31 protein-coding genes and 1 pseudogene are annotated in these 42,255 nt (G+C 70.0%); 10 read left to right on the top strand and 22 right to left on the bottom strand.

All coding sequences use genetic code 11. The annotated features are described in order from the left end of the window. Nucleotides 1–271: 271 nt before the first annotated feature. Nucleotides 272–1,918 (top strand): (2,3-dihydroxybenzoyl)adenylate synthase, encoded by a 1,647-nt coding sequence (locus tag QH290_RS33610; protein WP_280387319.1) that lies wholly within the window; start codon nt 272–274, stop codon nt 1,916–1,918. Between the two features lie 38 nt (nt 1,919–1,956). Here QH290_RS33610 and QH290_RS33605 read toward each other — a convergent pair whose 3' ends face one another. The 8 genes from QH290_RS33605 to QH290_RS33570 form a co-directional block, all read right to left on the bottom strand. Next, a complete protein-coding gene (locus QH290_RS33605) occupies nt 1,957–2,196 on the bottom strand; it encodes a phosphopantetheine-binding protein (protein ID WP_280387317.1) in 240 nt (79 codons plus the stop codon). Between the two features lies 1 nt (nt 2,197). After that, entirely contained in the window at nt 2,198–3,037 is an 840-nt protein-coding gene (locus QH290_RS33600; protein ID WP_280269926.1) for a siderophore-interacting protein, read from the bottom strand. After that, nucleotides 3,034–4,263 (bottom strand): enterobactin transporter EntS, encoded by a 1,230-nt coding sequence (gene entS, locus QH290_RS33595; protein WP_280269925.1) that lies wholly within the window; start codon nt 4,261–4,263, stop codon nt 3,034–3,036. The genes QH290_RS33600 and entS overlap by 4 nt, the downstream gene beginning before the upstream one ends. Next, nucleotides 4,260–5,252: an ABC transporter substrate-binding protein gene (locus tag QH290_RS33590; protein WP_280269924.1), complete on the bottom strand. Its 993-nt coding sequence runs from the start codon at nt 5,250–5,252 to the stop codon at nt 4,260–4,262. The genes entS and QH290_RS33590 overlap by 4 nt, the downstream gene beginning before the upstream one ends. 36 nt (nt 5,253–5,288) lie before the next feature. Beyond that, nucleotides 5,289–12,455: a non-ribosomal peptide synthetase gene (locus QH290_RS33585; protein ID WP_280387315.1), complete on the bottom strand. Its 7,167-nt coding sequence runs from the start codon at nt 12,453–12,455 to the stop codon at nt 5,289–5,291. A 124-nt stretch (nt 12,456–12,579) separates the two neighbouring features. Continuing rightward, a complete protein-coding gene (locus tag QH290_RS33580) occupies nt 12,580–13,419 on the bottom strand; it encodes an ABC transporter ATP-binding protein (protein WP_280387313.1) in 840 nt (279 codons plus the stop codon). A 9-nt stretch (nt 13,420–13,428) separates the two neighbouring features. Continuing rightward, on the bottom strand, nt 13,429–14,478 hold the full coding sequence (locus QH290_RS33575) for a FecCD family ABC transporter permease (protein ID WP_280269515.1): 1,050 nt from the start codon (nt 14,476–14,478) through the stop codon (nt 13,429–13,431). Next, entirely contained in the window at nt 14,475–15,506 is a 1,032-nt protein-coding gene (locus QH290_RS33570; protein ID WP_280387311.1) for an iron chelate uptake ABC transporter family permease subunit, read from the bottom strand. Before QH290_RS33570 ends, QH290_RS33575 begins: the two co-directional genes overlap by 4 nt. Before the next feature lie 457 nt (nt 15,507–15,963). Here QH290_RS33570 and QH290_RS33565 point away from each other — a divergent pair, with 457 nt between their 5' ends. Further along, nucleotides 15,964–16,671 (top strand): DUF8020 domain-containing protein, encoded by a 708-nt coding sequence (locus QH290_RS33565; protein ID WP_280269517.1) that lies wholly within the window; start codon nt 15,964–15,966, stop codon nt 16,669–16,671. A 55-nt stretch (nt 16,672–16,726) separates the two neighbouring features. Here QH290_RS33565 and QH290_RS33560 read toward each other — a convergent pair whose 3' ends face one another. The 4 genes from QH290_RS33560 to QH290_RS33545 form a co-directional block, all read right to left on the bottom strand. Further along, nucleotides 16,727–17,512 carry an IclR family transcriptional regulator gene (locus QH290_RS33560; protein ID WP_280269518.1) on the bottom strand — a complete coding sequence of 262 codons (786 nt, stop codon included), beginning with the start codon at nt 17,510–17,512 and terminating at the stop codon, nt 16,727–16,729. A 131-nt stretch (nt 17,513–17,643) separates the two neighbouring features. After that, complete coding sequence (locus tag QH290_RS33555) at nt 17,644–18,792, bottom strand: aromatic ring-hydroxylating oxygenase subunit alpha (RefSeq protein ID WP_280387309.1); 1,149 nt, start codon at nt 18,790–18,792, stop codon at nt 17,644–17,646. After that, nucleotides 18,789–19,937, bottom strand: a complete 1,149-nt coding sequence (gene solA, locus QH290_RS33550; RefSeq protein WP_280269520.1) for an N-methyl-L-tryptophan oxidase — start codon at nt 19,935–19,937, stop codon at nt 18,789–18,791. The genes QH290_RS33555 and solA overlap by 4 nt, the downstream gene beginning before the upstream one ends. A gap of 4 nt (nt 19,938–19,941) precedes the next feature. Next, entirely contained in the window at nt 19,942–22,395 is a 2,454-nt protein-coding gene (locus QH290_RS33545) for a GcvT family protein (protein ID WP_280387307.1), read from the bottom strand. 198 nt (nt 22,396–22,593) lie between these two features. Here QH290_RS33545 and QH290_RS33540 point away from each other — a divergent pair, with 198 nt between their 5' ends. From QH290_RS33540 to QH290_RS33530, 3 genes are all read left to right on the top strand, one after another. After that, the gene (locus QH290_RS33540) at nt 22,594–22,938 is read left to right on the top strand and encodes a bifunctional 3-phenylpropionate/cinnamic acid dioxygenase ferredoxin subunit (RefSeq protein WP_280269522.1); all 345 of its coding nucleotides are present in this window, start codon (nt 22,594–22,596) and stop codon (nt 22,936–22,938) included. Beyond that, nucleotides 22,935–24,101 (top strand): NAD(P)/FAD-dependent oxidoreductase, encoded by a 1,167-nt coding sequence (locus QH290_RS33535; RefSeq protein WP_280387305.1) that lies wholly within the window; start codon nt 22,935–22,937, stop codon nt 24,099–24,101. The genes QH290_RS33540 and QH290_RS33535 overlap by 4 nt, the downstream gene beginning before the upstream one ends. Nucleotides 24,102–24,644: 543 nt before the next feature. Continuing rightward, the gene (locus QH290_RS33530; RefSeq protein WP_280387304.1) at nt 24,645–30,092 is read left to right on the top strand and encodes an ATP-binding protein; all 5,448 of its coding nucleotides are present in this window, start codon (nt 24,645–24,647) and stop codon (nt 30,090–30,092) included. Nucleotides 30,093–30,325: 233 nt separating this feature from the next. Here QH290_RS33530 and QH290_RS33525 read toward each other — a convergent pair whose 3' ends face one another. Together QH290_RS33525 and QH290_RS33520 are read right to left on the bottom strand one after the other, a co-directional pair. Continuing rightward, on the bottom strand, nt 30,326–31,888 hold the full coding sequence (locus QH290_RS33525; RefSeq protein ID WP_280387321.1) for a dolichyl-phosphate-mannose--protein mannosyltransferase: 1,563 nt from the start codon (nt 31,886–31,888) through the stop codon (nt 30,326–30,328). A 103-nt stretch (nt 31,889–31,991) separates the two neighbouring features. Then, nucleotides 31,992–32,654, bottom strand: coding sequence for a TetR/AcrR family transcriptional regulator (locus QH290_RS33520; protein WP_280387303.1), 663 nt, complete (start codon nt 32,652–32,654; stop codon nt 31,992–31,994). 162 nt (nt 32,655–32,816) lie between these two features. Between QH290_RS33520 and QH290_RS33515 the strand changes: the two genes are divergently transcribed. Then, the gene (locus QH290_RS33515) at nt 32,817–33,029 is read left to right on the top strand and encodes a hypothetical protein (protein ID WP_280387302.1); all 213 of its coding nucleotides are present in this window, start codon (nt 32,817–32,819) and stop codon (nt 33,027–33,029) included. Then, a complete protein-coding gene (locus tag QH290_RS33510) occupies nt 33,026–33,397 on the top strand; it encodes a hypothetical protein (protein WP_280269527.1) in 372 nt (123 codons plus the stop codon). The genes QH290_RS33515 and QH290_RS33510 overlap by 4 nt, the downstream gene beginning before the upstream one ends. Here QH290_RS33510 and QH290_RS33505 read toward each other — a convergent pair. Then, nucleotides 33,352–34,650, bottom strand: coding sequence for a flavin-containing monooxygenase (locus QH290_RS33505; RefSeq protein ID WP_280387301.1), 1,299 nt, complete (start codon nt 34,648–34,650; stop codon nt 33,352–33,354). The two genes, QH290_RS33510 and QH290_RS33505, sit on opposite strands and share 46 nt — an antisense overlap. Before the next feature lie 102 nt (nt 34,651–34,752). Here QH290_RS33505 and QH290_RS33500 point away from each other — a divergent pair, with 102 nt between their 5' ends. Both QH290_RS33500 and QH290_RS33495 read left to right on the top strand, forming a co-directional pair. Then, the gene (locus QH290_RS33500) at nt 34,753–35,178 is read left to right on the top strand and encodes a MerR family transcriptional regulator (protein WP_280269529.1); all 426 of its coding nucleotides are present in this window, start codon (nt 34,753–34,755) and stop codon (nt 35,176–35,178) included. Nucleotides 35,179–35,242: 64 nt separating this feature from the next. Beyond that, the gene (locus QH290_RS33495) at nt 35,243–36,784 is read left to right on the top strand and encodes a flavin-containing monooxygenase (protein WP_280387299.1); all 1,542 of its coding nucleotides are present in this window, start codon (nt 35,243–35,245) and stop codon (nt 36,782–36,784) included. On the opposite strand, the gene QH290_RS33490 is transcribed toward QH290_RS33495, so the two are convergent. The 5 genes from QH290_RS33490 to QH290_RS33470 form a co-directional block, all read right to left on the bottom strand. Next, nucleotides 36,748–37,725: a glycine betaine ABC transporter substrate-binding protein gene (locus QH290_RS33490; protein WP_280269531.1), complete on the bottom strand. Its 978-nt coding sequence runs from the start codon at nt 37,723–37,725 to the stop codon at nt 36,748–36,750. The two genes, QH290_RS33495 and QH290_RS33490, sit on opposite strands and share 37 nt — an antisense overlap. Beyond that, complete coding sequence (locus tag QH290_RS33485) at nt 37,722–38,459, bottom strand: ABC transporter permease (protein ID WP_280269532.1); 738 nt, start codon at nt 38,457–38,459, stop codon at nt 37,722–37,724. Before QH290_RS33485 ends, QH290_RS33490 begins: the two co-directional genes overlap by 4 nt. Next, complete coding sequence (locus QH290_RS33480; protein WP_280387297.1) at nt 38,456–39,697, bottom strand: ATP-binding cassette domain-containing protein; 1,242 nt, start codon at nt 39,695–39,697, stop codon at nt 38,456–38,458. The genes QH290_RS33485 and QH290_RS33480 overlap by 4 nt, the downstream gene beginning before the upstream one ends. Next, nucleotides 39,694–40,338, bottom strand: coding sequence for an ABC transporter permease (locus QH290_RS33475; RefSeq protein WP_280387295.1), 645 nt, complete (start codon nt 40,336–40,338; stop codon nt 39,694–39,696). Before QH290_RS33475 ends, QH290_RS33480 begins: the two co-directional genes overlap by 4 nt. Before the next feature lie 281 nt (nt 40,339–40,619). Further along, entirely contained in the window at nt 40,620–41,015 is a 396-nt protein-coding gene (locus QH290_RS33470; RefSeq protein WP_280387325.1) for a hypothetical protein, read from the bottom strand. Nucleotides 41,016–41,017: 2 nt separating this feature from the next. Between QH290_RS33470 and QH290_RS33465 the strand changes: the two genes are divergently transcribed. Further along, complete coding sequence (locus tag QH290_RS33465; protein WP_280387323.1) at nt 41,018–41,290, top strand: hypothetical protein; 273 nt, start codon at nt 41,018–41,020, stop codon at nt 41,288–41,290. On the opposite strand, the pseudogene QH290_RS33460 reads toward QH290_RS33465, so the two are convergent. After that, nucleotides 41,248–41,397 (bottom strand): annotated as a pseudogene (locus QH290_RS33460) (MerR family DNA-binding transcriptional regulator); the annotation flags it as partial. The gene QH290_RS33465 and the pseudogene QH290_RS33460 overlap by 43 nt on opposite strands. Beyond that, nucleotides 41,381–42,145, bottom strand: a complete 765-nt coding sequence (locus QH290_RS33455) for an alpha/beta fold hydrolase (RefSeq protein WP_280387293.1) — start codon at nt 42,143–42,145, stop codon at nt 41,381–41,383. The pseudogene QH290_RS33460 and the gene QH290_RS33455, both read right to left, overlap by 17 nt. Nucleotides 42,146–42,255 lie beyond the last annotated feature (110 nt).

Below are 42,255 nucleotides of genomic sequence, written 5' to 3'. Positions count from 1 at the left end.
ACCTCTTTCCAAGCGAATCCAGCGGTGCGCGCCGCCCCGGGGGGGGGGGCACCCCAAAATCTAGTGAGGTTAGGGGAAACATATTTAAATTAAAGTTTTGGGTAGGCCGGGGGGGGGTGTGAACCGCGCCGGCGGGGCCTTACACAACCCCCCCCCCACAACCAAAAAATTAAATAAAATAATTTTAACAAAACATTTATTTTTTTGGGGCGGCCCCCCCCCCCGGGGGGGGCCCCCACCGCTGGATTCGCTTGGAAAGAGGTGGCCCCCAATGTCATCGACCGTGCTTCCCGGTTTCACGCCGTGGCCCGCGGCCGACGCCGCACGGTACCGGTCCGCGCGCTGCTGGACCGGCGAGACGTTCGGCGACGTGCTGACCGCCCGCGCGGCGGCGACCCCGGAGGCGATCGCCGTCGTCGACGACACGCACCGCTGGACCTACGCCGAGCTCGACCACCGCTCCCGCGCGCTGGCCACCGGGCTTCGCCGTCTCGGGATCGCCCGGCACGACCGGGTGCTGGTGCAGTTGCCCAATCGCGCGGAGTTCGTGGAGGTGATCTTCGCGCTGTTCCGGCTCGGGGCGCTGCCGGTGTTCTGCCTGCCCGCGCACCGGCAGGCGGAGCTGGCGCCGATCGCCGAAGCGTCCGCGGCCACGGCGATGATCACCTGCGGCCTGCATCAGCGTTTCGACCATGCGGCACTGGCGGATTCGATCCGGCGGCAGGTCGGTTCGCTGCGGCATCTGCTCGTCGTCACCGATGGGGACGAGACGCTGCCCGAGGGCGCCCGCGATATCGGCGAATTCCGGGACATGCCGGGCGATCTGCCCGAGACCGACGCCGGTGATGTCGCGTTCCTGCAGCTGTCCGGCGGCAGCACCGGCATCCCGAAGCTCATCCCCCGCACCCACGACGACTACCTCTACAGCGTGCGGCGCAGCGCCCAGATCTGCGAACTCGACAGCGGCACCGTGTATCTCGCGACATTGCCCGTGGCGCACAACTTTCCGATGAGTTCGCCGGGCATCCTGGGCACGCTGTGGGCCGGAGGCACCGTGGCGCTGACGCCGGATCCGACTCCCGCCACGGCATTTCGGGCGATCGAGCGGTTCGGCGTCACCCTCACCGGACTGGTGCCGCCGCTGGCACGGCTGTGGGTGGAGCGGGCCGAGGCCGGTGACATCCCGGATCTGTCCAGCCTGCGGGTGGTGCAGGTGGGCGGGGCCCGCTGCCCGGAGGAGCTGGCGCGCCGGATCGGCCCCGCACTGGGAGCGACGCTGCAGCAGGTGTTCGGCATGGCCGAGGGCCTGGTCTGCTACACCCGGCTCGACGACCCGATCGACGTGGTCGTCGCCACCCAGGGGCGTCCCATGTCCGAGCACGACCGGCTCCGGGTGGTCGACGACGCGGGCGAGGAGGTGCCGCCGGGCACCGACGGCAACCTGATCACCAGCGGCCCCTACACGATTCGCGGCTACTACGACAATCCGGAGGCCGACGCCCGTAGCTTCACCGACGACGGCTGGTACCGCACCGGCGATATCGTGTGCGTGCGTCCCGACGGCAATCTGGTCGTGCAGGGACGCGCCGGGGACTGGGTGAACCGCGGCGGGGAGAAGGTGTCGGCGGAGGAGCTCGAGGCACACCTGCTGGCCCATCCGGGCATCCGCGATGCGGTGATCGTCGGCACCCCGGATCCCGTTCTCGGACAGCGCATCTGCGCCTTCGTGCAGCCCGGGGATCCGGCGGATGCGCTTACCCTGTCGACCGTGCGCGCCTTCGTGCGCGAGCGCGGCGTGGCGGCCTGGAAGATGCCCGACGCCGTTGTGGTCGTGGACAGCTTCCCGGAGACCGGGGTCGGCAAGACCAGCCGCCGGGAGCTGCGCGGGCTGCTCGCCGACCGGGCACCTTCGCGCTGACCGCCGGGGTGGCGCGGCCGCACCGGCCGCGCCGCCCGTCACGACAGCACGTCGAGCCACGATCCGAGCACGGGATCCGAAGCCAGCGTGGGGAAGTCGATGTGCTCGTGGCCCGCGGAGCGCCACTTCTCCACCAGGGACATGATCCGGACCGAGTCCAGCCCGGCATCCAGCAGATTGGTGTCGGCCGACAGCTCACCGGGGCCGACGCCCAATGCCGCTGCCACATCGTCGATTACGCGCTGGCGCGGGTCCGCCGCGATCTGCTCGCTGGTCATCTCATTCCTCTCGGTCGAAATCGGCGACGCCGCGCTTCCAGTACCCGGCGATCAGGGAATCCTTGGGGCCCACCCCCAGTTCGGCGCGCACCCAGCGGCGCAGCGGGCGCAGCCATCCGGCCTCTCCGGCCAGCCAGACGTAGATCCGTTGTCCCGCAGGCGCTGCCACCGTGCGCACCGCCTTCTCGAAGGCGTCGCCGGTGCCCGGTTCCGCGGCGCCGCGGTGCACCCAGCGCACCTCGATGCCGGGCGGCGGATCCAGCGCGATTTCCTCGGCGGCCGTGCCGACTTCGATGAACGCCCAGCCGGAGGCGTTGCGCGGCAGCCGTTCCAGCCACCGGGCGATGGCCGGGAGCGCGGTGATGTCGCCGCCGAACAGGTACTTGTCGTACGACTCGGGCACCACCACCCCACCGGGAGGCCCGGCGATGTGGATCCGGGTGCCCGGCGTGGCGGCCAGCGCCCATTCGGAGGCCAGGCCGCCGGGATGGAGGGCGAAGTCGATATCCAGCTCACCGTCCGCGGCGCTGTGGCGGCGCACCGTGTACTCCCGCGAGACCGGGCGCGGGTTGCCCCATTCCAGCGACAGGCCGTCGCGCTCCGGCAATCGGAGCACCCCGTCCTCGCACGGAAAGATCAGGCGCACATGCTCATCCGGGACGTAGCTGTGGAACCCGTGCAGTTCGGGTCCGCCGAACGTGATGCGCAGCAGCCCGGCCCCCACCTGCTCGGTGCGGAGCACCTCGAGCTCCCGCAGGCCGATCGGGTAGCCGACCTTGGCCCCGTGCGAGCCGGACAGCACATCGGCGATCCGCTCGGCGTAGGCGGCACGATCGGTCACTTCTCCTCCTCTCCTCGCAGCGGTCCGGCGGCGACCGCCACCAGCCCGCCGAGCACCAGCACCGACACCCCGTAGACCACGAGCGCGGCGCCCGGCGCGAACAATCGACCCATCAGACCCGCCACCATCGACCCGACCGCGGTGCCGGTGACCGACTGCACCATCAGCAGTCCCGACATCCGGCCCCGCAGTTCCTCGGGCGCCTGCTGCTGCAGCACCGTGTAGCGCAGCACCATGTTCACCGCCCGGGCCAGGCCGAACCCGGCCAGGCCCAGGAAGACCCAGGCGGCGTGCGACCACAGCCCGGCCACGATCACCCCGATCGGCATGAGCGCCAGCGAGACCAGCAGTGCCCGCCCGGGCTGGTGGGTGCGCCCGATCCAGCCGCTGGTCAGCGATCCGAGGACGGCCCCGGCACCGGGCGCGGCGTACAGCAGGCCCAGGGTCGTCGGGCCCGCGCCGAGTTCGACGTCGGCGAAGGCGGGCAGCAGCACCAGCGGGCCGCTCACCAGCATGGCGAGCAGGCCCACCAGCAGGACCGCGCGAATGTCGCGGTGCCGCACCGCGAATCCGATGCCCGCGAACAGTTCTCGCACCGGGTGGCCGGTGGCGCGGGCCGGTGGCGGCGCGGGGCCGATCGCCCGGATCAGCCCCACGGTCGCGGCGGTGGCGGCCGCGGCGATGAAAAACGCCAGGGCGACACCGGTTTCGGCGATGAGCACACCCGCCAGCGCCGGGGTGATCATCGTGCCGACGTCGGAGGTGAGGGCGGTCAGCGCTCCGGCGGCGGCCACCTTATCCCGTCCCACCAGCACGGGAACCAGTGCCATGAGGGTGGTTCCGCTCACCCCGCCCGCCAGGCCGTCGAGCACGGCGGCGACGTAGATCACGGGCAGCAGCGGATCCGGTAGCAGCGCATTGACACCCAGGATCAGAAACCCCAAACCCGCTGCGGTGCGCGACCATTGGATCACGTCGCGGCGGTCGTGCCGGTCGGCGAGCACGCCGCCGCCGAGGCTCCCGGCGAACAGCGCCACCGCCGTCACCGTCGCCACGGCGGCGACGTGCACCGACGAGCCGGTCAGCTCGTAGATCTGCACCGGTAGCGCCACCATGAGCAGCCCGATGCCCAGCACCGAGACCAGCCGGGCCGCGAACGCGCAGCGGAACCCGCGGCTGGTCCGCAGCGGGGAGATGTCGACGAGCAGTGCACTGGACACTGTCACCGGAACCGCTCCGCGAGGGTGTCGAGGGTGCTCATGACACCGCGGTAGTCGAGGCGGTAGCTGGCGGCCGGGAGGTCGAAGACGCGGTGCGCCTGGAACGCGGGAAGCCTTGCGTACAAGGGGTCTTCGGCGAGCTGCGCGCCGCTGCGCCCGCCCTCCAGCGGGAGCACGAACAGCACCGGGGCGTCGACGACGGTGGTCAGCAGCTCCGGGCTGAACGACACCCAGTCGGCGGCCGCGGCGCGGGCCGGATTGCCCGCCTTCGCCGCCACCTGGGTGTCGTTGCTGAACCCGACCTCCGCCAGCAGCGACGGCAGCGCGGCATCCGGCACGATCAGGGTCGGCTTCTGATCCTTGCGCGACTGGAAGTAGGCGGTCGCACCCGCCGGGACCCGGATCGACGACTTCACCTGCGCCACCTTGTCGCGATACGCGGCGATCAGGGCGTCGACCTTGTCGGCGCGGCCCACCACGTCGGCGATCAGCCGCAGCTGGTCCTGCCAGTTCACGGTGGCAGCCGGGACCAGCACGGTCGGCGCGATGGCGCTGAGCTGATCGTAGGCGTTGGCGGACTGCTGCGCCGGATAGCCCTGGCCGCCACCGATGATCAGGTCGGGCCGTTGGGACGCAATGAATTCCAGGTTGACGCCCTCGCCGATCGGGACCGCCGCGGTGCCCTGCCGCTTCGCGTCCTCGGCCCAGGCGGGCGGGAAGTCGCTGGTGAAGTTGTTGATACCGAGCACCCGCGCATCCGCGGCGGCCACCGGTGCGCCGAGGTCGTAGAGGTATCCGGCCAGGGCGCCGTTGAGCACGACGATGCGCTTCGGATCCGATGGCACGGCAACGGATCCGCGTTCGGTCTGCACCTGCCTGGTGTCGGAGGACGAGGCGGCGTCCGGGGTCGAGCCACAGCCCGCGACCGCCGCCAGGGCGAGTATCAGCAGGGCGACGGCGGCGCGCAGGCGGGCCGTCGATCGGTGGGAGGTCATGGCGGGGTGATCCTTCTTTCTGGTTGTGCGGGACGCTCAGCCGCGGATCGCGGGGTGCGCGTCGAGCAGCGCGGCGACCTCGGTCCAGCCCGGCGGGGACACGATGCCGAAGTGCGAGTAGGGAAGTCGGCGGACGACGATGTCGGCGCCCGCCGCGCGCCAGCCGCCGATCTGGGCGTTGCCGCGCTCCGGATCCGTGCCGGGGTCCGCGGCGTACAGCGCCAGCGGCCCGCCGTAGTGCGGTGGGTCCGACGCGGTGACCAGGCCGAGCAGCCGGGTCGCGGCGGAGCGGATCGCCGCCGCGAGTTCCGGTGCGTCGCTGGGGAGTTCGGGGAGCAGGTGGTCCAGTTCGGCGGGGTCGGACAGGGCCCGGCCCGCCCGTTCGACGAGATTCGGCAGCGGATGGGAATCGACGAGTCCCGCGAAGGCGACCTGCTCCCCTTCGGCCTCCAGTGCCGCGGCCAGCGCGTGCACGATGTTGCCGCCCAGCGAGTAGCCGAGCAGGTGGTAGGGGCCGCGCGGTTGGATGCGGCGCAGGGTTTCCAGGTAGTCGCGGGCGAGGTCGTCGATCGTCCGGGCCCGAATGTCGGTGCCGCTCAACGCCGGGAACTGCAATCCGATGATCGGCCGGTCGGCGCGCAGCAGCCGCGCCAGCGGCGCGAACTGCCACGCGGTGCCGCCGACCGGATGCACGCAGAACAGCGGCTCCGCCGATCCGGCGGTCCGCAGCTCCAGTACCGGATCCAATCGGCGCCCCACCATGGCGAGGCCGTCGGACAGTGTCGTCTCGCGCCCGGGCAGCTCGACGCGCGCGGCCAGCGCCCGCGCCGTGGGTGCCTCGAACACGTCGTCGAGGACCAACTCCAGGCCCGCGCGCCGCAGCCTGCCGGTCAGCCGGACCGCGGACAGCGAATGGCCGCCCGCAGCGAAAAAGTCGTCGTCCGCGCCGATTTCGGACAGCGACAGCACACCAGCCATGGCCGCGCGGATGGTATGCACCACGTCGCCCCCCTCCACCCCAAATTTTCCGGCGCGCTTGTGGCCGGAATCCACCCGACCCCGTGCGGCACTGTGGGTATCGGGTGCGTGGGAGGGCGCCGGGAGGGCCTTCCGGTCGATTTTGTCGCTGGGGGTGCGGGGGATGTCGTCGACCGTGATGAAGGCGGTGGGAATCATGTAGGCGGGCAAAGCTTTACGGAGGTCGGCGCGGACGGCGTCGATGTCGGGAACCGCGCCGGAACCCGCGAGGAGGTAGGCGACCAGGCACTGATCGCCGGGGGTGTCCTCGCGCAGCAGCACGACGGCCTGGGCGATGCCGTCGCAGGCGAGCAGCGCGGATTCGATGTCGCCCAGCTCGATTCGCTGCCCGCGCAGCTTCACCTGGCTGTCGGTGCGGCCCACGTAGTCCAGTTCGCCGTGCGAGCCCCACTTGACCAGATCGCCGGTGCGGTACATCCGTTCGCCGCGTCCACCGGGATCGGCGACGAACGCTCCGGCGGTCAGGTCGGGGCGGGCGAAGTATCCGCGTGCCAGCTGCACCCCGGTCAGATACAGCTCGCCGACCACCCCCGGCGGCACCGGGCGCAGGCGCTCGTCGAGGACACGGACTCCGGCGCCGCGGGGCGGCTGCCCGATCGGCACCGAGCCGGTATCGCTGTCGGTCGTCACGTGGTAGGTGATGCACACCGCGGCCTCGGTGGGGCCGTACAGGTTGTTCACCCGGGCACCGGTGCGGGCCCTGATGCGGTGCGCGGTGCCGGGCGGCAGCGGCTCGCCGCCGGTGAATACGCAGCGCAGGTCGGCGTATCCGGCCAGGTCGCCCTCCTCGGCGAGCACGGCGAGCAGCGACGAGGTCATCTGCGCGGCCGTCACCCGCTCCCTGCGCATCAGCTCGGCCTGGTAGTAGGGATCGCGGTGGCCGTTGCGCCGGGCGATGACGATCCGCGCGCCGACGTGCAACGGCAGGAACACCTCGAGCAGCGAGGCGTCGAAGATGGCGGGCGTCCGGTACAGCATGGTGTCGCCCGGCCCGAAGCGGTGCTGCCGCTGCAGCCATTCGAACGTGTTCACGATGGCCGCGTGGCTGACGCTCACCCCTTTGGGTACGCCGGTGGATCCGGAGGTGAACAGCAGATACGCGCAGTTCTCGGGGCGCAGCGGGGCGACTCGTTCGGCATCGGTGACCGGGGTGGCGGCGAAGGCGCTCAAATCGAGTTCGTCGACGGCGACGACCGGTGCGCGCTCGGTGCCGAACGCGTCCGCCGCGATACCCAGAACCAGTGCCGGAGCGGCCGTTTCGAGTATGCGGTCCACCCGCTGGGCGGGCTGGCCGGGGTCCACCGGCAGCAGGACTCCGCCGGATCGGCACACCGCATGGGCCGCGATCACCTGGTCGATGCCGCGGTGCATGGCGACCGCGACGACGGTTTCGGGCCTCACGCCGCGCGAAATCAGCCAGCGGGCAAGGCGATCGGCTCGAGCGTGGAATTCGCGGTAGGTGAGCGTGACACCGTCGGCGGTGACGGCCGGGGCCTCGGGATCGTAGTCTCCGGACCCCCACGTGGCGAGGGTGTCTCCGCGAGTCGCCAGATACGTTGCCGTCTCGGTGATCTCGTCGACGGTGGCCTCGGGATCCGCCACGAGCGCGGTCAGTATCGCGGCGAGCGTGTCCGCGAGCCGCGTGGCCGATGTTTGCGGCACCGCGGCCGGATCGTGGTGCAGCAGTAGCTCGAATCGTGCGCCGGGCAGTGCCGTCACCGTGATCGGATAGTGGGTGAGGCTGTGCACCGCCACGTCCACCACCCGAAGATCGTGGGAATCGGGCTGCCGCAGACCGGATTTCGGGAAGTTCTCGAAGACGACGAGGGTATCGAACAGACGGCCGTGTCCCCCGGCCCGTTCCACCGTGGCCAGCCCGAGGTAGCCGTGCGCCTGCATGTCGAATGCGGACTGCTGGAACTGCGTCAGCTGGCCGATCACCGGCGCGCGGGTGTCCAGGCGCATCCGGACCGGGACCGTGTTGCTGAACAGTCCCACCGTCTTCTCGACATCGCGCAGGTCCGCGGGGCGGCCGGAGACGACCGTGCCGAAGACCACGTCGGTGCGGCCGAGATGAGCGGCCAGGGTGAGCGCCCACGCGCCCTGAATGAGGGTGTTCATGGTGAGGCCGTACCGTCGACCGACGGTTTCCAGATCTTCGGAAGTTTTGTCCGGCAACGGGACTCGCATCTTCACGGCCTGGGATCGGCGGCCCGAGATGCCGACGAGCGTCGGTGCCGGGAGGCCGGACAGGTAGGTGCGCCAGCGGTCCAGCTCCGCCTCCGCGTCGCGGGCGGACAGCCACGCCAGATAGTCGCCGTAGTAGCCCGGTTCGGGCAGCAGGCCGTCGTCGCCGTGGTACAGCGCGAGCGTCTCGCGCAGCATGATCGGGATCGACCAGCCGTCCGCGAGCAGGTGATGTGCCGTGAGCACCAGGCGCTGCGAGGAATCGGTGAGACGGATCAGCAAGGCGCGCACCAGCGGTGGACGGGCGATATCGAAGGGCTCGGCGCCTTCGCGCAGCTCGAGCTCCCGGGCCGCGGTGTCGATGTCGCCGACGGGAAGTCCGCGCAAATCCTCTACGCGCCAGGATGTTTCGGGCATGCGAGGCACGATCTGGACGGGTTGATCGAACCGTTCGTAACTGAACGCCGCACCGAGGTTCGGATGCCGGGCCAGCATGCGCCGGAACGCGGCCGCCAGGCGATCCGGATCGACGGCACCGCCGAGCTCGAAACGCGCCGTCATGGTGTAGACGTCATCGGCGCCATCGCGCAGCGCGTGGAAAAGCAGGCCCTCCTGCAACGGCGACAGCGGGAGCACATCGGCAATAGGGCCATACTGCCCGGTCAGCGCCTCCATGACCCCGGGCGGCAACGCGCCGGACAGCCCCGCGCCGTTCCCGCCACCGCCCGCCCGGCCATCGCCAGACCTGTTGCCGGGAGAGGCGTTGCCGAGGCCCTCGCCGGGAGAGGCGTCGTTGCCGGGGGTGGGTTCGGCGAGGGTGGCCAGGTCGGCGAGGGTGCGGCGGGTGAGCAGTTGTCGGGGGGACAGGATCAGGCCGCGGTCGCGGAGGCGGCTGCTGACGGTGATGGCGGTGATGCTGTCGCCACCAGCGGCGAAGAAGTCGTCGTCGATGCTCACCGCGTCGTCGGCGAGTGCCGCGGCGACGATTTCGCGGAGCGCGTGTTCGGCCGGGGTGGACGGTGCCCGCCCGCCGCCGTCGGACGGCGGGTCGGGCAGTGCGGCGCGGTCGAGTTTGCCGTTGACGGTGCGCGGGAGTTCGTCGACCACGACGATGCGCGACGGCACCAGGTGGTCGGGCACCACGCTCGCGAGGCGGTCGCGTAATCGCGTGGAGTCCCATGCCGCGGGATCACCGGCCGGTACCGCGTAGCCGATCAGCGTTGGGCGGCCCGCGATCTCGCGTGTGTCGGCGCCCGCCGCCCGCACCTCCGGCAGGGCGCCGAGCGCGGCCTCCACCTCGCCGAGTTCGACCCGGTGTCCGCGAATCTTCACCTGGGCATCGGCGCGTCCCGCGTATTCGTAGCCGCTCCCGGGTACCCAGCGTGCCCGGTCCCCCGTGCGATACATGCGCGCCCCCGCGGGGCCGAACGGGTCGGGGACGAACCGTTCGGCGGTGGCCGCCGCCCGCCCGAGATACCCGCGGGCGAGTTGCGGCCCCGCCAGATACAGTTCCCCGACCCGATCGTCGCCGACGACCTGTAATCCGTTGTCCAGCAGGTAAACCCGAGTTCCGGGCAGCGGATATCCGATGTGCGGAGTCGCCCCCGACACCCACGCGCGGATGGCATCGACGGTCGACTCCGTCGGCCCGTACATGTTGACCGCCGTCAGCCCGGCACGCTGGATGTCCTGCCACAGGCCCGGCGGACAGGCATCCCCGCCGAGCACCAGCAGCCGCGGCGCGACGTCGGCCAGTCCGTGATCCATCAGCGCCGCGACCAGGCCGGGCGTGCCGTCCACCACATCGATTCCGTCGCGCTCGAACGCCGCCACCAGGGCGGCGGGATCGCGCCGAATCTCGCTGTCGTACACGTGAATCCGGTTCCCGTCCAGCATCCACAGCAGCGGATCCAGCGCGGCGTCGAACGCGAACGACGTCGTATGTGCCACGGCCACAGGCCGATTCCCCGCCCGCGCCACGGTCTCGGCGAAGACCCCAGACCGATGCACGGCCAGCAACCGCGCCAGCGCACCATGCTCCACCTGCACACCCTTGGGCCGCCCCGTCGACCCCGAGGTATAGATCAGATAAGCGGCATGCCCGGGCCGAACCGGGCCCCCGAGTTCCGCCGCCGTCATGGGAGCCCCGGACTGCCGAGACAACTCGGCCCGATACTCCGCACCATCGACCACGACAAGGCGAGTAACCGACGTGGCGGCGGAAGCGGTTCCGCCTACCAACTCCCCGGCCAGGGCGGCGTCGGTGAGGACCAGGGCGGGCGCCGCGTCTTCGATCGTCGCGCGCAGGCGCGGCGCGGGATGTTCCGGGTCCAGCGGCAGGAAGACTCCGCCCGCCCGCCAGACGGCGAACAACGACACCACGAACTCCGCGGTGCGCGGCAAGGCGACGCCGACGATCGTCTCCGGCCCCACTCCCCTGCCGCGCAGGTATCGCGCGAGACCATCGACCCGGCAACCGAATTCGGCCGCCGTCCACTCCACCCCGTCCACCGCCAGCACGATCGCGCCGGGACGCTCGACCACGAGCCGGTCCCATGCCTCGGGCACCAGCTCCCCCGAATCCGCACGCCCCGGGGCGGATCTGGCGGCCTGCAAGCCCTGTTGTTCGGTGCGGTCGATCAGTTCGAGGGCGCCGACCGGGAGCTTGTCCGTACCGGTGAAGGACTCGATCGCTCGGACCAGGCCCGCGATCCGCCTGTGCACGACCTCCGGATCGTTGGTTCGCGCATCGGATTCGAAGCCGAGCAGGATCGTGCCGTCGGTCTGCGGCGTCACGGTCAGGCCCAGATCCTCGGGCGGTCCGCCGGCCACATTGCGCAGGATGCCGCGGGCGCCGTCGAAATCCAGGGAGAAGTCGAAGACCTTGAGGTTGACGCCGACGCCGTGCAGTAGCTCGCCCGCGCCGTAGCCGTGGAAGTCCCGCGCGAGATCGTCACCGCTGTAACGCTGATGCGCCCGGATGTCGCGTAGCGCCGCGGCGACCCGCGGCCCGAGTTCCCCGATCCGATCGTCGGCGCGGACCCGCACCCGCAGCGGCAGCACGTTCACCGCCATCGCCGGGGTCGTCAGCGCCGCCCGGCCGACCCGGCCCATGAGCAGCATCGAGAGCACCACATCTGAGGTGCCGAGCTGCCGGTGCAGATACGCGGCATACCCCGCCACCAGCACATCCGCCCAGGTGATGCCGTAGCGGTCGGCACATTCGCGCAGCCCGGTGGCGGCCTCGGCGGGCAGCACCGCCTCGGCGCGAATCGTCCGCTCCACCGCACCGCCCAGGTGCTTGCCGCGGCCGTCGAGATCCGGCCAGGGCGTCAGTTGTTCCCGCCAGAACAGCCGGTCCTGTTCGAACCGCGCACCGGCACGATAGTCGCGCTCCTCGGCGACCAACTCCGCGATCGTCCCGAAAGTCGGTGCGGGCGCCGGGATTTCGCGACGAAGGGCGGTGTAGTGGGCGGCGACCCGGCGCGACAGCAGCGCGGCACTGTAGCCGTCGACGATCAGGTGGTGGTACAGCTGCACACACCACACCTCGGTATCGGCGACCCTGATCAGCGTGTAGCTGTACAGCTGCCGATCGACCATGCCGCGGCAGTGCTCCGCGGCGCGCTGCCGCTCCAGCGCCACGGCCTCGTGCGCCAGCGCCACCGGATCCGCGGCCGCGCGCAGGTCGATCGTCGGGCGCAGCTCCGCCACCGCATCGGCGACGAATTGCCTTGGCCCCTCGGCTGTTTCGTAGATCCGCAGCCGCATGTTCTCGGCCTCGCCCACGGTGCGGCGAATGGCCTCGGCGAGCAGGGCGACGTCGATCGGGTCGTCGCCGGAGATCTCGAGAACCTCACCGACCAGGTAGCGCCCCGATTCGGGGTCGAACCGCTGGGCGTTCCAGATGCCCAGCTGCGGCCCGGTCAACGGCAACCCGGGATGGTCGGCGCTCGAGTCCTGTTCGGCCCGCGACACGGCAACTCCCTTCACCCATACAACATTCACCTGCGGACGCTTTCCCAACGACGGGAAACCGACATAGCGGAATAGGTTAGCCTAACCTTGCTTAGAGTGGGTAACCTTCGTCCGTTCGCCCACGTCACAGCACCCGCACGGCGTTCTCGGCCAGCGGAACCACCAGTGGCGCACCGGTTTCCGGATCGTCGACGATGCGGCACCCGAGATCGAAGACCTCCCGCACGAGTTCGGCGGTCACGATCTCCCGCGGCGCACCGGCCGCGACCACCCGGCCGTCCTTCATGGCGATCAGGTGATCGGCGTACCGGAACGCGTGGTTCAGGTCGTGCAGCACCGCGACCACGGTGCGGCCCGAATCCCGCTGCAGCGACCGGCACAGATCGAGCAACTGGATCTGATGGGCGATATCGAGGTAGGTGGTGGGTTCGTCGAGCAGGATCACCGGCGTGTCCTGCGCGAGAACCATGGCGATCCACACCCGCTGGCGCTGCCCGCCGGACAGTTCACCGACCGCGCGGGCGGACAGCTCCGTCACGCCCGTGGCGGCCATCGCCGCGGCCACCGCGTGCTCGTCGGCCCGTGACCACTGACGCAGGAGTGACTGGTGCGGATAGCGACCGCGCGCCACCAGGTCGGCGACCCGGATCCCGTCCGGCGCCGTGGAGGTCTGCGGGAGCAGCCCGACGCGCCGGGCCACCTCCTTCGGCGGATACGCGGTGATCGACTTCCCGTCCAGCAGCACCGCACCGGATTCCGGTGTCAGCAACCGCGCGAGCGCCCGCAGCAGCGTGGACTTGCCGCAGGCGTTCGGGCCGATGATCACGGTGAACGCGCCGTCCGGAATGTCCACGGAGAGTTGGTCGCTGATGGTGCGCCCCCGGTAGCCCAGCCGCACCCGATCGGCCCGCAGCCGGGCCGCCCCCGATCCGGATTCGCCTGCGGGACCGTGCTTTTCGTTCATCGTCTATCCCTAGTTCCGTCGAGCCTCGGCCACCAGCAGGTACGCCAGGTACATCCCGCCGATCGATACGGTGACGACACCGACCGGCAGGGTCGTGGGCGCGAAGACCCGCTGGGCAACCCAGTCGCTCACGACCAGCAGCAGCGCCCCCATGGCCGCGGCCGGTAGCAGCGGGATGGCGGGCGCGCGGGCCAACCGGCGCCCCAACTGCGGGGCGGCCAGCGCCACGAAGGCGATCGGGCCCGCGACCGCGGCGGCCACCGCGGTCAGCGCGACGCTCAGCACGACCAGCAGCAGCCGCGCCCGCCCGGCCCGGACGCCGAACGACCGCGCCAGATCGTCGCCCAGTTCCAGGATCTGCAACCGCGGCGCGGCCGGAATCAGCGCGACGGCCAGCCCGGCCAGGATGATCAGCACGGGCCCGACCTGCGACCACGACACCCCGTTCAGCGATCCGAGGCCCCACGCGGCCGCCGACATCGCCGCGTCCAGGTCCGCGCGCAGGATCAGCCAGGTGTTGACCGAGGCCAGCATGGCGCTGACGCCGATGCCGACGATGATCAGCCGGAAGCCGGTCACGTTGTGCCGCAACGCCAGCACCTGGATCACCAGCGCCGTGGCCAGGCCGCCGATCAGCGCACCGGCGGCCGTCGGGAACTCCCCGCCACCCAGCGCCAGGATCACGATCAGGGCGCCGGTGTAGGCGCCGGTGGTGAAGCCGACGATATCGGGACTGCCCAACGGATTTCGCGTCACCGACTGCAGGATCGCGCCGCTCACGCCGAGCGCGGCGCCGAGCGCCAGCGCCAGCACGACGCGGGGGAACCGCCACTCCCACACGACGAGCCGGTCGAACCTGTCGCTGCCGACGAACAGCGCCCGCAACACCCGATCCGGCGGTATCGCGTAGTCGCCGGTGCCGAGGGCCAGCACGGCGACGGCCAGCGCCGCCGCCACGAGGATCACGCACACGACCACGCCGCGCACACCCACCCGCGCGGTCAGACGCGGGGCGCGAAGCACCAGCATCCGGCGGCCGAAATCGACGCGGGCGGTCATGTCGCGCTCACCGTCGGCCGCCGGGCCAGCCAGATCAGCGCCGGGGCGCCGAGGAATGCGGCCACCAGTCCAGCCGGTACCTCGTCCGGCCGAATCACTATGCGGCCCAGCACATCCGCCGCCAGCACCAGGATCGGGGCCAGCAGCATCGAATACGCGACGATCCACCGCTGGTCCGGCCCGACGATCCAGCGGGCGATGTGCGGCACGGCCAGGCCGACGAAGGCGATCGGGCCCACCGCGGCGGTCGCCGTGCCGCACAGCAGCGTCAGCGCGCCCGCGGTGAGCAGCCGCGTGCGCCCGACCCGGACACCCAGGGCATGCGCGAGGTCCTCGCCGAGCGCGACGGCGTTGAGCGAACGCGCGGCGATCACGGCGGCCACCACGCCGACGGCGATGAACGGCGCGGCCCCGGCGATGATGTCGTAGCCGCGGTCGGTCAGCGATCCGGAATCCCACTGCCGCATCTCGTCGAACGCCTTGGCGTTCAACAGGATCATGCCCTTGGTCAGCCCCGACAGCACGGCGGTCACGGCAACCCCGGCCAGCGTCAGCCGGATGGGATCGGCGCCCTGCCGTCCCGCCGTGCCCAGCCGATAGACCACCACCGACACCGCCGCCGCCCCGGCGAATCCGAACCACACATAGGACGTGATGCCCGACACGCCGAGGAAGGCGACCGCGATCGTGATCGCGAACGCGGCCCCGGCGTTGATGCCGAGCAGGCCGGGATCGGCCAGCGGGTTGCGGGTCAGCCCCTGCATCAGGCACCCCGCGACCCCGAGCGCGATGCCCGCCAGCAGGCCGAGCAGGGTGCGCGGCACCCGGTAACCGGTGACGATCAGTCCGTCGGCGGACCCGTCGCTACCCGTCAGCGCGGCCCAAACATCCGATACGGGAATGGCTTTCGCGCCGACCAGGAGGCTGACGACGCACACGCCCGCCAGCACCGACACCGCCAGGAACCAGCCGGGCCAGCGGCGGGCGGGAGTGAACGACGGCGTGCGGTCGACCGCTAGGACGCCCATCGGCCACCACAGCAACCATCCTGCTCACACCCGGAGGGCAATTTCGAGTTTTCCATCTGGCGTTCTCCCCAACAGGTTCGTGCAGGTCAAGCGGTTATACCGGGTCGCAATGACCGTCTTTTCAGACTAGGTTAGCCTAACCTAGCCCTTGATAGCTAAGGCTTGCCTACCTTACTGTGTCGCTTGTCCGATTCACAGTCGGCACTCAGGTACCCCTGAGCCGGCACACAGCTTCGGCGGCGGTACGAGGACCGTCATCGAGGCTCGAAACGGACAGCGCTGCAAGGAGTTACACGATGATGAGGGAAACGATGAACAGCCTGTCACATGTGACCTGACCGGTCGGAAACCCTTCTTTTCCTTAACCGACAGTCGATTTCGCCGACTGCCGGGCATTCACTCGTGCCCTGCGGCATCCCGTGTCGCAACGAGAGAGACCGAGAAAGGTTCACCGACTTTGAAATTCACCAAGTTAGCCTTGGCGACCGTGACCGTCGGCGCCGTCCTGGGCACCGCCACCGGTACGGCACAGGCGAGCCCGGCCGCGGTGGCACCGGTCAACTACACCGCCGACACCACCGAGAAGTCGACGATCATCAAGACCGATTCCGGGTCGATGGCCGTCGAGAATGGGGTGTTCAAGATCAAGGCGGCCAACGGAGCCACCGTGGCCGGGACCGAACTCGGCTTCCGCGTCGATGATTTCGTGTTCCCGATCGCCGCCGACATCACCGGCCGCACCGCCACCCTCACCCCACAGTTCGACCTCGCCCACGCGGTATACAAACCCGTCGCACTGCCATTCGAAGACACCGCCCCCTGGAAAACACCCTACGACCGCGAAAAAGACGCCTGGAGCCGCATGACCGCCACCATCGCCCTCGGCGCCTCCATCGGCACCCTCGTCGGCGGCATCGGCGGCGGCGCCGTCGGCTGCATCCTCGGCGGCATCGCCGGGGCCACCGTCGCCGCCGCCACCATCGTCGGCATGTTCGGCCCCTTCATCCCCGCCGCCGCCGTCGGCTGCCTCGGCGGCATCATCGCCATCGGCGCCCTCGGCACCCTCGCCGGACAAATCCTGGTCACCGCACCCGTCGCCATCATGGCCGCGGCCCAGTACTTCACCACCATCAACCAGCCGATGCCACCCGCACCGGCCAAATAACGCGATATCCGAACGGCGTGGGACCGAACTCGACAGGTCTCACGCCGTTCGGCCGTCAGCCCCGATAGCCCATCCGGCGGCTGATGCCCGCCGCGCCGACCGCGACCAGCTGCGCCACCTCCGCGAAGCGGTCCGGGCCCAGCCGGTAGGACGGGCCCGAAACACTCAGCGCCGCAACGACCGAACCGGTGTGGTCGCGCACCGGCGCGCCGACCGCGTTCAGCCCGATCTCGAGTTCCTCGCACACACTGGCCCAGCCGTTCGCGCGGACCTCGTCCAGCTGTGCGGTGAGATCGGCGACGCTGGCCAGCGTGTTGTCGGTGTAGGTCTCGAGCTTGCCGCCGAAACGCTTACGCACCTCGGTGGTTTCGAGGGCGGCCAGCAGCGCCTTGCCGCTCGAGGTGGCATGCGCCGGGCAACTGCGGCCGACCCAGGTCCGCAGGGCGACCGAGCCGGTGCCCATGGCCTCGACGATATTGATGATCCGATTGCCGTCCAGCACGGCCATGGTCGTCGTCTCGCCGGATTCGGCCGCCAGCATGTTGCAGGTGCCCTGGCTCTGCCCGACGAGGTCGAGCTGTGCGCTGGTGGACCCGGCCAGCCGGACGATGGAGAAGCCGAGCCGATACTTGCCGCGGTCGCTCAGCTGCTCGACGTATCCCCGTGATTCCAGCACCGTGATCAACCGGGAGACGGTAGATTTGTGCACGCCGAGTTCGCTGGCGATCTCCGTGACACCGGCCTGGCCGAGCTTGGCGATGATCTCCATGACGAGCAGCGCGCGGTCGACGGATTGCACCGCAGCAACCCGCCCGCTGTCGCCCTCATCCTGTTTTGCCATGACAGGGCCATTGTAGTCGGATACGGGCCCGTTGCCTGGGCGCGGCCGACCGCGGCGCCGGTTGCGTTCCTGCCGCTGCGACCGAAGCGCCTGTCCGGCATGGCTGTTACGGCAGGCCGGTGCCGCGCCCGTCACCCCACGTCGCCGACGCGCTCGCGCACCCATTCGTGAAACTCCGCGATGTGGTGTTCGGCGGGGACGAGCACCCCGCCGCGCCGGTAGGCCCGCGACGACATGGCGGGCTGCGTTCGCTCACAGGCCGCGAAGTCCTGCTCGTTCACCCGATGGAACAGCTCGACCGAGCGGGACGTGTCGCGCCCCTGCGCCACCACGTCGCCGGTGTAGAGCCAATCGCATTCCACGACCGTGCGATCGACCGCCATCGGGTACATGCGGTGGAAGATGATGTGGTCGGGGACCAGGTTGACGAAGACCGTCGGCCGGACGGTGACGGCGAAGTACCGGCGGTCCTGGTCGCTGCCGATGCCGGGCAGCCGGTCGAAGCCCGGCGAGCCGTCGACGGTGAATCCCGCTATCTCGCTGCCGAATTCGGCGCCGTGACCGACGAATACCTGCGCGGCCAGCCCCTGCGCGAACTCCGGCAGCACCTCGGTGAGTTCGGGGTGGATGGTCGCGCAGTGGTAGCACTCCATGAAGTTCTCCACGATGAGCTTCCAGTTCGCCGCGACGTCGTAGACCACCCGGTGGCCCAGCTCGAGGGTGTCGATTCCGTAGGCTTCGACCGCGGCCGGATCGCCGAGCCGCGCGGTGACCGCGCCCATCACCTCGGCCTCGAACGAGGGCGGCTCGTCGGCGAGGCAGACCCACGCGTATCCGAGCCACTCGCGCAGCGCGACGGGTACCAGGCCGTAGGCCGTCCGGTCGATGCCCGCTCCGTCCTCGAACGAGGACATGTTCGGCGCGGCGATCAACGTCCCGTCGAGCCCGTAGGTCCAGGCGTGGTACGGGCACTGCAGATTCCGGCGTACCTGCCCCGCGTCCCGCGTGCACAGCATCGCGCCGCGGTGGCGGCAGATATTGAGGAATGCGCGCAACGCGCCGTCGCGGCCGCGCACCACGAGCACACTCTCCCGGCCGACCTGCACGCGCCGGAACCGGCCCGGTGCCCCCAGGTCCGCCGAGCGGACGGCGCAGAACCACAGACGTTCGAGGATGAGATCCTGCTCGGCCGCGAAGATCTCCTCGTCGACGTACCAGCGGCCGCCGAGCGTCGCGAGCAGCGCCGGACCGGTGGCGGGCGGCGTATCCATGGTCGTCATGCGGTCACCAGCCTCTGCGGGTCGAACAGTGCGATCGGATGACGGGTCTGCTCGCCGATGGCCAGGTCGGCGAGGATCTCCCCGATGACCGGCACGAATTTGAAGCCGTGGCCGGAGAATCCGCACGCGATGGTGACGCGGGCGCGGTCCGGATGGCGGGCGACGACGAAATGGTGATCGGGGGTGTTGGCGTACATGCAGGTCGCGGTGTGCACGGCCGGGCCGTCGAGGCCGGGCAGCAATTGTGTGACGCGCTCGCGCATTTCCCGGATCTCCTGCGGATGCACGACCCGGTCGATGGTGTCGGGCGTGCACGCGATGCCCTTGCGGAAGAACGCCGTCTTGACCCCGCCGGACGGCCCGTCGATGGCCGGGAAGCCGTATATCTGCATACCGGAGTCGTTTTCGCAGATGTAGACCGGCTGCTCCTCGAAAGGCGCCGTCCCGCCGGAGGGCTCGAGCCAGTACTGCACCTGGCGTTCGACGGTGATCGGAATGCCGAACTGCGCCAGCAGTTCCGGTGCCCAGGCGCCCGGGCAGACGATCAGCTGATCGGCGCGGTAGGTGGCACGGGCGGTGGTGACGGCGACGCCGGAATCGGTTTCCGCCCAGTCGAGTACCGCCTCGCCGAACGACAGGGTCGCCCCCGAGCGCAGTGCCAGGCCGATGTGCGCCTGCACGGTCTCCTCCGGCCGGGCGAAGCCGCCGTTGGGTTCGTAGATCGCGATATCGGACGGTGCGGGAGTGAAGTTCGGGAACCGGCGCCGCACCTCGGCCGCGTCCAGAAGCTCGTGCGGCAGCGACCATTCGAGCGCGGCGCGCACGCTGCCCGCCACGGTCGGGCACTCGGGCGGTCCGAGGTACAGGCCGCCGGTCAGCCGGTAGACCTCCCGTTCGGAGTCGGCGGCCAGCTGCTCCCAGAGTTCGTAACTGCGCAGCAGTAGGGGCACGTACGCGGGATCCTCGAAATAGGACTGCCGGATGATCCGCGATCCCCCGTGGCTGGACCCTCGCGCATGCCCGGCCGTGTATTTCTCCAACCCGAGCACCCGCTGTCCGCGGGCGGCCAGATGGTAGGCGGCGGCGCTGCCCATACCGCCGAGTCCTATCACGATGACGTCGTATCCGCTTGCCGCCGTGGCCATCCCACTACCTCCTGATCCGGGACATCTCGGGGTCCACCACCGGTTCGCTGTGCACGGTGGCGGCCAGACGCGCGCCGAGGTATTCGGCCTCGACGGTGTCGCCGGGGCCGACGGCGGCGGGCAGCCAGGCGTAGGCGAGGCAGCGGCCGACGGTGGCCGAGTACCCGGCGCTGGTGACGTAGCCCGCGCACACTCCGTCCACGAAGACCGGCTCCTTGCCGAGCACGATCGCCGTCGGACTGTCGAAGACTATGCTGCGCAACAGCTTTTCCGGTGGCCGCGCACGCTCCAAGGCGCTCCGTCCGACGAACTCACCCTTGCCCATGCGCACCGCGAAGCCGAGACCCGCGGCCTCCGGAGTGTGCTCGGTGGTCATATCGGTGCCCCAGCCGCGATAGCCCTTCTCGATGCGCAGGCTGTTGAACGCGATGCGGCCCGCCGCGATCACCCCGTGCTCCCGGCCCGCCTCCCACAGCAGATCCCACAGCGCGCCACCGTATTCGGCGCTGGTGTAGATCTCCCAGCCGAGTTCGCCGACATAGGAGACACGCAGCATGGTGACGGGCAGGGCGCCCAGATGGGTCCGCAGCGCGCGGAAGAACTTGAACGCGCCGTGCGAGAGGTCGTCGGAACACAAGGGCTGCACCAGATCTCGCGCCAGCGGGCCCCACACGCCGAGGCAGCAGGTGCCGCCGGTGATATCGCGCAGCGTCACCTGTCCGGCGGTGCCGAGGTGCCTGGTGAACCAGTCGAAGTCCAACGGCCCGTTGGCGCCCACCTGGAAGTGCTCGGGACCCAGCCGGGCGACGGTGAGATCGCTGCGGATGCCGCCGGTTTCGTCGAGCAGCAGGGTGTAGGTGACCGAGCCGACGCTCTTGTCCAGATTGTTCGTGGTCAGCCGCTGCAGCAGATCGAGCGCACCGGGACCGGCGACCTCGTAGCGGGTCAGCGGCGTCATGTCGTACATCGCCACCCGCTGCCGGGTCCGGTACGCCTCGGCGATGGAGATCGGCGACCAGAACCTGCCCGCCCAGTCGTCGCGGTCGGGGAACGGCACGCCCTGCTCCCGAAGCCGGTGTGCCAGACCGGCATTGGCGTCGAACCAGGCGGGACGCTCCCAGCCCCCGGCCTCGAAGAAGTAGGCGCCCAGATCGCGCTGGCGGGCGTGGAAAGGACCGGTCCGCAGCCCGCGCAGCGCGGTGCGGTACTGATGCGGATGGATGATGTCGTAGACCTCGACGAACGCCTGCGTGCTCGTCTCCCGGACGAACAGGTCGCTGCGGGCGACCTCCTCGAACCGGTACAGATCGCACTCGTGCATGTCGATCCCCGGTGCACCGTGCACGATCCACTCCGCGGTCGCCCTCGCGACCCCGGCCGAATGCGTGACCCACACGGCCTCGGCGACCCAGAACCCGGCCAGATCCCGGTGCTCACCGACGATCGAGAAGCCGTCGGGGGTGAAGGAGAAGATGCCGTTGAACCCCTCCTCCACCTTCGAATCTCCCAGCGCCGGAAGCAGAGTCACGGACTCCTGCCACGCGGGCGCGAAGTCGGCATCGGTGAACGGCAGCATCGACGGCATCGGCTCGCCGGCCGTGTCGGCGGCCAGCGTCGACATATCGACCGGCATCGGCGTGTGCCCGTAGTAGCCGATGCCCAGCCGGTCGACGTGCTCGCGGAAGTACAGGTCCCGGTCCTGGTGCCGCAGAATCGGCAGGCCCGCCTCGCGGTGTTCGGTATTGCGGCCCGCCAGCGCCGCGAGCGGGGCGGTCCTGGCGTACTGGTGCGCCATCGGCAGCAGCGGCAGCACGAGGTCGACCTGCTTCGCGACGGCGGCACCCCAGAATCCCGCCGCGCACACGACGATGTCCGCGGCGATGACGCCCTCGGCCGTCTCCACCCCGGCCACCCGGCCGCCGCGCTGCACGATGCCGAGCACCTGCGTGTGCGGGCGGAACCGCGCCCCGCGCGCCATGGCGGCGCGGGCCTGGGCCTCCGCGGCGCGCAGCGATTTCGCCAAACCGTCTGCGGGAGTGTGGAACCCGCCGAGAATCCGGCCGGGGTCGAGCAGCGGATGCAGGGCCGCGCACTCGGCCGGATCGAGCAGCCGCCCCTCGACTCCCCACGATTGCGCCCACCCCGCCTTGCGATGCAGGTCCCGCCAGCGCTGCGGCGTGGTGGCGACCTCGAGCCCGCCGACCGGGTCGAACACCCAGCCGTCCGGATGCTCGAGCGCCCGGAACTTCTCGGCGGTGTAGCACGCGAGCTCGGTCATGGTCTTCGACGGATTCGTGCGGAACACCAAACCCGGTGCGTGCGAAGTGGATCCGCCGGTCGCGAACAGCGGCCCCCGATCGAGCACGGTGACATCGGTCCAGCCGCGCGCGGTGATCTCGTCGGCCAGTGCGGTGCCGACGATTCCGGCGCCGATGACGATGATGGTCGGATGAGCCACGGCATCCCTCCGATGTTGCTCTTGACGCAACCACTTCGAACTACGCAACAGATCGTCCCGTTGCGCGGGAGCGCTGTCAACCGCCGAAAATCGGCCTACCACACGGCAGATTCGGGGTTGACGGCGCCCCGGAAGGACGGGCAGACTGTTGCGTTAACCGCGCTATGTTGCGTTCTCAGCAACACTCTGGAGGGCCGTATGGAGACCTTGGCGGAGCGATCGGAAACATCGGAGACGGAGCTGCTCGTCGCGCGCCTGGACGACCTTCCCGTCGGCGAGGTCGCGACGGTACGCACGAGCGGCGGGGTGCCGATCTCGGTATTCCACACCGAGGAGGGACTTTTCGCGATCGACGACACCTGCACCCATCAGGACGCGTCGCTGGCCGACGGCTGGGTGGAGGACTGCACCGTCGAATGTCCCTTGCACGACTCGTGTTTCGATCTGCGCACCGGCACGGTCTCGGGGCCACCGGCGAAGGTTCCGGTGCGCACCTACGCGGTCCGTGTCGTCGACGGTGCGGTCCTGGTGAGCGCGCCATGAACGACTCGGTCATCGTCGTCGGCGCCGCACTGGCCGGTTTCTCGGTCGTGCACGCCCTCCGCGACCAGGGGTACACCGGCGCCATCACCGTGATCGGCGAGGAAACCCACCCGCCCTACGACCGGCCGCCGCTGTCCAAGGAGTTCCTGCACGGCGATGTCGACATCGCGCTGGGCGGCGGCTCGGACTACACCGATCCGCGCACCCGCTGGCTGCTGGGGCGGCGAGCCGTCGGAATCACCACGGGCACACCGGGTGTCGTCCTCGATGACGGCACCGAACGCACGGGGCGATCGCTGGTTCTCGCCACCGGCGCCCGGGCCCGCAGCCTGCCCGGCTCCGGAAATCTGCGCGGCGTGCACACCCTGCGTACCGTGGACGACGCCCGGGCGATCCGGGAGACCCTGCGCACGATCTCCACCCTGGTCGTCGTCGGAGCGGGCCTCATCGGTGCCGAGATCGCCGCCACCGCAGCGAGTTTCGGCATCGATGTCACCATTGTCGAGATCGCCGCCGAACCGCTCGCCGCGGTGTTCGGCCCGACGATCGCGGCCGTGTGCGCCGATCTGCACGCCGCCAACGGTGTTCGATTGCGCACCGGAGTCGCGGTCGCGCGACTACTCGGCGGCGACCGGGTCCGCGGGGTGCGGCTGAGCGACGGCACCACCCTGAGCGCCGACGCGGTGGTGGCCGGAATCGGCGCGGTCCCCAACACCGAGTGGGCGCGCGGCTCCGGGCTGCCCATCGACGGTGGCTTCCTCACCGACTCCCGCTGCCGGACAACGATTCCCGGCATCTACGCGATCGGTGACTGCGCCCGCGCGTACGACGAGGCGTCGGGCACCTATCACCGCCACGAGCACTGGGCCGGTGCCACGGTGCAGGCCCGCATCGCGGCCGCGGCGATCCTCGACATCCCGAAACCCCGCACCCCCGCCCCGTACTTCTGGTCCCGGCAATACGGTCGAATGATCCAGTTCGCCGGAGTCCGCAGGCCGACCGACGACGTCCGCTTCATCGACGGCGACCGATCCACCCCGTCCTGCGCCGCCCTCTACGAACGCGACGGCGCCCCCGTGGCCGTCTTCGCCCTGGACAACCCGCGCACCTTCACCCGCTACCGCAAACAACTCGACCGGGGCACGGCCGTCCCGGCTCGATGATCCCGGCCAAAAGCATGCCGGGATATAAGAGGCTGGGCATGCCGGGACAAAAGGCTGAGCACACCGGGACAAGAGGCGGAGCACACCGGGACAGGAGACTGAGCACGCCGGGACAGGAGACTGAGCACGCCGGAGCGGCCCCTCCACGGGGTGCCGGTCGCACGGGACGCGACAGCGTCCATCGGCGCCTGCACAGGCACCGGTCGCCCCGAATTCGTAGGGGTCTCGTTTGCTACTGGCGAGAAACCTTGTTGCCGTGCGGTGTTGAGGCCCTGGTGTGGGTTAGTGTTGGCGCGCCCGAGCGCGAGCGGCAAGGTTGCGGCCGCGCCGGGAGGACCAGGGACGGAGCCCGAAAAACGACGCTGACCATGGTTGACGCGAGACCGGAGCGCCCTTACGTTGCTTGGTGAACAATGCTCACCGAGCCGCGGTCGTGAGGCCTCGTGTCCCACTGGGCATTGCACGGGGGTCGCCGTCCAGCGCGAGAATTCGAGAGCAGACTAGCCACCCGACCGCTAGCGCTGTGGAGAGGAAGGGCTGCGAGTGTTCAGCCGTATCGCCATCGTCAACCGCGGAGAGGCCGCGATGCGGCTCATCCACGCCGTCCGGGACCTGTCCGCCCAGACCGGGGCCCCGATCGAGACGGTCGCACTGCATACCGATGTCGACCGCACCGCGACCTTCGTGCGTGAGGCCGATATCGCCTACGACCTGGGCCCGGCGTCCGCGCGACCGTATCTGGACCTGAAGGCACTGAAGCGCGCGCTGGTCGACACCGGCGCCGACGCCGCCTGGGTCGGCTGGGGTTTCGTCGCGGAGGATCCCGCGTTCGCGGAACTGTGCGAGCAGATCGGGGTCACCTTCGTCGGACCGAGCGCCGACGCCATGCGCAAGCTCGGCGACAAGATCGGCGCCAAGCTCCTCGCCGAGGAGGTCGGAGTGCCGGTCGCGCCGTGGAGCCGCGGCGCGGTCGAAACCCTGGAGGCGGCGCTGGCGGCGGCCGAGGAGATCGGCTATCCGCTGATGCTGAAGGCCACCGCGGGCGGCGGCGGCCGCGGCATCCGCGTGGTCACCGACGCCTCCGAGCTCACCGACGCCTACGAGCGCACCAGCCAGGAGGCCGCGCGCGCCTTCGGCAGCGGCATCGTCTTCCTCGAGCGCCTGGTCACCGGGGCGCGGCACGTCGAGGTCCAGGTCATCGCCGACGGCGAGGGCACCGCGTGGGCACTCGGTGTCCGCGACTGCTCGGTGCAGCGCCGCAACCAGAAGATCATCGAGGAGTCGGCGTCGCCGGTGCTCGCGCCGGAGCAGGCCGCCGAACTGAAGGCCTCGGCCGAGCGGCTGGCCGTCTCGGTCGGCTACCGCGGCGCGGCCACCGTGGAGTTCCTCTACCACCCCGGCGAGCGACTCTTCGCCTTCCTCGAGGTCAATACCCGCCTGCAGGTCGAACACCCGATCACCGAGTCCACCACCGGATTCGACCTGGTCCGGGCGCAGCTGTGGGTCGCCTCCGGCAATCGGCTCGTCGGTGAGCCGCCCGCCGAGCGCGGGCATGCGATCGAGGCTCGCCTCAACGCCGAGGACCCCGACCGCGACTTCGCGCCCGCCCCGGGCCGGATCGCGCTGCTGAACCTGCCCGCCGGGCCGGGCATCCGCGTGGACACCGGCGTCAGCGAGGGCGACACCATTCCCGCCGACTTCGATTCGATGATCGCGAAGATCATCGCCCACGGCCGCGACCGCGACGAGGCGCTGGCGCGGCTGCGTCGCGCCATGGCCGAGACCACTGTGATCATCGAGGGCGGCGCCACCAACAAGAGCTTCGTGCTGGACCTGCTCGACCAGCCCGAGGTGATCGACGGCAGCGCCGACACCGGCTGGATCGACCGCGTCCGCGGCGCCGGAAGGCTGGTCTCGCACCGGTATTCCGGAGTCGCGCTGGCCGCGGCCGCGATCGAGGCGTACGAGGAGGAGGAACTCGTCGAGGGCCAGCGGCTGCTGTCGACCGCGTTCGGCGGGCGGCCGCAGGTGCAGCACGAGAGCGGGCGGCCGCTCGATTTCGAGTTGCGGGGCCGCGGCTACCGCGTCCGCGTGGCCCGGGTCGGGGCGCATCGGTTCCGGATCGGCATCGACGCGGGCGAGGGCCCGGAGACCGCGGACGTCGAACTCGAGCGCTTCGACCGGCACAGCGGGCGGATCGTCGTCAACGGCAGCCGGTACCGCCTGGTCACCGGCACGCACGGGCCGGTGCACCTGGTCGAGGTGGACGGCGTCACGCACCGGATCAGCCGCGACGAGGGCGGCGTCGTGCGCTCCCCCGCGCCCGCGCTGGTCGTCGCCACACCGCTGGAGGTCGGCGCCGAGGTCGCGGCCGGAGCGCCGGTGCTGGTGCTGGAGAGCATGAAGATGGAGACGGTGCTGCGGGCACCGTTCGACGCGCGGCTGAAGGAATGCGCGGTCTCGGTCGGCAGCCAGGTCGAGACCGGGGCGCCGCTGCTGCGGCTGGAGCCGCTGACCGACGAGGCCGAGGCCGAGGACACCGCCGATGCCGAGCCGGTGGAACTGGATCTGCCCGCGCCCGGGGATGTCTCGGCGCCCACCCGCCTCACCCGCGGCCAGGAGGATCTGCGCAGCCTGCTGCTGGGCTTCGATGTCGACCCGCACAACGAGGCCCGCGTGCTCGACGACTACCTCGCGGCCCGGGCCGACGCCGTCGCGGACGGCCGCCGCCCGCTCGCCGCCGAGCTCGAACTCGTCGACGTCTTCGCCGATCTCGCCGAGCTCAGCCACAACCGGCCCGCGGGCGAGGACGGCGGCAACGGCTACGTCCAGAGCGCCCGCGAGTACTTCCACACCTATCTGCAGAGCCTCGACGTCGAGCGGGCCGGGCTGCCGGAGTCGTTCCAGGCCAAGCTGACCACCGCGCTCGGGCACTACGGCGTCACCGAGGTGGACCGCACCCCGGCGCTCGAGGCCGCGGTGTTCCGGATCTTCCTCGCCCAGCAGCGCGCGGCCAGCGCCGCGACCGTGATCACCACGCTGCTGCGGCTGTGGCTGCGCGAACCGCAGCCCGACGAGACGCTGCGCGAGCCCACCGGCCTCGCACTGGAACGCCTGGTGGCCGCGACGCAGGTCCGCTTCCCCGTCATCGCCGACCTGGCGCGCGGGCTGGTGTTCGCCTGGTTCGGCCAGCCGCTGCTGCGCCGCACCCGCGCCCGGGTCTACGCCGACGTCCGCAGGCATCTGCGCCACCTCGACGCCCATCCCGACAGCCCGGACCGCGCCGAGCGCATCGCCGAGATGGTGCGCAGCACCGAGCCGCTGGTGCGACTGCTCGGTCAGCGCCTGGCCCGCGACGCCGACAACTCGATCATGCTGGAGGTGCTCACCCGCCGCTACTACGGCAACAAGGACCTCACCGGCGTCCGCACCGCCGAGGCGGCGGGGACCACCTTCGTCGTCGCCGAGCGCTCGGGTTCCCGGATCGTCTCCGCCGCAGTCGGTTTCGACGCGCTGGGCGACGCGCTGCGCGGGCTCGCCGAGCTGGCCGGGGACAAGGACACCATCGACGCCGACATCTACCTGGTGTGGGAGAACCAGCCCGAGGGTTCCGACGCGATGGCGGCCGCGCTGTACGAGATCGTGCGCGCGCACCCGCTGCCGGACCGGGTCCGCAGGCTCACCGTCGCCGTCGCGGGCAGCCACGGCGCGGTGATGCACCAGCACTTCACCTTCCGCCCGTCGACCACCGGCATGGCCGAGGAGCGGCTGATCCGCGGCCTGCACCCGTACATCGCGCAGCGGATGCAGATGGAGCGGCTGAGCAAGTTCGACTTGACCCGGCTGCCCTCGTCGGACGAGGAGATCTACCTCTACCGGTGCGTCGCGCGGGAGAACCCGTCCGACGACCGCCTCGTCGCCTTCGCCCAGGTGCGCGACCTGACCGAACTGCGCGAGCACGACGGCCGCCTGGTCGCCCTGCCGACGGCCGAGGACACGATCGCCACCTGCCTCGACTCGATCCGCCGCGCCCAGGCGCAGCGCGCGTCGGCGAAGCGCTTCCACACCAACCGGATCGTGATCTACGTGTGGCCGCCCAGCGACATCACCTACCCGGAGCTGGAGACGATCGCCGAGCGCGTGCTGCCGACGACCGCGGGCGCCGGGCTCGAGGAGATCGAACTCATCGCGCGCCGCCGCGACCCGAAGTCCGGTGAGCTGATCAAGGTCGCCGTGCGCATCGGTTTCGACGCCACCGGCGGCACCACGCTGACCGTCGGCGAACCGTCCGACGCACCGGTCGAGCCGATCGACGACTACCGGCAGAAGGTGTTGCGCGCCAGCGCCCGCAACACGGTGTACCCGTACGAATTGACAAGCCTGCTGGGCGATTTCGTCGAGCACGACCTCGACGACAACCACGTGCTGGTCCCGGTCGACCGGCCGAAGGGCAACAACCGCGCCGCGATGGTCGCGGGCGTGGTCACCACGCCGACCCAGCGGCATCCCGAGGGCATCACCCGCGTGGTGCTGCTCGGCGATCCGACGAAATCGCTGGGCGCGCTGTCGGAGCCGGAGTGCCGCCGCGTCATCGCCGCGCTCGACCTGGCCGAGCGCATGCGGGTTCCGCTCGAGTGGTTCGCGCTGTCCTCCGGTGCGCGGATCTCCATGGAATCGGGCACCGAGAACATGGACTGGGTGGCCGCGGCGCTCAAGCGGATCGTCGAATTCACCCAGGACGGCGGTGAGATCAACATCGTGGTCTCGGGCATCAACGTCGGCGCCCAGCCGTACTGGAACGCCGAGGCGACGATGCTCATGCACACCAGGGGCATTCTGGTGATGACGCCGGATTCGACGATGGTGCTCACCGGTAAGCAGGCGCTCGACTTCTCCGGCGGCGTCTCGGCCGAGGACAACTTCGGCATCGGCGGCTACGACCGGGTGATGGGCCCGAACGGGCAGGCGCAGTACTGGGCGCCGAACCTCGCGGGCGCGCGGAACGTGCTGATGTCGCACTACGACCACACCTACATCGCGCCCGGCGAATCGGCGCCGCGGCCGACGGTCACCACCGACCCGGTGGACCGCGACGTCTCCTCGTTCCCGCACACCGTGGCGGGCAGCGACTTCACCACCGTCGGCGAGATCTTCTCCGCCGAGGCCAATCCGGATCGCAAGAAGCCGTTCGACATTCGCACCGTGATGCGGGCGGTGTCCGACCAGGACCACCCGGTGCTGGAGCGGTGGGCGGGCATGGCCGACGCGGAGACCGCGGTGGTCCAGGACGCGCATCTGGGCGGCATGCCGGTATGTCTGCTCGGCATCGAATCGCGGTCGGTGCCGCGGCGCGGGTTCCCGCCCACCGACGGCCCGGACACCTACACCGCGGGCACGCTGTTTCCGCGGTCGTCGAAGAAGGCCGCGCGGGCGATCAACGCGGCCAGCGGGAACCGGCCGCTGGTGGTGCTGGCGAACCTGTCGGGCTTCGACGGCTCACCGGAGTCGATGCGCAAGCTGCAGCTGGAGTACGGCGCCGAGATCGGACGCGCGGTCGTGAACTTCCAGGGCCCCATCGTGTTCTGCGTGATCTCGCGGTATCACGGCGGCGCCTTCGTGGTGTTCTCCAAGACGCTGAATCCGAATATGACCGTGCTCGCGATCGAGGGATCGTTCGCCTCCGTGCTCGGCGGTGCCCCCGCCGCCGCGGTGGTGTTCACCGGAGATGTCAACGCCCGCACCGCATCCGACGAGCGCGTGCGCGAGCTGGAGGCCCGCGCCGCGGCCGCCTCCGGCGCCGATCGTGCCGCGCTGACCGCGGAGCTCGACGAGCTGCGCACCTCGGTCCGGGCCGAGAAACTCGGCGAGGTGGCCGCGGAATTCGATCGCGTGCACAGCATCCAGCGCGCCGTCGAGGTCGGCTCCGTCGACGCCGTCATCAGCGCCGCCCAACTCCGCCCCCGCATCATCGAGGCCATCAGGCCCCGCTGACGATGCACTGATCAACCACCCGAGCCGGGACGTACTGGCGCCGCCCCGCACCAGCACGTCCCGGCTCCCTCTCACATCTCCCGCCACACAACACCCCGCACCTCATCCCCGCGCAGCGCCCTCCTTCTCACCCCCGCGCGCAACATCCTCCTTCTCATCCCCCGCGCAACGCATTTTCCTCATTTCCCGGCGCGCAGCATCCTCTTTCATTCCCGGCATGCTTTTGGCCGGGATCAACTCCAGCTCGGTAACCACAGTCGGAGGTGCCAGTCGCCGACCGTGATCGGCAGGCCGGTGAGGATCGGCCACTGCCAGACGAAGTTGGCGACGACCAGGCCCAGGTACAGGCATACCGCGAGCAGGTTGAGGGTGCGGCGTTCGGTGGATACGAGGAAGCGGTGGCCGTCCGCGCGGCGGGACAGCGGCGCGGGGCCGAGGATCTCGCCCAGCACCAGCGCGAGGGCCATGACCAGGAACGGCGCCATCGGCACCGCGTAGAAGTAGTACATCTGCCGGTCCAGATGCAGGAACCAGGGCAGAAAGCCGCCGAAATAGCCGACCAGCACGGCGGCGTAGCGCCAGTCCCGCCGCGTCACGCAGCGCCAGATCGCCCACGCCAGCACCGGCAGCGACAGCCACCACAGCGCCGGGGTGCCGATCAGCATCACCGCCTTCACGCACGAGGATTCACCGCAGCCGCCCGCCCCGCTGTCGGAGTAGTGGTACAGCATCGGCCGCAGACCCATCGGCCACGACCACGGCTTGGATTCCCAGTCGTGATGGTTGCCCGCCGAATTCGTCAGGCTCTCATGGAAAGTCAGGGATTCGCCGTGGTTGTGCCACAGCGAACGCAGCGAGTCGGGCATCCAGGACCAGAAGCCCCCGCCGCCGATCGTATTCTTGCCCGCGCTCGGATTACCCACCGAATAACGGTCGTAGCCGTCCTCGCTGGCGAACCATGCCCCGTAACTACCGAGATAGACCAGCACCGGAACGAGGACGAGCGCGTAGAGCGCGGGAACGAGATCGCGCACGGCCGTCCCCGCCCACGGCCGCGGCACACCGTAGGCCCGGCGGGCGGCCAGATCGAAACACACCGACAGCAGGCCGAAGGCGGCAACGAAGTACAGCCCGGACCATTTGGTGCCGCAGGCCAGCCCGAGCAGCACCCCCGCGCCGAATCGCCACCAGCGCACGCCCAGTCGCGGACCGAACTGCGTGATACGCCCTTCGGCGGCGACGCGGGCGAGCCGGGCCCGCACCTGATCGCGGTCGACGATCAGGCAGCCGAAGGCGGCGACGACGAACACCGTCTGAAAGATGTCGAGCATGCCGATCCGCGAGGAGACGAAGGTGGTGCCGTCGCAGATCAGCAGCAGCCCGGCGACCGCGCCGAGCAGGGTGGAGCGGGTCATCCGCCGGGTGATGCGAACCACCAGCAGCACCAACACGATTCCGAAGATCGCCGCCGAGAACCGCCACCCCCACGGCGTGTAGCCGAAGACGAATTCGCCGAGCGCGATCATCTGCTTGCCGACCGGCGGATGCACCACCACCCCGTAGGCCGGATTGTCCTCCACCCCACCGCCGGTGAGCATCTCCCACGCCTGATGCGCGTAGTACTTCTCGTCGAACGACGGCGTACCACCATCGGTCGGATAGTTCAGATTCAGCAGCCGGGTGACCGCCGCGAGCGCCGTGACCACCACGGTCACCAGCCACCCGCGCATCCGGTCGCCGGGGCCGAAATCGGAGGAGGGCCGCACCGGCGCCGGACGGGATACCACCCGCCCCATCCCGATCGCCGATCGCACATCGGTCACCTGAATCACGGCACCGATCGTATGCGGCTGCCCGATGCTCGATTGGGAGGCAACGACCGTGGGGCGGCGGACCGGGTCAGGCCAGCGGGCCCGAGGATCTGGCCCGGGCGAGTTCGGTGATCGCGCTCGTCGCGTGCCGGTCGAACCGGTCCCGGGCGATGTCGAGGGCACCGTCGAGCCACGGGCGGTACAGGAAGGCCATGGCGCCGAAGATGGCGTGGGCGTTGAGCCGGATGTCGGTCTCGTCGGCGGGATTTCGCGTGTGCTCGGCCCCGGCGATACTCAGCGCGATGGGGGCGGTGAATTCGACGACGAGCTCGTTGCCGCGCTCCCCCAGCGCCCGCGTCGCCTGCGACTCCACGAACATGATGCGTCCCCGCCGCGGATCCTCGTCCATGTAGTCGGTGAAGCGCGCGACCACGTGCGCGAAGATCCGCTCCGGTTCCGGCGGCGCGGTGGCCAGCGCGGCGAGCAGCCGGTCGCGGGCCCCGAGCACCACCTCGTCGAGGACGGCCAGTTGCAGTGCGTCCAGATGCGGGAAGCTCTCGTAGAAGTACCGCTCGGTCAGGCCCGCGCACCGGCACACCGCGCGCATCGACATCCCCGCCGCGCCGACCGTGCCCATGAGCTCGAGGCCCGCGTCGAGCAACTGTCTTCGGCGGGTCGCCGTGCGGTCGGCGGGCTCGACGCCCCGCCAGCGCCGCGGCTCGCCCCTGGGCTCCTCGGCGGTCGTCGGCATGCGGGCATCCTCTCACAGCCCGGGGCTTCCCGGTGTTGACATCACCTGCTGTTGACATCATGTGATGTCGATAACTATCTTCGGAAAGTCCCCGCACGATCCGAGCGATTCCCATCGCTCCTCGTACACCTTGCGACAGATCAAGCGTTTCGAGGAGAACGCATGAAGTTCGGGCATGCAGCAGTGCTGAACATCCTCCGCCCCGGCGGCCTGCTGTCGGCGGCACAGATCCAGCGGCAGGCACATCCGACCGGCTGGAGCACCCGCAGCGCGCTGTCGCGGCCGCGGGCCCGGGGCCTCATCGTCGCCGTCGGGTACAAGGACTGCTGGCAGATCGGCGAGCGCGGCCGCGCGGCGGCCCGAGGCGACTCATGACGACCCTGCGGCCGCTGATGCTCGGCTATCTCTGCGACGAACTGGTCGACGATCCCCGCCGCTGGGACGAGCACATCGCCGAGGTGGCGGCGGCCGCGGGCTTCGACCTCGGCGAGGTCTTCCACGAGCGGAAGATGGATTCCGGGCTGCTGCCGCCCCAGTTCCTCGCGCTGCTCGACGCCCTGCGCCGCGCCGATGCCCACGTGGTGGCGATCCCGGCGGGCCACCTCAGCGGCCACGCCGTACCGCAGCAGTGCCTGCTGGATCGCCTGCGCGACGGCGCGGGGGCACGAGTCCACGAGGTGTGCCCCCTGCCCGCCGCTCAGGGCACGATGACCGATTCCGGGGAACCCGTACGCATGACGTAGTCGATGTGGATCTGGCGCGCGATGAACCGGCCGTTCTCGACATTGGCGGAAATGGCCGCCGTGGCAAGGGAATTCCCGTCCGGAAGGCCCGCGTAGTACAGCCCCGGCAGGACGCCCAGGATGCCCTTGCGCTGGATCGGCACCCCGTGTTCGTCGAGCGCCCGGTCCGGCAGGATCCGGTAGTCCGGCCCGAATCCGGTGCACCAGATGATCGTCGCGATGCCGTGCTTGTCCAGATCGAGAAATTCCCCGAAGTCGCCGATGTGGTCCAGCCGCACCCCGGGCGCCGGATTATGCTGGGGCGCAAAGAATCCACGTTCCCGCAGACCCGTATCGATCTTGTCGAGTATGTCCCGGAACGAGGCGGCCGATTCCTCCGCGATCGCCACCACATTGTCCGCCAGCCGCAGCACACCACCCCGCGCCGCGCGCACCGAGCCGACCAGGACCACCCCCTTCTCGGCCAGCGTGCCCAGATTGAGTTCGGCGCCACCGTCTTTCACGCCCGATACGGGCAGGCCGGGCACCTTCCGGGGGTCGTCACCGGCGCGGACGGTCACGAAATCCTCGTACAGCGAGAAGATGTACATCCAGTCGTGGATGCCGCGGCCGCGATAGCGGCGCGGATAGGCGCGGTGCCGCCCGACCGACAGATAGACCCGGCGCCCGGCATCGGCGAGTTCGTCGGCGATCTGCTGGCCGCTGATCCCGGCACCGACGACGAGCACGGCCCCCTCCGGCAGCGAGTCGGGATTGCGGTAGTACCGCGAGTGCAGCTGTTCGACGGCCGCGTCGACATCGGATACCAGCTCCGGCATCCGGGGCATGGCATAGCCGCCCACCGCCGCGACGATATTGCGGGACTCGACGGCACCACCGGTGGCCAGATGTGTCCGGAACCGCGCCTCGTCGCGATCGCCCGCGCCCGCAATGCATTCGACCTCCCGCACGGGTGTGCGCTGCCGGACCCGCAGGTTGCGCTCGGCGACATAGCGCCGCAGGTGCCGGGCCAGCTCCGGCCCCGGCATGCAGCCGTCCGGATCGTCGCCGTCGTAGTCCCAGCCCGGAAATCGGACGGACCGATTCCCGCTGCCCACGAGCAGGCTGTCCCAGCGCTCGTGCGCCCACGCCTGGCCGATCTCGGCCTTCTCCAGCACGAGCGCCTCGCGCCCCAGCTCCTGCAATGCCGCGGCCACCCCGCAGCCCTGCTGGCCCGCCCCGATCACGACCGTCTCCGCGTACTCGGTTTCCACCAGAATCTACCTCTCTCCGTAGCGCATCCGTTAGGGTTGCCTAACCGAACCATTTGAAGTCGGCTTCAGATCAAGACCGTGACGACAGGGACGGTGGGTGAGATGAGCAACACCCCGGCGGCAGACGACGGCCTGCTCGGAATCGGCGCTGCCGCACGCCGTTTCGGCCTCGCCGACTCGGCACTGCGCTACTGGGAGCAGCGCGGACTGCTCCGCCCGGCGCAGCGCCGGTCGCGGTGGCGCCTGTACGGCCCGGACGAACTACACCGGATCGGGCTGATCCAGATGTGGCGCGACACCGGCCTGATGAACCTCGACGAGATCGCCACGATCCTCACCGCGCACACCCACGACTGGCGCCGCGCGGTACTCGGGCGGATCGCCGCGATCGAGCAGCAGCAGCGGCGGCTGGAGACCGCGAAGGCCCATTTGGAACACCTGCTGACCTGCCCCGACACCAACCCCGCCGACGAGTGCCCCTACCTGCGCGAGATGACCGCCAGCCGCATGGCGGACGGTGGCCGATGACTCCTTGAAGGCTGTCTCAGACAGTCGTATGCTGGACTGACGTCCGCAGCAAAGGATTCCGGCGATGAACTCCACCCACGATTCCCGCGTCGCGCCGCAGTACGAGGTCGTCGTCATCGGCGCCGGTCTCGGCGGCATCGGCGCCGGCGTGGCCCTGCGCAGGGTCGGCGTCGAGGACTTCCTGATCATCGACAAATGGGGTCGGGTCGGCGGCACCTGGTTCGCCAACACCTATCCCGGTGTCGCAGTCGACGTCCCCTCCCCCGTCTACAACTTCTCCTTCCAGCAGCGCTCGAACTGGTCGCGGTTCTTCGCCCCGGGGCACGAAATCCAGCGCTACGCCGAGGAAGTCGTGGACAAGCAGGGCCTGCGGGACAAGCTGCGGCTCGATTGCGCGTGCGAGAAGGGCGTTTTCGACGAGCGCAACGACATGTGGCGGATCACCACGGAATCCGGTGAGGAGATCACCGCGCGCTTCGTGATCGGCGCGGTCGGCGGCCTCGAGACGCCCCAGAATCCGGATATCGACGGCATCGACACCTACACCGGCAAGATCGTGCACAGCGCCCGGTGGGACCACTCCTACGACTACCGAGGCCAGCGGATCGCCGTAATCGGCACGGGCGCAACCGGTTTGCAGCTCATTCCCGAACTGGCCAAGGACGCTGCGCAGCTGACGGTGTATCAGCGGCGCGCGATCTGGATCGGGCCCAAGCCGGACTTCCGGATGGGTCCGGCGCTCAACGCGATATTGAACTTCCCGCCGCTGCAGAGCACGGTCCGGCTGGTCGGCAATGTCGGGGTGAACGCGGGACTCGGTGCGGGGCTGGCGTTGTCGAATTATCCGCGGCTCACCTCGGCCGCCATCACGCTCGGCGAGACCGCCCTGCGAGGCTACCTGTTCAGCCAGGTGCGCGACCCGGCCCTGCGCCGCAAGCTCACCCCCGACTATCGGCTCGGCTGCAAGCGACCGTCGGTGTCCAACAACTACTTCCGCACCTTCACCCGGCCCAACGTGGACCTGAACACCACGCCGATCCGGCGCTTCACCCCGCACGGCATCGTCACCACCGACGGCGCGGAGCGGCGATTCGACATGGTGGTGTGCGCCACCGGATTCAAGGTGATGGAGCGGGGCGCCACGCCGCCGTATCCGGTGATCGGCCGCGGCGGACTGGATCTCGGCGAGTTCTGGGACCGCCACCGCTACCAGGCCTACCAGGGCGTCTCGGTGCCCGGCTTCCCCAATTCGTTCCTCATCATCGGTCCCTACGCCTACGCGCCGGGCTCCTACATCCCGCTGATCGAATCGACCACCGCGCACGCGGCGCGGGTGATCGCCGAGGCCCGCCGCCGCGGGGCGACCTGCGTCGAGGTGCGCCAGGAGCCCCACGACCGGTACTTCGCGCGCATGGACCGCCGCGCCAAGAACACCCACCTGTTCTCCCAGGGCTGCGCCGCGTCCAACACCTACTACATCAACTACCAGGGCGACGGCGCCGCCTTCCGCCCCTCGACCCAGCTGGAAATGTATTGGGAGAATCGGCATTTCCCGCTCGGGGACTACCGCTACTCCACCAGCTTCTCGCTCCGCAGCCAGTCGTAGGCGACATCGGCGGGATCCTCGCCCTCGATATCCACGCGCCCGTTCAGCTCCTGCATCAGCTGATCGGTCAGGTGCTCGGAGATCGTCGCGAGCAGCGGGCGCAGTTCCGGATGGCGGTCGAGGACGGCGCCGCGCACGACCGCCGTGCCGCTGTAGGGCAGGAAGAACTTCCTGTCGTCGTCGAGCACAACGAGATTCAGGTTCTTGACCCGCCCGTCGGTGGTGTAGATCATGCCGAAGTGGCACGGCGCGCCCTTGGCCGTCGCCGTATAGACCACACCGGCATCCATCCGCGTCACGTTGCCCGCCGGGACCCCGTTCGGATCGTTGTACGGGATACCGTATTTCTGCAGCATCGGGATGAAACCGTCCGAGCGGCTGAAGAATTCGTCGTCGACGCAGAAGGTCCGGTCGGGCACCGGCAGCGCGGCCACCTCCGACAGCGACCGCACCCGCAGCCGTTCGGCGGTCGGCGTCGAGGCCCCGAACGCGTAGGTGTCGTTGAAGTTGGCGGGCGGCAGCCACTCCAGGTCGTAGTCGCGCTTCTCGAGATCGTGGACCCGCTGCCAGAGCTCGTGCGGATCCGAGATCGTCTCGGTCTGGTTGTGGTAGTTGACCCATCCGGTGCCGGTGTACTCCCACAGCACGTCGGCGTCGCCGTTGAGCTGCGCCTGCCGCGACGACGCGGAACCCGGCGCCCCGGTCATGTCCCGGATGTCGGCGCCCGCCGCGGCCAGGTAGGTCGCGGTGATCTTGCCGAGCAGGACGCCCTCGGTGAAACTCTTCGAGGTGACGACCAGCTCGGCACCGTCGAGGGGCCGCTCGCCGCCCGGCAGGCTCGCCTCGTGGAACTTGCCGGACGAGCTGACCAGCCCACACCCGGCGAGCATCGACACCGTCACCGCGAGTACGGAAATCGCGCGAATCAGCCGCGGCCTCATGAGACACCTCGCGGAGTCGCGGCCAGTTCCACCAGCCGACCCAGCCAGTCGATGGTCAGCGCCAGCAGCCCGACCAGGATCGCACCGGAGACGAGCAGCTTGGGCAGAAACAGCGTGACGCCGGTGGTGATGAGCGTGCCGAGGCTGGTCGCGCCGATGAACGTGCTCAGCGTCGCGGTCCCGACGAGGATGACCAGCGCCGTGCGCACGCCGTTGAGGATCACCGGCACCGCGAGCGGCAGCTCGACCTGCAACAGCGTGCGGGCGCCGGAGAATCCGATCCCGCGCGACGCCTCGATCGTGCGCTGATCCACCTGCCGCAACCCGATGATGGTGTTCTGCAGGATCGGCAGGATCGCGTACACCACGAGACCGACTATCGCCGTGCGGAATCCGGTGCCGAGCCAGAAGGTGAACAGCACCAGCAGCCCGACCGCGGGCGCGGCCTGGCCGATATTGGCGATATTGACGGCGAGGGGTTCGAGGCGCCGCAGCGCGGGGCGGGTCAGGGCGATGCCCAGCGGGATCGCCACGACCACCACGATCACCGTCGCCACCACGGTCAGCTTGATGTGCTCTGCGATCGTGTTCCGCAGGTTGTCCCAGCCGAGGGACGCCTGCTCGGTCGGGGTCAGCGTCGTCGACCGATACCAGAGGATGTAGCCGATGCCGATGACGAGGATGATCAGCGGCTCGAACCACACGTCCATCGGAATGCGGCGCAGGCGCTTCATGACTGCCCGCCCGATCCGGGCTGCTCGTCGGCGGCCACGATCGGGGTCGGCGCGGGATCGGTGCCGTCGACGTAGGTTTCGTACGAGGTGGCCTCCGCGGCGCGCACGTCGGCGAGCTTGGCCTGGATCGTCTCGGTCACCGAGTCGATGCTGAGCGAGCCGACGACCGCGCCGCGGCCGTCGGTGACGAGCGTCGCGCCCTGGCTGGCCGCGAGCATGGCGTCGAGCGCGTCGTTGAGGGTCGAGGAGCGAGCGACGACGGGCAGCCGCCGATCGAGGTAGTCGGAGACCTCCGGTTTGCTCGCCACCTGCGCCAGCGTGGGCCACGACCGCGGCCGCCCGGCCGCGTCGACGACCACCACCCAGCTGTGCCCCGACGCCTTCGCGCGGTCGATCACCTGCTGCGCCGGCTCCCCGATCCGCGCGGTGACCACCTCGTCGCATTCGACATCGCGCACCCGCTGCACCGTCAGATACGCCAGCTTCGCGCCGGATCCGACGAACTCCTCCACGAACGGCGTGGCCGGATCGGTCAGGATCTCCTCCGGGGTCCCGTACTGCTCGACGTGACCGCCCTCGGACAGGATGAGCACCTTGTCACCGAGCTTGGTGGCCTCCTCGAAATCGTGGGTGACGATCACGATGGTCTTGCCGAGTTCGTGCTGGATCCCGATCAGGCTGTCCTGCAGGCGAACCCGCGTGATCGGATCGACCGCACCGAACGGCTCGTCCATGAGCAGCACGGGCGGATCGGCCGCCAGCGCGCGGGCGACACCGACCCGCTGCTGCTGCCCGCCCGACATGTCCTTGGGCAGCCGGTCGGCGAAGGTGTCCGGATCGAGCCCGACCAGGTCGAGCAGATACTCGGTGCGCTCGGCGATCCGCTTCTTGTCCCACCCGAGCACCCGCGGGATGGCGCCGACATTCTTGGCGACCGACCAGTGCGGGAACAGGCCGCCGGACTGGATCACGTACCCGATCGACTGCCGCAGCGTGTCCGGATCCTCGCGGGTGACATCGCGGCCGCCGATGAAGATGCGGCCCTCGGTCGGCTCGATCAGCCGGTTGATCATCTTGAGCGTGGTCGTCTTGCCGCAACCCGACGGCCCGACGAACGCGACGATCTTGCCCGCCTCGATCTCCAGGTCGAGGCGCTCGACCGCGGGCTTGTCCTGGCCCCGATACCGTTTGACGACCGAGTCCAGGCGGATGGCGGCGCCGGTTACCACGTCGGTCATGCGAGTCCCTTTGCGATCGTGAGGCGTCCGAGCAGGACGAGGAGCGCGTCGAACACCAACGCGACGAAGACGATGAGAATGGTTCCGGTCAGCGCCATCTCGAGGGCATTGGCGCCGCCGAGGCGGGACAGGCCGTTGAAGATCAGCGATCCCAGGCCCGGCCCGAGGACGTAGGCGACGATGGCGGCGACGCCGACGATCATCTGCGTGGACACCCGGATTCCGGTCAGGATCACCGGCCACGCGATCGGCAATTCGACGGTCAGCAGAATGCGTGAGCGCGAAAAGCCGATTCCCTGCGCGGATTCGATGACCGAGGCGGGCACCGACCGCAGGCCGACGATCGCATTGCCGATCACCGGCAGTGCCGCGAAGAACGCCAGCATCACGAACGACGGCACCACGCCGAGCCCGAACGGGACCAGCAGCAGCGCCAGCAGCGCCAGCGACGGAATGGTCAGCATGACCCGGCTCGTGGTCAGCGACAGGGCCGACACCAGCGGCAGCCGATAGACAGCCACCGCGACCAGGACGGCGACGATCGTGCCGACCAGGACGGTCTGCAGTGCCAGGGAGGCATGCTGATAGGTGAGGAACGTCAGCAGCTCACCCCGTCCCCTGACGTAATTCCATAAATTCACGGGATTCCCATCGTCGGCCGCAAGCCGTCAAAGGGTAATGGATATTTCGCGTGCGGCTCAGGACGGCGCGCGGTGCGCGCGGGAACGGATCGGCGGCGGCGTACGCCTTTTCGGCCGTAACCGGCGGCGGCACCGGCCGGTGCGCGCGTGACCATAATTTCGCTCACGCCGAGTTCAAATGCGACCGGCGTCGAATTCTCCCGGCAAGGAGACCTCCGGCGCCGCGCATTCCATTCCGGTAACCAAATCCGTTGTGGCGCAATCCCTGCGAAGAATGGACGTTATCGCTGCGGCGGCACGCGCTCGAGTTCGGTCCACCCGGCCCAGCCCCGCTCCCGCAGGAGTTCGGCCAGCCGCCGGGCGGGCGGAGCGGTATCGAACACCACCGCGTCCAGCAGGTGGGCGAACGACGGTTCCATGCCGGTATCGCCGAGGTGGTCCGCGCCGTATTCAGCGGCGAGCCGGGCGAGGTAGGCGGCCAGTTCGTCGGCCAGCTCGACCAGTTCCGCGTCGTCGCCGGGCCGGTCCAGCGCGCGACCCAGGGTGCGGTAGAAGTCGAGGAGTTGCGGATCGGCGAGCTGCTCGCGCTTGCGCGCCACCCACTGCGCGACGCGGTCGGGCGAGTGCGCGGCCAGGGGGGATCCAACCGTCGCGTTCGACGCGGACGATCCGCTCATCGATGCCGAGCGCGCGCAGCCGGTCCAGGAAATCCACCACCTCCGCGGGCAGCACCAGGTTGTCCCCGGCGGCGAGCCGGGCGATCCGCGCGCGGTGCCGCTGCCGCTCCCGGATCTCGGCCCGCAGCCGCGCGTCGATCTCGGCGACCGCCGCGGCGAACTCCTCGGGACCGGCCCGCAACAGCTCCCGCACGCGCGACAGCGGAACCCCGGCCTCGGCGAGGGTCCGGATCTTGATCAGCTCGACGACCGCGGCACCGTCGTATCTCCGGTAGCCCGAGTGATCTCGTTCCGGCTCCGGCAGCAGCCCTTTGGCGTGGTAGTGCCGCACCGCGCGCACCGTCACCCCGGCATGGGACGCCAGCTCACCGATGGTCAGCATCGCCCCAGTCTCCTACAGCGTCCCGGATGATCCGGGCGATGTCCGCGGCGTGGGTGTGGACCAGCCGATGATCGGCCCGGAGCCGGGTGGCGGCAATACGCGGCCGCTCCCGCAGGAGCCGTTCGATGCCGTTGTGCCAGTTCCGATTCCAGCGCGGCGCGGGCCCTTCGTCGCCGTCGCCCGCCATCGACGTGGACATGATCATGCGGATCGGGCGGTCGATCCTCCGATATCGATCGAGGATCGCCGAGCGCACCGCATCGATCTCGAGATTCAGGTCGAGAATGTCCCTGGCGGTGAGCAGCACCTGGTGCGCGGTGCCGCGCCGGGTCTGGTTGCGCACCACCGAGTCTTCCCACATCGCACGGAATTCCGGCAGGTCCGCCTCGGTGAGGAACGGCTCCGGCACCGGGTTCGCGCCGTCGATGAGGACGAGTCCGGCGAGGGTGCCGGGGTTGTCGCAGGCGTAGTGCACGGCCAGGTCCGCGCCCAGCGAATAGCCCGCCAGCACCGGCGGGACGGGCAGGTCCAGCTCTCGTACCACGGCGGCGAGATCACCGAGGAACGCCTCGAAGGTGTACCGATCCGCAGCCGAGGACATGCCGTGCCCCCGCAGATCGAAGGCCACCACATCGTGGTCGCGCCGCAGCAGGCCGATCAGTTCGTCCAGATCGGCCTGCGTCGACAGCAGCCCGGGGCATAGCACCAGCGGCGCTCCCCGCCCGCCACGGGACACCGAGAGCGCCACGCCTGCATGGTGAATCGTGTACCACCGCGGGGGCGCGCCGGGGGGGGGGCCGCCCCGCGGCCAGAATTTGGGGCCTTGGGACCCGAGGTGTGAGTAATGAGATGCGTGGG

Source organism: Nocardia wallacei (assembly GCF_029869545.1).
Taxonomy (GTDB): domain Bacteria; phylum Actinomycetota; class Actinomycetes; order Mycobacteriales; family Mycobacteriaceae; genus Nocardia; species Nocardia wallacei_A.
This window is presented reverse-complemented; position numbering and strand designations above follow the sequence as displayed.

Excerpts from the sequence above, each read along its gene's own strand:
- QH290_RS33610 (WP_280387319.1), top strand. The coding sequence starts at position 272 with ATGTCATCGACCGTGCTTCCCGGTTTCACGCCGTGGCCCGCGGCCGAC.
- QH290_RS33605 (WP_280387317.1), bottom strand. The coding sequence starts at position 2,196 with ATGACCAGCGAGCAGATCGCGGCGGACCCGCGCCAGCGCGTAATCGAC.
- QH290_RS33590 (WP_280269924.1), bottom strand. The coding sequence starts at position 5,252 with ATGACCTCCCACCGATCGACGGCCCGCCTGCGCGCCGCCGTCGCCCTG.
- QH290_RS33580 (WP_280387313.1), bottom strand. The coding sequence starts at position 13,419 with ATGAACGAAAAGCACGGTCCCGCAGGCGAATCCGGATCGGGGGCGGCC.
- QH290_RS33575 (WP_280269515.1), bottom strand. The coding sequence starts at position 14,478 with ATGACCGCCCGCGTCGATTTCGGCCGCCGGATGCTGGTGCTTCGCGCC.
- QH290_RS33570 (WP_280387311.1), bottom strand. The coding sequence starts at position 15,506 with ATGGGCGTCCTAGCGGTCGACCGCACGCCGTCGTTCACTCCCGCCCGC.
- QH290_RS33560 (WP_280269518.1), bottom strand. The coding sequence starts at position 17,512 with ATGGCAAAACAGGATGAGGGCGACAGCGGGCGGGTTGCTGCGGTGCAA.
- QH290_RS33555 (WP_280387309.1), bottom strand. The coding sequence starts at position 18,792 with ATGACGACCATGGATACGCCGCCCGCCACCGGTCCGGCGCTGCTCGCG.
- solA (WP_280269520.1), bottom strand. The coding sequence starts at position 19,937 with ATGGCCACGGCGGCAAGCGGATACGACGTCATCGTGATAGGACTCGGC.
- QH290_RS33540 (WP_280269522.1), top strand. The coding sequence starts at position 22,594 with ATGGAGACCTTGGCGGAGCGATCGGAAACATCGGAGACGGAGCTGCTC.
- QH290_RS33535 (WP_280387305.1), top strand. The coding sequence starts at position 22,935 with ATGAACGACTCGGTCATCGTCGTCGGCGCCGCACTGGCCGGTTTCTCG.
- QH290_RS33525 (WP_280387321.1), bottom strand. The coding sequence starts at position 31,888 with ATGGGGCGGGTGGTATCCCGTCCGGCGCCGGTGCGGCCCTCCTCCGAT.
- QH290_RS33520 (WP_280387303.1), bottom strand. The coding sequence starts at position 32,654 with ATGCCGACGACCGCCGAGGAGCCCAGGGGCGAGCCGCGGCGCTGGCGG.
- QH290_RS33515 (WP_280387302.1), top strand. The coding sequence starts at position 32,817 with ATGAAGTTCGGGCATGCAGCAGTGCTGAACATCCTCCGCCCCGGCGGC.
- QH290_RS33510 (WP_280269527.1), top strand. The coding sequence starts at position 33,026 with ATGACGACCCTGCGGCCGCTGATGCTCGGCTATCTCTGCGACGAACTG.
- QH290_RS33500 (WP_280269529.1), top strand. The coding sequence starts at position 34,753 with ATGAGCAACACCCCGGCGGCAGACGACGGCCTGCTCGGAATCGGCGCT.
- QH290_RS33495 (WP_280387299.1), top strand. The coding sequence starts at position 35,243 with ATGAACTCCACCCACGATTCCCGCGTCGCGCCGCAGTACGAGGTCGTC.
- QH290_RS33490 (WP_280269531.1), bottom strand. The coding sequence starts at position 37,725 with ATGAGGCCGCGGCTGATTCGCGCGATTTCCGTACTCGCGGTGACGGTG.
- QH290_RS33485 (WP_280269532.1), bottom strand. The coding sequence starts at position 38,459 with ATGAAGCGCCTGCGCCGCATTCCGATGGACGTGTGGTTCGAGCCGCTG.
- QH290_RS33480 (WP_280387297.1), bottom strand. The coding sequence starts at position 39,697 with ATGACCGACGTGGTAACCGGCGCCGCCATCCGCCTGGACTCGGTCGTC.
- QH290_RS33470 (WP_280387325.1), bottom strand. The coding sequence starts at position 41,015 with ATGAGCGGATCGTCCGCGTCGAACGCGACGGTTGGATCCCCCCTGGCC.
- QH290_RS33465 (WP_280387323.1), top strand. The coding sequence starts at position 41,018 with ATGCCGAGCGCGCGCAGCCGGTCCAGGAAATCCACCACCTCCGCGGGC.